Origin of the sequence: Bacillus sp. (in: firmicutes) (assembly GCA_017656295.1) — a bacterium.
Lineage (GTDB): Bacteria > Bacillota > Bacilli > Bacillales > JACDOC01 > JACDOC01.
Genome location: JACDOC010000007.1, coordinates 57,672 through 115,342 on the forward strand (window position 1 = coordinate 57,672; position 57,671 = coordinate 115,342).

62 protein-coding genes and 1 other RNA gene (1 of these 63 only partly in view) are annotated in these 57,671 nt (G+C 38.4%); 14 read left to right on the forward strand and 49 right to left on the reverse strand.

Features of this window, described 5'->3' with window-relative positions:
- Positions 1-139: 139 nt before the first annotated feature.
- The 7 genes from H0Z31_08080 to H0Z31_08110 form a co-directional block, all read right to left on the reverse strand.
- The gene (locus H0Z31_08080; GenBank protein ID MBO8177396.1) at positions 140-628 is read right to left on the reverse strand and encodes a dihydrofolate reductase; all 489 of its coding nucleotides are present in this window, start codon (positions 626-628) and stop codon (positions 140-142) included.
- Positions 625-1,419: a thymidylate synthase gene (locus H0Z31_08085; protein ID MBO8177397.1), complete on the reverse strand. Its 795-nt coding sequence runs from the start codon at positions 1,417-1,419 to the stop codon at positions 625-627. The genes H0Z31_08080 and H0Z31_08085 overlap by 4 nt, the downstream gene beginning before the upstream one ends.
- A 12-nt stretch (positions 1,420-1,431) precedes the next feature.
- The gene (locus H0Z31_08090) at positions 1,432-2,130 is read right to left on the reverse strand and encodes a toxin (GenBank protein ID MBO8177398.1); all 699 of its coding nucleotides are present in this window, start codon (positions 2,128-2,130) and stop codon (positions 1,432-1,434) included.
- 339 nt (positions 2,131-2,469) lie between these two features.
- Positions 2,470-3,249, reverse strand: a complete 780-nt coding sequence (locus H0Z31_08095) for a TerC family protein (protein ID MBO8177399.1) — start codon at positions 3,247-3,249, stop codon at positions 2,470-2,472.
- An 88-nt stretch (positions 3,250-3,337) separates the two neighbouring features.
- Positions 3,338-3,931, reverse strand: coding sequence for a YpjP family protein (locus H0Z31_08100; protein ID MBO8177400.1), 594 nt, complete (start codon positions 3,929-3,931; stop codon positions 3,338-3,340).
- 256 nt (positions 3,932-4,187) lie between these two features.
- The gene (locus H0Z31_08105) at positions 4,188-4,973 is read right to left on the reverse strand and encodes a class I SAM-dependent methyltransferase (GenBank protein ID MBO8177401.1); all 786 of its coding nucleotides are present in this window, start codon (positions 4,971-4,973) and stop codon (positions 4,188-4,190) included.
- A 15-nt stretch (positions 4,974-4,988) separates the two neighbouring features.
- Positions 4,989-5,426, reverse strand: coding sequence for a BrxA/BrxB family bacilliredoxin (locus tag H0Z31_08110; GenBank protein ID MBO8177402.1), 438 nt, complete (start codon positions 5,424-5,426; stop codon positions 4,989-4,991).
- Between the two features lie 54 nt (positions 5,427-5,480).
- Between H0Z31_08110 and H0Z31_08115 the strand changes: the two genes are divergently transcribed.
- Positions 5,481-5,627, forward strand: a complete 147-nt coding sequence (locus H0Z31_08115; GenBank protein ID MBO8177403.1) for a hypothetical protein — start codon at positions 5,481-5,483, stop codon at positions 5,625-5,627.
- A gap of 101 nt (positions 5,628-5,728) precedes the next feature.
- On the opposite strand, the gene H0Z31_08120 is transcribed toward H0Z31_08115, so the two are convergent.
- The 5 genes from H0Z31_08120 to H0Z31_08140 all read right to left on the reverse strand — a co-directional run bounded on the left by H0Z31_08120 (position 5,729) and on the right by H0Z31_08140 (position 11,476).
- Positions 5,729-7,606 (reverse strand): ABC-F family ATP-binding cassette domain-containing protein, encoded by a 1,878-nt coding sequence (locus H0Z31_08120; GenBank protein MBO8177404.1) that lies wholly within the window; start codon positions 7,604-7,606, stop codon positions 5,729-5,731.
- Complete coding sequence (locus H0Z31_08125; GenBank protein MBO8177405.1) at positions 7,593-8,249, reverse strand: HD domain-containing protein; 657 nt, start codon at positions 8,247-8,249, stop codon at positions 7,593-7,595. Before H0Z31_08125 ends, H0Z31_08120 begins: the two co-directional genes overlap by 14 nt.
- Positions 8,250-8,275: 26 nt before the next feature.
- Positions 8,276-8,770: a hypothetical protein gene (locus tag H0Z31_08130; protein MBO8177406.1), complete on the reverse strand. Its 495-nt coding sequence runs from the start codon at positions 8,768-8,770 to the stop codon at positions 8,276-8,278.
- A 67-nt stretch (positions 8,771-8,837) separates the two neighbouring features.
- A complete protein-coding gene (locus tag H0Z31_08135; GenBank protein ID MBO8177407.1) occupies positions 8,838-10,526 on the reverse strand; it encodes a formate--tetrahydrofolate ligase in 1,689 nt (562 codons plus the stop codon).
- 275 nt (positions 10,527-10,801) lie between these two features.
- The gene (locus H0Z31_08140) at positions 10,802-11,476 is read right to left on the reverse strand and encodes a class I SAM-dependent methyltransferase (GenBank protein ID MBO8177408.1); all 675 of its coding nucleotides are present in this window, start codon (positions 11,474-11,476) and stop codon (positions 10,802-10,804) included.
- Between the two features lie 131 nt (positions 11,477-11,607).
- Here H0Z31_08140 and H0Z31_08145 point away from each other — a divergent pair, with 131 nt between their 5' ends.
- Positions 11,608-11,814: a hypothetical protein gene (locus H0Z31_08145; GenBank protein ID MBO8177409.1), complete on the forward strand. Its 207-nt coding sequence runs from the start codon at positions 11,608-11,610 to the stop codon at positions 11,812-11,814.
- A gap of 26 nt (positions 11,815-11,840) precedes the next feature.
- On the opposite strand, the gene mntR is transcribed toward H0Z31_08145, so the two are convergent.
- The 5 genes from mntR to H0Z31_08170 form a co-directional block, all read right to left on the reverse strand.
- Entirely contained in the window at positions 11,841-12,266 is a 426-nt protein-coding gene (gene mntR, locus H0Z31_08150) for a transcriptional regulator MntR (protein ID MBO8177410.1), read from the reverse strand.
- Positions 12,267-12,347: 81 nt separating this feature from the next.
- Positions 12,348-13,229, reverse strand: coding sequence for a metal ABC transporter permease (locus H0Z31_08155; protein MBO8177411.1), 882 nt, complete (start codon positions 13,227-13,229; stop codon positions 12,348-12,350).
- Positions 13,219-14,511 (reverse strand): metal ABC transporter permease, encoded by a 1,293-nt coding sequence (locus tag H0Z31_08160; GenBank protein ID MBO8177412.1) that lies wholly within the window; start codon positions 14,509-14,511, stop codon positions 13,219-13,221. Before H0Z31_08160 ends, H0Z31_08155 begins: the two co-directional genes overlap by 11 nt.
- Positions 14,512-14,524: 13 nt before the next feature.
- Positions 14,525-15,271: a metal ABC transporter ATP-binding protein gene (locus tag H0Z31_08165; protein MBO8177413.1), complete on the reverse strand. Its 747-nt coding sequence runs from the start codon at positions 15,269-15,271 to the stop codon at positions 14,525-14,527.
- Between the two features lie 12 nt (positions 15,272-15,283).
- Positions 15,284-16,198, reverse strand: coding sequence for a zinc ABC transporter substrate-binding protein (locus H0Z31_08170; GenBank protein ID MBO8177414.1), 915 nt, complete (start codon positions 16,196-16,198; stop codon positions 15,284-15,286).
- Between the two features lie 721 nt (positions 16,199-16,919).
- Here H0Z31_08170 and H0Z31_08175 point away from each other — a divergent pair.
- Complete coding sequence (locus H0Z31_08175) at positions 16,920-17,120, forward strand: cold-shock protein (GenBank protein MBO8177415.1); 201 nt, start codon at positions 16,920-16,922, stop codon at positions 17,118-17,120.
- 55 nt (positions 17,121-17,175) lie between these two features.
- On the opposite strand, the gene H0Z31_08180 is transcribed toward H0Z31_08175, so the two are convergent.
- A complete protein-coding gene (locus H0Z31_08180) occupies positions 17,176-17,352 on the reverse strand; it encodes a zinc-finger domain-containing protein (GenBank protein ID MBO8177416.1) in 177 nt (58 codons plus the stop codon).
- 15 nt (positions 17,353-17,367) lie between these two features.
- Positions 17,368-18,027: a reverse transcriptase-like protein gene (locus H0Z31_08185; GenBank protein ID MBO8177417.1), complete on the reverse strand. Its 660-nt coding sequence runs from the start codon at positions 18,025-18,027 to the stop codon at positions 17,368-17,370.
- Positions 18,028-18,154: 127 nt separating this feature from the next.
- On the opposite strand from H0Z31_08185, the gene H0Z31_08190 reads away from it, so the two are divergent.
- The 3 genes from H0Z31_08190 to H0Z31_08200 all read left to right on the forward strand — a co-directional run bounded on the left by H0Z31_08190 (position 18,155) and on the right by H0Z31_08200 (position 19,649).
- Positions 18,155-18,556, forward strand: coding sequence for a reverse transcriptase-like protein (locus tag H0Z31_08190; GenBank protein ID MBO8177418.1), 402 nt, complete (start codon positions 18,155-18,157; stop codon positions 18,554-18,556).
- Positions 18,549-19,451 (forward strand): DMT family transporter, encoded by a 903-nt coding sequence (locus H0Z31_08195; GenBank protein MBO8177419.1) that lies wholly within the window; start codon positions 18,549-18,551, stop codon positions 19,449-19,451. Before H0Z31_08190 ends, H0Z31_08195 begins: the two co-directional genes overlap by 8 nt.
- Positions 19,452-19,514: 63 nt before the next feature.
- Positions 19,515-19,649: a small, acid-soluble spore protein L gene (locus tag H0Z31_08200; GenBank protein MBO8177420.1), complete on the forward strand. Its 135-nt coding sequence runs from the start codon at positions 19,515-19,517 to the stop codon at positions 19,647-19,649.
- Between the two features lie 56 nt (positions 19,650-19,705).
- Here H0Z31_08200 and H0Z31_08205 read toward each other — a convergent pair whose 3' ends face one another.
- The 6 genes from H0Z31_08205 to H0Z31_08230 form a co-directional block, all read right to left on the reverse strand.
- Positions 19,706-20,590 (reverse strand): 5'-3' exonuclease, encoded by an 885-nt coding sequence (locus H0Z31_08205; GenBank protein MBO8177421.1) that lies wholly within the window; start codon positions 20,588-20,590, stop codon positions 19,706-19,708.
- Positions 20,591-20,601: 11 nt separating this feature from the next.
- The gene (locus H0Z31_08210) at positions 20,602-21,447 is read right to left on the reverse strand and encodes a sulfurtransferase (GenBank protein ID MBO8177422.1); all 846 of its coding nucleotides are present in this window, start codon (positions 21,445-21,447) and stop codon (positions 20,602-20,604) included.
- Entirely contained in the window at positions 21,447-21,635 is a 189-nt protein-coding gene (locus tag H0Z31_08215) for a hypothetical protein (GenBank protein MBO8177423.1), read from the reverse strand. The genes H0Z31_08210 and H0Z31_08215 overlap by 1 nt, the downstream gene beginning before the upstream one ends.
- Positions 21,636-21,651: 16 nt before the next feature.
- The gene (locus tag H0Z31_08220) at positions 21,652-25,281 is read right to left on the reverse strand and encodes a dynamin family protein (GenBank protein MBO8177424.1); all 3,630 of its coding nucleotides are present in this window, start codon (positions 25,279-25,281) and stop codon (positions 21,652-21,654) included.
- A gap of 350 nt (positions 25,282-25,631) precedes the next feature.
- Positions 25,632-26,198, reverse strand: coding sequence for a hypothetical protein (locus H0Z31_08225; protein ID MBO8177425.1), 567 nt, complete (start codon positions 26,196-26,198; stop codon positions 25,632-25,634).
- Between the two features lie 2 nt (positions 26,199-26,200).
- Positions 26,201-27,277 (reverse strand): type III polyketide synthase, encoded by a 1,077-nt coding sequence (locus tag H0Z31_08230; GenBank protein MBO8177426.1) that lies wholly within the window; start codon positions 27,275-27,277, stop codon positions 26,201-26,203.
- Positions 27,278-27,448: 171 nt separating this feature from the next.
- On the opposite strand from H0Z31_08230, the gene H0Z31_08235 reads away from it, so the two are divergent.
- Entirely contained in the window at positions 27,449-27,904 is a 456-nt protein-coding gene (locus H0Z31_08235) for a chemotaxis protein CheX (GenBank protein MBO8177427.1), read from the forward strand.
- 227 nt (positions 27,905-28,131) lie between these two features.
- Here the strand turns inward: H0Z31_08235 and H0Z31_08240 are convergent, their stop codons facing one another.
- A complete protein-coding gene (locus H0Z31_08240; protein ID MBO8177428.1) occupies positions 28,132-29,034 on the reverse strand; it encodes an aldo/keto reductase family oxidoreductase in 903 nt (300 codons plus the stop codon).
- Between the two features lie 238 nt (positions 29,035-29,272).
- Here H0Z31_08240 and H0Z31_08245 point away from each other — a divergent pair, with 238 nt between their 5' ends.
- Genes H0Z31_08245 through H0Z31_08255 form a run of 3 tightly spaced genes read left to right on the forward strand, consistent with a single transcriptional unit; the run spans position 29,273 to position 31,570 of the window.
- Positions 29,273-29,422 carry a cytochrome c oxidase subunit 2A gene (locus tag H0Z31_08245; GenBank protein ID MBO8177429.1) on the forward strand — a complete coding sequence of 50 codons (150 nt, stop codon included), beginning with the start codon at positions 29,273-29,275 and terminating at the stop codon, positions 29,420-29,422.
- Positions 29,423-29,440: 18 nt separating this feature from the next.
- Entirely contained in the window at positions 29,441-29,917 is a 477-nt protein-coding gene (locus tag H0Z31_08250) for a cytochrome B5 (GenBank protein MBO8177430.1), read from the forward strand.
- Positions 29,918-31,570, forward strand: coding sequence for a b(o/a)3-type cytochrome-c oxidase subunit 1 (locus H0Z31_08255; protein ID MBO8177431.1), 1,653 nt, complete (start codon positions 29,918-29,920; stop codon positions 31,568-31,570).
- Positions 31,571-31,615: 45 nt separating this feature from the next.
- Here H0Z31_08255 and H0Z31_08260 read toward each other — a convergent pair whose 3' ends face one another.
- The 10 genes from H0Z31_08260 to H0Z31_08305 form a co-directional block, all read right to left on the reverse strand.
- Positions 31,616-33,151 carry a carboxypeptidase M32 gene (locus H0Z31_08260; GenBank protein ID MBO8177432.1) on the reverse strand — a complete coding sequence of 512 codons (1,536 nt, stop codon included), beginning with the start codon at positions 33,149-33,151 and terminating at the stop codon, positions 31,616-31,618.
- Between the two features lie 75 nt (positions 33,152-33,226).
- Complete coding sequence (locus tag H0Z31_08265; GenBank protein MBO8177433.1) at positions 33,227-35,161, reverse strand: ATP-dependent DNA helicase; 1,935 nt, start codon at positions 35,159-35,161, stop codon at positions 33,227-33,229.
- Between the two features lie 119 nt (positions 35,162-35,280).
- Positions 35,281-36,423: a class I SAM-dependent RNA methyltransferase gene (locus H0Z31_08270; GenBank protein ID MBO8177434.1), complete on the reverse strand. Its 1,143-nt coding sequence runs from the start codon at positions 36,421-36,423 to the stop codon at positions 35,281-35,283.
- 192 nt (positions 36,424-36,615) lie between these two features.
- The gene (locus H0Z31_08275) at positions 36,616-36,753 is read right to left on the reverse strand and encodes a hypothetical protein (GenBank protein ID MBO8177435.1); all 138 of its coding nucleotides are present in this window, start codon (positions 36,751-36,753) and stop codon (positions 36,616-36,618) included.
- Positions 36,754-36,934: 181 nt separating this feature from the next.
- An RNA gene (rnpB, locus tag H0Z31_08280) (RNase P RNA component class B) lies at positions 36,935-37,336 on the reverse strand.
- A gap of 65 nt (positions 37,337-37,401) precedes the next feature.
- Entirely contained in the window at positions 37,402-37,701 is a 300-nt protein-coding gene (gene gpsB / locus H0Z31_08285; protein MBO8177436.1) for a cell division regulator GpsB, read from the reverse strand.
- A gap of 84 nt (positions 37,702-37,785) precedes the next feature.
- Complete coding sequence (locus H0Z31_08290) at positions 37,786-38,337, reverse strand: DUF1273 domain-containing protein (protein MBO8177437.1); 552 nt, start codon at positions 38,335-38,337, stop codon at positions 37,786-37,788.
- A gap of 119 nt (positions 38,338-38,456) precedes the next feature.
- The gene (locus H0Z31_08295) at positions 38,457-38,687 is read right to left on the reverse strand and encodes a spore coat protein CotH (GenBank protein ID MBO8177438.1); all 231 of its coding nucleotides are present in this window, start codon (positions 38,685-38,687) and stop codon (positions 38,457-38,459) included.
- Between the two features lie 296 nt (positions 38,688-38,983).
- Positions 38,984-40,255, reverse strand: coding sequence for a ribonuclease H-like domain-containing protein (locus H0Z31_08300; GenBank protein ID MBO8177439.1), 1,272 nt, complete (start codon positions 40,253-40,255; stop codon positions 38,984-38,986).
- An 11-nt stretch (positions 40,256-40,266) separates the two neighbouring features.
- Positions 40,267-42,567 carry a DEAD/DEAH box helicase gene (locus H0Z31_08305; GenBank protein MBO8177440.1) on the reverse strand — a complete coding sequence of 767 codons (2,301 nt, stop codon included), beginning with the start codon at positions 42,565-42,567 and terminating at the stop codon, positions 40,267-40,269.
- 284 nt (positions 42,568-42,851) lie between these two features.
- Between H0Z31_08305 and H0Z31_08310 the strand changes: the two genes are divergently transcribed.
- Together H0Z31_08310 and H0Z31_08315 are read left to right on the forward strand one after the other, a co-directional pair.
- Positions 42,852-43,325 (forward strand): Hsp20/alpha crystallin family protein, encoded by a 474-nt coding sequence (locus H0Z31_08310; GenBank protein ID MBO8177441.1) that lies wholly within the window; start codon positions 42,852-42,854, stop codon positions 43,323-43,325.
- Between the two features lie 100 nt (positions 43,326-43,425).
- Complete coding sequence (locus tag H0Z31_08315; GenBank protein ID MBO8177442.1) at positions 43,426-43,563, forward strand: hypothetical protein; 138 nt, start codon at positions 43,426-43,428, stop codon at positions 43,561-43,563.
- 108 nt (positions 43,564-43,671) lie between these two features.
- Here the strand turns inward: H0Z31_08315 and H0Z31_08320 are convergent, their stop codons facing one another.
- The 4 genes from H0Z31_08320 to H0Z31_08335 all read right to left on the reverse strand — a co-directional run bounded on the left by H0Z31_08320 (position 43,672) and on the right by H0Z31_08335 (position 46,314).
- Positions 43,672-44,016, reverse strand: coding sequence for a YppG family protein (locus tag H0Z31_08320; GenBank protein ID MBO8177443.1), 345 nt, complete (start codon positions 44,014-44,016; stop codon positions 43,672-43,674).
- Between the two features lie 288 nt (positions 44,017-44,304).
- Entirely contained in the window at positions 44,305-44,673 is a 369-nt protein-coding gene (locus tag H0Z31_08325) for a YppE family protein (protein MBO8177444.1), read from the reverse strand.
- A 66-nt stretch (positions 44,674-44,739) separates the two neighbouring features.
- A complete protein-coding gene (locus H0Z31_08330; protein MBO8177445.1) occupies positions 44,740-44,973 on the reverse strand; it encodes a hypothetical protein in 234 nt (77 codons plus the stop codon).
- Positions 44,974-45,276: 303 nt separating this feature from the next.
- On the reverse strand, positions 45,277-46,314 hold the full coding sequence (locus tag H0Z31_08335) for a DUF2515 domain-containing protein (protein ID MBO8177446.1): 1,038 nt from the start codon (positions 46,312-46,314) through the stop codon (positions 45,277-45,279).
- Positions 46,315-46,429: 115 nt separating this feature from the next.
- Between H0Z31_08335 and recU the strand changes: the two genes are divergently transcribed.
- On the forward strand, positions 46,430-47,041 hold the full coding sequence (gene recU, locus H0Z31_08340; GenBank protein MBO8177447.1) for a Holliday junction resolvase RecU: 612 nt from the start codon (positions 46,430-46,432) through the stop codon (positions 47,039-47,041).
- 36 nt (positions 47,042-47,077) lie between these two features.
- The gene (locus H0Z31_08345; protein ID MBO8177448.1) at positions 47,078-49,627 is read left to right on the forward strand and encodes a PBP1A family penicillin-binding protein; all 2,550 of its coding nucleotides are present in this window, start codon (positions 47,078-47,080) and stop codon (positions 49,625-49,627) included.
- Positions 49,628-49,636: 9 nt separating this feature from the next.
- Here H0Z31_08345 and H0Z31_08350 read toward each other — a convergent pair whose 3' ends face one another.
- The 9 genes from H0Z31_08350 to dinG all read right to left on the reverse strand — a co-directional run.
- Positions 49,637-50,164, reverse strand: coding sequence for a hypothetical protein (locus tag H0Z31_08350; GenBank protein ID MBO8177449.1), 528 nt, complete (start codon positions 50,162-50,164; stop codon positions 49,637-49,639).
- A gap of 2 nt (positions 50,165-50,166) precedes the next feature.
- On the reverse strand, positions 50,167-50,823 hold the full coding sequence (gene nth, locus H0Z31_08355; GenBank protein ID MBO8177450.1) for an endonuclease III: 657 nt from the start codon (positions 50,821-50,823) through the stop codon (positions 50,167-50,169).
- A 22-nt stretch (positions 50,824-50,845) separates the two neighbouring features.
- The gene (locus H0Z31_08360; GenBank protein MBO8177451.1) at positions 50,846-51,541 is read right to left on the reverse strand and encodes a DnaD domain-containing protein; all 696 of its coding nucleotides are present in this window, start codon (positions 51,539-51,541) and stop codon (positions 50,846-50,848) included.
- 99 nt (positions 51,542-51,640) lie between these two features.
- A complete protein-coding gene (gene asnS, locus H0Z31_08365; GenBank protein ID MBO8177452.1) occupies positions 51,641-52,933 on the reverse strand; it encodes an asparagine--tRNA ligase in 1,293 nt (430 codons plus the stop codon).
- A 110-nt stretch (positions 52,934-53,043) separates the two neighbouring features.
- Positions 53,044-54,231, reverse strand: coding sequence for a pyridoxal phosphate-dependent aminotransferase (locus tag H0Z31_08370; GenBank protein MBO8177453.1), 1,188 nt, complete (start codon positions 54,229-54,231; stop codon positions 53,044-53,046).
- Positions 54,232-54,256: 25 nt separating this feature from the next.
- A complete protein-coding gene (locus H0Z31_08375; GenBank protein ID MBO8177454.1) occupies positions 54,257-54,727 on the reverse strand; it encodes a DUF5590 domain-containing protein in 471 nt (156 codons plus the stop codon).
- A 17-nt stretch (positions 54,728-54,744) separates the two neighbouring features.
- On the reverse strand, positions 54,745-54,915 hold the full coding sequence (locus H0Z31_08380) for a YpmA family protein (protein MBO8177455.1): 171 nt from the start codon (positions 54,913-54,915) through the stop codon (positions 54,745-54,747).
- 205 nt (positions 54,916-55,120) lie between these two features.
- The gene (locus H0Z31_08385) at positions 55,121-55,927 is read right to left on the reverse strand and encodes a hypothetical protein (GenBank protein MBO8177456.1); all 807 of its coding nucleotides are present in this window, start codon (positions 55,925-55,927) and stop codon (positions 55,121-55,123) included.
- A gap of 49 nt (positions 55,928-55,976) precedes the next feature.
- Positions 55,977-57,671: the 3' portion of an ATP-dependent DNA helicase DinG gene (gene dinG / locus H0Z31_08390; GenBank protein ID MBO8177457.1), read on the reverse strand. Its footprint extends 1,074 nt past the window's final position; the window shows 1,695 of its 2,769 coding nt (coding positions 1,075-2,769); the start codon falls outside the window, past its right edge — the gene reads right to left on this strand; it ends in the stop codon at positions 55,977-55,979.

Consider the following 57,671-nt stretch of genomic DNA (forward strand, 5'->3'; position numbering starts at 1 on the left):
ACCAACAGTATCATTTAACAGACATTCATGCCAATTGCCCTTAGCACATCGATGAATGAAATAACAGTAAAAGTTATCCACAGTTATTTTAGGGTAGAGCCATTTTTTTAAAAAACTTGCCGCAAACAAGCGACAAGTTTTACTTAAACCGTTCGTATATTTCAAATTCATAATCATACGGATTTTCTTCATTTTTGGGCCCTTTTTCTCTTTTAACTAATCGAAAGTCTGACCAATCAATGTCTGGAAAATACGTGTCTCCTTCAAACGAATAATGAATTCGTGTCACGTATAAGCGATCGGCAAAAGGAAGAAGCAATTGAAAAATTTGTGCGCCCCCTGTAATAAACACTTCGTCATTTTTCTCGTCGATATAATCTAATAATTGCTCTAACGAATGGAGTATCGTACATCCTTCGGCTTTGTATCTATCATCACGAGTTAAAATGATATTTTCTCGGCCAGGTAACGGTTTGCCTATCGACTCGAAGGTACTGCGTCCCATCACAATTGGATGCCCCATGGTGACTCGTTTAAAATACTTTAAATCTTCGGGAAGATGCCATGGAAGCTGATTATTTTTTCCTATTAACCGGTTTTCGTCCATCGCCCAAATAAACGAAATCATACGCTCACTTCCCCTTTAATATGAGGATGTGGATCATAATCGACTAATTGGAAGTCATCATATGTAAATGAAAAAATATCTTTGACGTTTGGATTAATTTTCATTTTTGGTAACGGTCGTGGTTCTCGTGTTAATTGTAATTTCACTTGATCTAAATGATTAGAGTAAATATGCACGTCCCCAAACGTATGAATAAATTCTCCCGGTTCGAGGTCGCAAACTTGAGCGATCATCATCGTTAACAATGAATAGGAGGCGATATTAAACGGTACACCTAAAAACACGTCCGCCGACCGTTGATACAATTGACACGACAACTTTCCATCAGCTACGTAAAATTGGAATAACGCGTGGCATGGCGGCAGGGCCATTTCATCTATTTCTCCAACATTCCAAGCACTTACGATTAATCTGCGAGAGTCTGGATTCTTTTTAATTTGTTCAACCACATTTGCGATTTGGTCAATCGTTCTTCCGTCCCGCGTGCGCCATGAGCGCCATTGAAAACCATATATTGGCCCTAAGTTACCGTTTTCATCTGCCCATTCATTCCATATACGGACACCGTTTTCCTGCAAATATTTAACGTTCGTATCTCCTTTTAAAAACCAAAGCAGCTCGTGAATAATCGATTTTAAGTGTAATTTTTTTGTTGTTAATAACGGAAAGCCTTCCTGTAAATTAAAGCGCATTTGATAACCGAATGTACTGATTGTTCCTGTACCTGTTCGGTCATTCTTTTGAACACCATGTTCTAATACGTGCTTCATTAAGTCTAAATATTGTCTCATCCGCTTCACCCTTTACAAATTTTCAAGCTTCTTAAAAAAAGAAAACGTCTTTGGCGCTTTCTCCTTTAAAACGGCTTTCGTTTCTTCATTATAATAAAACATGGCAAACGTTTCTGCAAAGTATTCTTCCGGAAAGTTAATAAAATACGGCTGTTTTGGAAAAATCCGTCGTACTTCTTCTTTCCAAATGGATAAAAATTCGCCTTGAATGGATATATCATTGTACACATAACGTTGAATGGAATGGGCTAATTCATGTAGTTCTAAATTTACGGAACCATGCCCCATCCCTTGATCACTATGTCCGATTTTTACTAAGACAATTTTACTACCTCCGATTCCTGGTACATCGTCCCAAGTTAGTGCTGTATGCTCGTACCCACGTGGTTGTACATTCACTAAATGGGAAGCGCTTTTTTGTTCAGTCAACGTTCCAACAAACAATTTTAATTTAATCTGTTCATGATTAATTCGTTCCAGTAATTGAGGCGGCAAACGGTCTAATCGGTTAACAATGGACTCCACCGCTTTTTCATTATATGTTTCATTCGGTAAAATCACTAATTGGGAAATCAATTCTGAAGATTGGAGAGGTAGTTGCTCATATAAGGAAGTTTGGGAATAGGCGATTCCATCGACGGCCGTTGGAGGCTCATACGTACCGAAAAGGAGAAATAATAACAAGAACCAAACTTTTCCTTTTTTTAACATTGCCTTTCTACTTCCTTTCTACGTTGCTAGTTTCCTAGATTCATTATATCAAGATTTAATCATCGAATCTTCTTAAAATACTGGAAACTCTTCGCGCTGTATTCATGGAATAAGTCAGTAGAGAAGGCGAATTAGGTCATAAGAAAAGAAATTTGTCTAAAAAAAGAGAGGTATATCGACAAAATTTGTCGAAATTTAGAGGAAAACTGTTCGCTTAACCTTCTAAATTGTCCGAAAATTCTAGGAAACTGTCTGTATAAGTGGAAAAAGTGCCCTTTATTATGTACCCTTGAACAGAATAACAGTCCTTCATTAACCATTTAGTAAAAAAATCCGACCTTATAAAGAAAGGTCGGATCGTTTTTGTTCTTTTCGCTTCGTTGTCCAATAATGGCGGATAAATGTAACGACAAACATTCCCACAACAATAATAAAAAACGTCGTATGGTCGATATGAATATGGAAAACAGAAAGGAGCATTTTAATAGAAATAAAGAAAATGAGGATATAGGCTGTTGTTTCTAGTTCTGGAATGCGATCGATCAATTTTAAAAACAATCCGGCTACGCCCCGCATCATAAGGACACCTAAGATTCCACCTAACAGGAGAACCCAAACTTTATCGCTAATTCCAAAGGCTGCTAAAACACTATCGACTGAAAAGGCAATGTCCATTAACTCAACCGCTACGACCGTACCCCAAAACGTACCGAACAGCCGAACAAGAATCCCTTTTTGATTTATTCCTTCAAATTCTTCTTCCTGTTTCTCTGTTCGCTTGTCTTTAAAATATTTAATCGATAACCATGCTAAATAACCCGCACCAAGAATTTTGACCCACCAAATTTTAATTAAAAATAAACCTAGACCGATAGCAATAAAACGAAACGTATAAGCACCTAATAATCCGTAAAACAACGCCTTTCTCCGCTGTTGTTCCGGTAAATGCTTAACCATCACCGCTAAAACAAGCGCATTATCAGCAGACAGCAGTCCTTCTAATATAACTAATGTCCCAATTAATCCCCAGCTCACAGGGTCAGACAAAACTTGAATCCACATATCCCAATCAAAAAACTGGGCATACGTTTCAATCATCCCTTGCCAAATTGTTGACATTCAAAAAATCCTCCTCATTAAATGACATTGCTTGTCCGTTATCAGTTTTTAATTGTTTCATAGTTTTCCTTCTAAATCAAGTAACAATTTATGCTGACATCCAATGAGGAGGCGTATTTCGGTCCCAATAAATTTTCCCCAGAGAAAAATGCTCGGTAAATCCATCTTTATATGTATGGTAATGAAAATGAAAATAATAACCATCTAATGGAGGGTGCTCTCTTCGAACGTGAATTCGAAGACGGTCTTCGCTCGTTTTATCATCGTACAAATGAAATATTTTTTCGCTTTCTCCCCGACCAGGTGTGTTTGATATTCGTAAAGAGAATAACTCTTCATCACTTAGTGCGTTTGTAAATGATAAAATCACTTCTTCCATGTTAGGCCAAATCATTTGATGAAATTCCTCTTCAATTTTTCTTTTGATACGTGGACCAAATTTGGTGTATACTTGGGCTTCTGCTTCTTGAAGAAGTACGGATACATATTGTTTTCGGTCATGACTTTCGGATTCTGTAAGTTGAATGGATTCTGACCGCTCGTGCTGTATTTCGCTTTTTTGTCTTTTACTGTCTTTGTCGTGATCGTTTTGATCGGTCCAAAGCGAATGGGACGGGGAGATAAATCCTAACGTAAGAATAGAAATGACGACAACTAAACTACGTTTTAGCCACGTTTTCATCACTAATAGTTCTCCTTTTATATTTCTTCTTCTTTTTTCTACGAATTTCTCCCCCAAAAAGTTTCTAAATAATTCAAAAAGGGTATAAACATACTATAAAAGAATGTTAGAAAAAGGAGGTTTTTTATGGATACGGGTGTTTTTGCCACTGTGGGATTTATTCTTATGCTTATTTATTTTGTTTATTTAACGGTGACCGATTAATAAAATTTTAAAAAAAGATACTGAACCCGCATTTCATACAGGTTGAGCGGATTCAGTATCTTTCGTTTTTTGTAAGGACACCGTAATGAAACGATGCCGATGGCCGACGATACACGTGAAATCCAAACCGTTTAAACCGGCTCGAACGGTGGTAATCTTTTAAAACGACTCTATTTTTAGCGACACGTAACGCTTCTTCGATCATGTTTTCAGTTATATCGTCATAAATTGCCAATCGTTTTAACCCAGATAATCCAGATGACTCATCAATTGTTTGTTCGAACATCGGGTCAAAATAAACAACATCAAAGGAGTTATCCCTTTGTTTTTTTAAAAAGGATTCGTATCGTTCGTTAATAACGTACACTCTCCTCATCGCTTCATCCATTTCTTGGTGGTCAAATGTCCAACGTTTTAACCCATTTTGCACGATATAAGCAATATACTTGTTCCCCTCTAATGCGGTGACATTGCCAGTTCGTCCAACAATTAAGCTCGCCACGATGCTATCTGATCCCATCCCCATCGTACAGTCGAGAAAGGTCATTCCTTTGGTTAACTGAGAAGCTTCAATTAATGGGTCTTTTTCGCCTCGTAACAATCGAATCATCCGGAACGTCGCAGAGCTCGGATGAAAAAAGAACGGGGCTTTACCAAGCAATGGATGAAGCTCAATCCGTTCTTTACCAACGACGATACAGCTGTCGTTTAAACGTCCCATTAGTTGTTTCACCGTTTTTTTCTTTCGGGGAACGTATAGACACCCGAGATCATTAGCGACTTTTTTTGCTTGTTCAATCATCTCTTCATTGGTCCGTCCTGCTGTTGTTACAAACATATCATCACCTAAAAATTACGAGCAGTGTTTGTTAAAGGCTTCGGTTAAATTTTTAATAATATCTTCAATAAATTGATTTTCAATCTCCTCACGAGGAATGAAATGAACTACTTCTTTCCCTTTTAAAAGAGCCATGGACGGGGAAGATGGTTCATACCCAACAAAATATTCTCTCATTTTCGCTGTTGCTTCCCGGTCTTGACCAGCAAACACAGTAACTAAATGATCTGGTGTTTTGTCATTCGCCATCACTGCCTGGGTAGCTGCTGGGCGAGCTAGTCCTGCTGCACAACCACAAACGGAATTGACTACTACGAGTGTCGTTCCTGATACATTTTCCATAAATTGTTCCACTTCTTCTGCTGTTGTCAATTCACGGAAGCCTGCTTGCACAAGTTCTTGTCGCATCGGCTTAACTAGTTGACGCATATATTCTTCATAAGCCATTGACATATGGCATAACCTCCTTTTATTTTTACAATAAGCCTTCCTATAAGGCTATGTTATATGTCATTGTTGATTTTTAGCAAGTTATTTATACGGCGGCGACTCCAGCGGGAACAGCGTGCCAGGCAAGACCCTTACTTGAGCGTAGCGAGGGAAGCGGCTTTCACCTTGCCCGCGGAAAGCATCCGCAACAAGCGTAATGTATAAATATCAACAGTATCGTTTAACAGAGCCTATTATAAAGAATGATTTCCTTTTTGTCTTGCTTCCGTCATTTGTTTCCACACAGTTCCTTTGGCCCCTTCTATTTATTCTACTAATTGGGACAAATAATCAAAACGCTCATATAATTGCTCTAACTTTTGATTAAGTGCTTCTAATTCATTCATTAAGTATTGAGCTTTTTCAAAATCCGTGCCTGTTTCATGTAATTGTTGCTCTAAAACTTGAATTTCTTCTTCAACAGAAATAATGTTTCCTTCAATTTCTTCCCACTCTTTTTTCTCCATATAAGTCATTTTTTTCTTTTCTTTTTTTGGACGCAGGGAAGACTTCGGTGGTGATTGTTCTTCCATTTTTGACACTTTTTGAGCATGTTGAACGGCTAAATAGTCGCTATAAGTACCAATGTAACTATCGATTGAACCATTTCCGTTAAAAATAAGAAGCTGGTCTGCAATTTTATCTAGAAAATAGCGATCGTGGGAAACGGTAATGACCACACCCGGAAAGTCCTCCAAATAATCTTCAAGAACCGTTAACGTTTCCGTATCTAAATCGTTTGTTGGCTCATCTAACAATAAGACATTTGGTTGGGACATTAACAATCGAAGTAAATACAGTCGTCTTCTTTCCCCACCGGAAAGCTTGCGAATCGGGGTTCCATGAGTGTGCATCGGAAACAAGAACCGTTCTAACATTTGTGCCGCAGAAATCGTTGTTCCATCACTAAGCTGGACGACTTCGGCTTCTTCGCGAATGTATTCAATCATGCGCAACTGCTCATTCATATCTTCATGCTGTTGTTGATAGTAGGCCATACGAACGGTCGGACCGATCATTAATTCACCTTCATCTAACACCTCTTTTTGGGTAAGAATTCGAAGAAAGGTTGATTTCCCACTGCCGTTTTTTCCAACAATCCCGATACGATCCCCTGGATTTATTAAAAGAGAAAAACCGTCCAAAATGATTTTTTCATCGTATCGTTTCTTAGCATTTTTTATTTCAATCACTTTTTTACCGAGACGCGAACCAGACAATTGAAAATCGAGTTTTTCTTCCGTTCGACGAAGGGAATTTATTTCGTCTTTTAGTTGATCAAACCGATGGAGTCGTGCCTTTTGCTTCGTCGTCCGTGCTTTTGCCCCTCGACGAACCCATTCGAGCTCTTTTCGATATAAGTTTTGTTTTTTCGTAAGCATTTGTGATTCTTGTTCTTCTTTCATCGCCTTCGCTTCTAAATATGCACGATAATTTCCTGAATATGTATATATTTGTCCATGGTCTAATTCTATGATTCGGTTACATGTCCGATCTAAAAAATAACGATCGTGCGTCACTAACAGCACCGCTTTCGGATATTTCGCTAAAAATTCCTCTAACCACCTGATGGAATCGGCATCTAAATGGTTGGTCGGTTCGTCTAAAATTAATAAATCTGGTGTTTCAATTAGTACTTGAGCTAATGCCACTCGTTTTTTCTGTCCACCCGAAAGTTCTCCAACTTTTTGATCTAAACGCTCAATTCCTAATTTGAATAATATAATTTTTGCTTGTGCGCTGACATCCCATGCGTTCAACGCATCCATTTTCTTTTGATATTCAGACAATTCTTTTTGTAACCGTTCATTTAATGGATCTTGTTCAAAACGTTTCAGAAATTGTTCATATTCTTTTGCTAGTTGAACGATCGGCGAAGAACTTTGAAAGATTTGATCCATCACCGTTAAGTGATTAGCTAATTCAGGGGTTTGAGACAAATAGCCGATGGTAAAATCTTTAGGAGCGACAATCGTTCCAGCATCAGGGTCATCAAGTCCAGCTATCAATTTTAATAAACTTGATTTTCCGGTTCCATTTATACCAATTAAACCTACTCGATCATTCTGTTGAATGGTAAAGGATATATCTTTAAATAGTTGTTTTTCACCGTAAGATTTTGATAGATGTTCAATATTCAGCATCAAACTCACCTTTCCACTCTCGAAAAAACTGTTGTAAAAATTGTTCCATATAGGCATGACGTTCGGTAGCAATTGTTTTTGCCGTATCTGTAAAAAGCTTTTCTTTTAATAGAAGCAGCTTTTCGTAAAAATGATGAATCGTCGAAGTACGCTCATTCCGGTACTGCTCAACGGTCATATCCAAGCGAATCGGTAAAGAAGGATTATAGATTAGTTGACCTATTTTTCCACCATATGCAAAAGTTCGAGCGATACCGATTGCCCCAATTGCATCTAATCGGTCGGCGTCGCGAACAATTTGCCCTTCAATCGACGATAAATGTGCTTCGTTGCCACCTTTATATCCAATTTTTTCGATGATGTCTACAATTTTGTTTTGTTGTGAAGAGGGAATACAATTTAAAACAAACCATTCCATTAATTCTTGCTTTTCCCGTTCGACGTCAGAAACTAATTTGTCGTCTAACACATCGTGAAAGAGCGACGCAAGCTCAATGATGAATGAATCTCCTTTTTGTTCTTTGTTAGAAATATATAGGGCTAATTTTCGAACACGATCAATATGGTACCAATCATGACCGGTCGAATCGTTTCCTAATTTCTTTTGGACATACTGTTCCGCCTTTTGAATCACTTCCATCATACCGTATTCTCCTCTCCATCCTCTTCTCAAGATTCTTGGGCCAATTTTTGCAACGTTTCCTTCATCATCTCTACTTGAACTAAAAGTTCATTCATCATTTCTTCTTGTACAGGTTTCGGAAAGTGGATGATGATTTCTGTTGTTTTCGGGTGGGAGGTAGAAATAATTTGACGAATTTCATATATTCCATCTTCTCCCCACACTGATTGGATGACGCTTAGTTTGGAAGATAAAAAGGAAGATGGTCCTTCAAATAATACGGTTACTGTGGCTCCGCTTTCCAAACCTAAACGGGGGATTAATTCCGATGCCAGTTGGGCTAAAGTTGCTTTTAATGAAATAGATGCTCGTACTTTTTCACACAACGGAAGGTGAAACGTAATTTCGTATTCTCGAGATAGGCTCGCTAAGTCGATAACGTCCTTCCGGTTTTCAATTAAAAGCGTACCGCTTAAATCAGCATCATAAACGGCACCTTCGAGAACCGTTTTCATATTGTCAAAAGCAGTTGGGTCAAACATTCGATCACCTCATATCTTACATAGAAAAGACAGGGGAGCTTTGGTGAGTCTCCCCTTTATTACGTTATTAGAATAATCCAATAGCTTGGCCTTTTTCAGTGACGTCCATTTGAAACGCGGCTGGATATTTAGGTAATCCAGGCATGGTCATCACATCCCCTGTTAGTGCGACAATAAAACCAGCACCTAAGCGAGGAACAAGTTCACGGACATGGATTGTAAAATCAGATGGACGTCCGAGCAGAGTTGGATCATCCGATAAGGAATATTGCGTTTTCGCCATACAGATTGGGAAATGGGTCCATCCGTGGCGCTCTAGTTCGGATAATTGTTTTTTCGCTTTGGCCGAAAATTCAACCTCTTTTGCTCCGTAAACAGTAGTCGCAATGACTTCAATTTTTTCTTCGATGGATTGTGAAACATCATAAAGTGGGGCAAATGCTTGAGAATCTTTTTCTATTTGTTCCAACACTTTTGTCGCTAACGAGCGACCCCCTTCCCCACCTTTCTCCCATACTTCTGTTAATGCAAATGGATAGTCGTGTTCCGTGCACCATTGCTCTATCGTGTGTAGTTCCTCTTGTGTATCAGTTATAAATCGGTTAATCGCCACAACCAATGGGACTCCAAATTGTTGAATCGTCTCTATATGCTTTTGTAAATTGGCTAATCCCTTTTGTAAAGCAGCTACATTTTCTTCTTTTAAATGTTCTTTTTTGACGCCACCGTGCATTTTTAAGGCTCGAACCGTTGCAACAATGACGACAGCGCTTGGTGACACACCTAACGCTCTTGATTTAATATGCATAAACTTTTCCGCTCCTAAATCAGAACCAAAACCAGCTTCTGTAACGACATAATCAGCTAATTTCATCGCTGTACTTGTCGCCATCACACTATTACACCCATGGGCGATGTTAGCAAAAGGACCACCATGCACAAGTGCTGGGGTATGTTCAATTGTTTGAACAAGATTTGGTTTTAGCGCGTCTTTTAATAATAGGGTTAATGCTCCTTCTACACCTAAATCTTTAACCGTGACGGGTTCTTTATCCAGATTGTACGCCACAACTATACGAGACAGCCTCTTTTTTAAGTCCGACAAGCTCGTAGCGAGACATAAGACGGCCATCATTTCTGATGCCACCGTAATATCAAATCCATCCTCACGAGGAACGCCATGACCAGCTCCTCCTAATCCAACAACTACTTTGCGTAAGGCACGGTCGTTTAAATCTAAGACGCGTTTCCAAACAATTCTTCGCTGGTCAATACGAAGTTCATTTCCTTGATGAATATGATTATCAATAAATGCTGATAGCGCATTGTTAGCGGTTGTTATCGCATGAATATCGCCTGTAAAATGGAGGTTAATATCTTCCATGGGCAATACTTGCGCATACCCTCCACCAGTTGCTCCCCCTTTAATCCCCATCGTCGGTCCAAGTGATGGTTCGCGCATCGCAATCATCGCTTTTTTTCCTAGCTGATTAAGAGCATCTCCTAATCCGACTGTCACCGTCGATTTTCCTTCCCCAGCCGGTGTTGGATTAATGGCTGTCACAAGAATTACTTTTCCATCCTCTTTTGTTTTTAACCGTTCAATAGCTTTGAACGAAATTTTTGCTTTATATTTTCCATAAAGTTCGATGTCATCGTCGGATAAACCAATCGTTTCTGCAATTTCAGTAATTGGACGTAACTTCGCTTCTTGAGCTATTTCGATATCAGATTTTACCTTTATTTCTGTGAACATGATGTTTCCTCCAATCGATCCTGCAGTCTCTCTCATTTTAGCATGTCCGAAAATGAAATAACTCTATAGAGTGAAAAAAAGGGAAAAGTATTTGTATTCGTTTGTGGCTCGCGTTTAGAATGGAGGAAAACGGTCTGGTAATTAAATAAGATTATTTAAATCCAAAAATGTGTCTAGAATCGAAAGAACATGATTCGTCTAATGTGGAAGTTTGTAAAGAATTCGACTTGATTCATTCCATATAAACGAAAAAAGCAGGTATTTAACCAGCTTTTTTACATCTTTTGCAAAACAAATAGCCACATAAAGGTTAGCGCTTGTTTCAGTTCTAACGGTAAATGACTAACGAGGGCTTCCGTGACCCCGCGTTTGTACACACCCGCTTCTCCAACCTTTTTCCAACCTTGTAAAGTCGCTAATCGTTCGAATTCCCACGGCATCATTGTATTACATATCACTTTTTCGCTTAACAAACGTCCAAAACTATTCGTTCGTGGATGAGCGGTCGGTCCTAAAATGCCAACAACTAGATAACCTTCTGTTTTTAAAAGACGTCTCCATTCTTGTAGCACTTCGTTCGGTGATTCCGTCCATTCAATTGAATTAATGGCTAACAAGGCGTCAAATGAATCATCCTTAAAAGGGGTTTTACCAATATCCCCTTGGACAAATCGAAGCCCATCTCGTTCCCTCTTTTTCGCCAAATCCACCATTTCGTGGGACAAGTCTATGCCAATCACATCATAGCCATTTATCGAAAGCAAGTAAGAGCCATACCCGTCACCGCATCCTAAATCACAAACGGTTAGTCCTTTTGGTACAAACTTTGTAAACAACGGAATAATCGACTTTCGGCTTCCGCTTTCCCACATGTCTTTACTACGTTTATGCCAATCCTTTGCCTTTTCATCCCATGCTTGCTCTGCTTTCTGTTTCCAAGATGTATCCATATCCATCTCCTTTAAAACATTTATTGCAAACATCGTATTATTTACTTCTTCGTATCTCTTTTAAATCCTTCCTTATGGACAAAACCATATTGGATATACTAATACTAACTAATAAAAGAAAGGAAAGAACAATGGAATATATTGAAAAAGTACAATTAAATCATTTTGGTGACATTATTAGCTTTCAAACGAATACAGGAAGAATTATTTCGTATCGAAAAGCACTGCAGGAAGCAGAAAACGGCTTAATTCAAGGAGCATATGTAAAAAATAAACGGCTATACAACGAAGAAAGCGGAGAGGAGTTTCATCAGTTTCCACTCTTGGATGGGGAATAAGAAAAAGCTGCCTATAATGGGCAGCTTTACGAATTTTGTTCGTTTTTTTCTTGAATGATTCGTAATTCTTGAACACGTTCCGGATTTTCTTCAAAAAATTGGACGAGATCACCGATGCGATCGATGGAGTCCCAACTGAGGTGATGCTCTATCCCTTCCACATCTTCATATATATTCTCCTCTTTGACGCCAATCAGTCGCAAAAACTGCTCTAATAATTCGTGACGGTCTACTAAACGTTTTCCAACTTTTCTTCCTTTGGCCGTTAACACGAGCCCACGATATTTTTCATAAACAAGGTAGTCATCTTTATCAAGCTTTTGGACCATTTTCGTTACAGAGGAGGGATGGACAGAAAGAGCTTCTGCTATATCCGAAACACGTGCATAACCTTTTTGCTCAATTAAAAGGTAAATTTGTTCAATATAATCTTCCATACTCGGTGTTGGCATCCCTTACCCTCCTATACGAAATAACATGAATCATTAAAAGTTTACTATAATACAAAGGAATTAACAAGGTAGGATACCAAATTATTGCTGAATTCGGATGGACCGTTGGGACCACCATTTAGAAATAAGCCCATATTTAGGCGAAAATAAGAATACAAGTAAGAAGACAACACCCGCCATCGTAGCCATGGCACCGGAGATCGATACGTCCAAATAGCGAGCTGTGTAATAGCCAAGCACGGCATCAATACATCCAATACATGCACTTAAGACAAGCATATTGGAAAATTTATCGGTTAATAAATATGCGGTAGCTCCAGGTGCGATTAACATCGCTACGACTAGAATCGCCCCTACACTATCAAAAGCTGAGACGGTCGTAACTGAAACCATTCCCATTAACAAATAATGAATAAAAATAGTTGGTAATCCAATTGCGGCAGCCAAACCTGGGTCAAATGAAGTAATTTTAAATTCCTTGTAAAAGAGAACGATTAGTAATACATTCAAAATGAAAATAGATGTAAGCATAACAACCGATTTCGGGGTGCTACCTATTATTGGAAGTTCAACAGTATTCCAAGGAACAAACGCAATTTCACCCATCAACGCATGCTCGACGTCTAAATGAACGTTTCCAGCATAAAGAGAAATTAATATAACCCCTAAAGCGAACATTGACGTAAACACAACACCAATCGCCGCATCTTCTTGGATACCACTGCTGTTAAACAACTGCACGATAAACGCTGTTAATAATCCAGCGACCGCAGCTCCGATAAGCATGTAAAATCCATTTAAGCTATGGCTAATTAAAAACGCCATAACAATTCCGAGCAATACTGTATGACTAATGGCATCCGCAAGCATCGCCATTTTTCTTAATATTAAAAAGCTCCCGATGACGCCGCAAGAAATACCGACTAAACATCCTGTTAAAATAATCCAAGCTTCATAGCTCATAGGACCCTTCTCCTTTTGAATAATACGCATACTTCGTTACATAGGGGAAACCTTCTTTTTGACGAAATTTCTTCTCCATTTGCCGAACCGCTTGTTCATTTACCGTGTCAATTGTTGCTTGGTCTAACAATTGCGATTCTTTTACCGATAAAGTTTGAGGATACATTTCCGCAAACACACGAAGACGTTCAATCGTTTGCCATTGTTCACCTTTCGCTTTTCCTTCATCGGTAAGCTGGTATGCTTCGTTTTTCGTTTCAATCCAGCCATGGCGTTCCAATTTCTTTAAAACGAAATAAAGTTCCCAGGAAGCTGTCCGTACGTGTTCCGATAATTTAGTAAAAGGTAGCGGCTTATTTTGTTCAAGCAAGATCATTAATACTTTGGCTGCTGCAAGTTGCCAGTCGTTTATCTTACGTCTCCACCACTTGGCCAAAAGTCCGCGCTTTGGAGCAAATAAGATTGACACAAGAAAGATGGTCGTACTCGTTAACACGATAAATGGGCCAGTCGCTAAACTTCGCCCAAGGGTGCTTATGAGTGTTCCAATAACACCAGAGATAGCACCTACCGTTCCTGAAATAATGACCATCCAACCTAACGAATCGGTCCAATACCGAGCCGAAATGGCTGGAATAATAAGCATTGCCGACATCAAAATGACCCCGACGGCTTGAATCCCGATAACCACTGTAATGACAAGTAACGTTGAAAATAAAAAGTTTAAAAACCCGACAGGCAACCCTATTCCTTGGGCAAATTGCGGATCAAAGGTCGATACTTTAAATTCTTTAAAAAGGAAAAACGTAACTATAATTAACACAACAGCAGTGCCAGCCATCAATTGGACGTCTTTGGCAATCATGGATGCTGCTTGCCCAAAAATAAAGTCGTCTAAGCCACTTTTATTTCCTGAAGATGATTGAATCACTTTTGTTAACAAAACAATACCTAAGCCAAAAAAGACAGATAAAACAAGCCCTATCGCTGTGTCCTCTTTTAAACGAGAATGTCCCGAAATGAATTGAATCGAATAGGAAGCGAGCAAACCAGTAAGGGCGGCACCTACCAACAAGCCGAGCATATGTTTTTCGCCCATGAATAAAAAGGCAAGGCATATTCCAGGAAGGGCAGCATGGGCCACCGCATCACCGATTAAGCTTTGTTTTCGTAACAGTGCAAAGCTACCTAAAACACCACTAGCCACCCCAAGTAACAAAGTTCCAAGAAGAACCCATTGCGTATTGGCATCTGTTAAGATTGAAGTCCATATTTTTTCCATTGTTTCTCCCTCACTACGGTTGAATAACCATGGAATTTTGTTCTAAAAAGGAGAGTCGGCCACCGTATGTTTGTTGTAAATTTTCTATTGTGAAAACGTCTTCTGTTGGACCTTGGGCAATAACTTTTTTGTTTAACAATAACACCCAATCAAAATACTCTTTCACCGTTTGTAAATCGTGATGAACTACTAAAACCGTCTTTCCTTTCGCCTTTAAATCATTTAAGATTTGGATAATCGCTTTTTCTGTTGCAGCATCAACCCCAACAAACGGTTCATCCATGAAGTACACTTCCGCATTTTGGGCTAGGGCACGTGCTAAAAAGACCCGTTGTTGTTGTCCACCTGATAATTGGCTTATTTGTCGGTCGGCATAGCCATCCATACCAACCCGTCGCAAGCATTCCATTGCAATTTCGATGTCTTCTTTGGAAGGACGGCGAAACCATCCAATATGGCCATACCGTCCCATTAAAACAACATCTAAAGCGTTCGTTGGGAAATCCCAATCAACAGAACCACGTTGGGGAACATACCCAACTTTTTTCTTTTTAGGTGAATATTTTTCACCGAAAATTGTAATCTCTCCCGAAGCGCGTGGAATAAGACCTAATACCGCTTTTATTAACGTAGATTTACCTGCCCCGTTTGGACCGATAATCCCAATTAGTTTTCCGCTTGGAACGGAAAAAGTCACATCGATCAAAACCGGTTTTTTATGATAAGCGACTGTTAATTGTTTTACTTCTACTGGATTCATATCGAACCCTCCCTATTTTAACGCCTCTACAATCGTATCGACGTTATGCTTATACATACCTAAGTACGTACCTTCTTCTGTTCCTTCTTCACCCATAGCATCAGAGTACAATTCTCCTCCAATGGATACATCATGGCCTTTCTTCTTTGCTCCTTCAATCACTGCTTGAATGGAGCGTTCGGAAATAGAAGATTCAATAAAGACGGCTTTAATATTACGTTCGACTAAAACATCCACTAAATGTTGAATGTCCCCTAATCCGTATTCGGAGTCCGTACTTAGTCCTTGAAGTCCCTTTACTTCCATATTATAGGCAGCCCCAAAGTAGTTGAATGCATCGTGAGCGGTTACTAACACACGTTGAGAATCCGGAATTAATGCCATTTGTTCTTCAGCGTATTTCTTTAATTGATCTAACTTTGCAAAATATGCTTCGGTATTTTTTTCGTATTCTTCTTTATGCTCTGGATCTAATTCAATTAATCCTTTTTTCACTTCTGTTAACGCTAGTTTCCAAAGGTCAATATTAAACCAAATGTGTGGATCAATTATGTTTGGATCTTGAGGATCTTTCCGTAACTTTTCTTCAGGAATGGCTTCAGCAATCGCATACGCAGGTTTTTCTTTGCTCATATTTTCAAAAATCTCTAGCATTTTCCCTTCTAAATGTAAACCATTGTAAAAAATGATGTCTGCATTTTGTAATTTTTGAATATCGCTATGCGAAGCTTTATATAAGTGTGGATCGTCACCAGGTCCCATTAAGCTGTCAACTTCTACGTATTCTCCACCAATATTTTTTACCCCATCAGCTATTTGGGCAATGGTCGTCGTGACATGGATTTTTTCATTTTCGTTTCCAGTCTCAGTGGATTCATTGGAACATGCGGCTACACTTAATAACAACATTGATACCATAAAAAACATCCATACTCTCGCAACTTTCATTAAAAAACCCCTCCTAATTGTGTACAATCAACTATTTTGCCCTCGGGCAAATTTTAACGAAAAAAATATAGATAGTTCATGTGTATGCTAGGCGTTTATTAATGTGCCTAATTTTTTTCGTAACCCTATAATTTTTTCCCTAGTACAAATTTTATGTTATGGCTCAAACCACGTCAACAATTTTGTCATGATTGAACTAATTTTTTTGGCTGTGTTATATGTCTGTTGATTTAGTAAGGATTCACATGAAGCGAAAGGCGGCGACTACAGCGGGAACAAGAAGCCAGGCAAGACTCATACTTGAGCGTAGCGAGGGAAGCGGCTTGCGGCTTGCCCACAGAAAGCGCCCGCCACAAGTGTAATGTATAAATATCAACAGTTTCGTTTAACAAAGCCAATTTTTTTAGAAAGTTAAAACGTTGGGTTCCACAATCATCTTCAACTCTCCCTGACAATATTGCACAGAATCAACACAATTGGTAACCAAATGAAAGTAAAAATTTCTGAAAATCAAATAGGCCCACAAAGATTGTAAAAATTTTTTCAATTTCTTGACTCGACGATTTCAATAGTGTATAGTATAGTCATCATTTAACAGAATATGTTCCGCCATTTTATGGTAGCCTGAATATATTCCGTTTAATGATAATATATTTTTAAAAAAGCCAGTGTGCTTGAAAGGTTTAGGAGGATTAGAAACATGCAAAACGGTAAAGTAAAATGGTTTAACAATGAGAAAGGCTACGGATTTATTGAAGTTGAAGGCGGAGACGATGTTTTCGTTCACTTCACTGCAATCCAAGGAGAAGGGTTTAAAACGTTAGAAGAAGGTCAAAAGGTTTCTTTTGAAATTGTGGAAGGTGCACGTGGTCCACAAGCAGCGAACGTTGTCAAATTATAATTCAAACTTAATGACTATATAAACAAAGGGCTAACACAATTGTTAGCCCTTTTCGTTATGTCAGTTTTCGACCGATTTTCTTTATTTTTTCACCAACCGTACATTGCTGAATACAAAATTTATGTGCAAAGGTTTTCCCAAATTCTTTTCGAAAATGTGCTTTTAACCAACACCCATCACAATACATGGTTAGTAGTTCATCTACTTGTGCTATGACTTCTTTTCGCTTCAATTGTTTTCCAACCCCTTACGTGTCAATCCTTGAATGACTGTAGATGTTTTTTCCTTCAACTGCTTGTTTAGCTAATTGGTCGGCTTCTCTATTTTTGTTTCGATGAATCGGTTCGAATTGAAACTGTACAGATAACTCTTTTCTCTTTTTTTCGATACGCTCAATCCAGCGATGTAACTCATCTTCATAACACGGCCATTCACCACTTAGTTGATTAAGAACCACCAATGAATCACCACGAATTCGACATCGTTGATATTTTACACCTAAGTCTTCCAAAAGTTGCATCCCAAACTTCAACGCCGCAAACTCTGCTTCATTGTTATTCGTCAATTGTTCAACTACTTGGTTCGCACGAACGCGCCATTGTTCCGGACCCTTCTTATAATAAATGACAACCCCAAGACCGGCAAGAAGTGAGTCACGTTGAAACGTACCATCAAAATAAACGGTGATGTCCGTTGGTTCTGCTTCCCATTTCTTTTGTAATTTTATCAATTCCTTTTTTGACCAAGTTACCCCTAATTCATCGATAAATTCAAAGTTTTTTCCTCTATTTTTATGCTGAAGATCTTCAGCGATGGCTAACAAGTCTTCCGGTAAACCCCATCCTGTTTCCATTGGTACTTCTAAATTGGAAGAGAGCGTATACGTAAATAGCAGTTTTACTTTCATCTGAATCATCCTTCTAGATTAGAATAAATCGTTTCAGTGGGCGGTCATTTTTTGTATAGTATATTTATTATGATAAATATATCAGTTTTTTCACGTACTGAAGCAACTTTTAAGGAGGTTGAACAGTTTGGTCGAAGTATACATAGACGGAGCTAGTGCTGGTGACCCTGGGCCTAGCGGAGCAGGGATTTTTATTAAACATGAAGGTCAAGTTTCCCGCTATTCATTTTATCTTGGAATCATGGACAATCACGAAGCGGAATTTCTTGCCTTAGTAAAAGGACTAGAAATATGTGTAGAAAAAGGGTACTCTATCGTTTCGTTTCGGTCAGATTCCCAAGCCGTTGTAGCCGCCGTCGAAAAAAAGTATGTTAAAAATAAACGTTATGCTGCTCAGTTAGACCGAATCCTAGCTCTAATCGACAAGTTGGACTTATTTTTTATTAAATGGATTTCCAATCAAGAAAATAAGGTAGCTGATGAGTTAGCACGCCAAGGAATCCGATTAAAGGGGGAGCATAATGAATAAACAGTTGGCCGATTTTATTTTATTGTCCATCGCATTTATTTGGGGTGCTACCTTTGTGATCGTTCAAAAAGGAATTACTCAACTAGATCCATTACTATTTAATACCGTTCGCTTTTTTGTAGCTGGATTATCTTTATTATGTTTGATCCCATTTATGAATCGGTCGATTCAGTGGACGCGAAAAACAATCCTACATGGGGCGGTTCTTGGAGTTTTCTTAAGCCTCGGTTATGGACTTCAAACGATTGGCTTGTTATATACTTCCCCATCTAGAGCTGGATTTATTACCGGATTAAGTGTTGTTATGGTTCCTTTGTTTTCTTTTATTTTGATAAAAAAAGCACCCCAACCTTTGGCCATCTTTGGCTCCCTATTAGCGGCCGTTGGTTTGTATTTTTTATCATTTGGTGATGCTAAGCCATTTAATATTGGTGATGTTTATGTTCTTTTCTGTGCCTTCGGATTTACACTTCATATTATATATACAGATTGTTTTGCCCGGCAAAGTCCAGCTTTTGAGCTAGCTGTCAGCCAACTTTTTACAGTATCCTTGCTTAGTTTAGTGGGAGCGCTCCTCTTAGAAGATGTTTCGCAAATTTTGGACCGCTCGATTATGTTTCATCGAGATGTCTTAATTGCATTATTTGTTACGTCATTATTTGCAACCTCTTTTCCATTTTTCGCTCAGACTTATGTTCAAAAATATACAACACCTGCTCGCGTTGCCTTAATCTATACGATGGAACCAGTATTTGCTGCCATCGTCGCTTATTTTTGGATCGATGAGCGACTTAGTATGATTGCTACAATAGGGTGTCTTTTCATTTTTATCGGTATGGTTTCTTCTGAACTACCTTCTTCAATTGTTCGGAACATGCTAAAGGGAACAAAATAACTTCCCTGTCGGTGTGCATAAAACTGAACATGATTGGAACACTAACATGTGGAGGTGACGGAAATGTCCAAAAACCGGGCGAACAATCGTGGACAGCGTACTGAAGGAGTCAATCCTCAAGGATATGCCGAAAGCGGACCAACACCACAGCCGAAAAGTACGCTAGAAAATGCGGCGAAAAAATCGAATCAAGCGTAATGAAAAAAAAGAGCATAAAGAACCCGTTTACGCCTAGTCGTAAACGGGTTCTTACCTCAGGCTAGAAGCTGCATCCTTGATTCATTGGTTAAATAGCGAATCACGTAGCGAAGCTCAAACTGGTGTAACGTTTCGATATCCACTTCAAGATTAAAATTCCATTTCATTTGTGCGAAATTAATTGCTAAAGGAACGTCACAATAAATCTCCGCTAAAGTACGCGATAACCGAAGCATTTCTTTATGTTCGGTGATTTTCTTTTGTTGTGCTGGCGTCAGTTCGTGCACTTGCTCAAGTAGTTTTTCAACCGTTCCATAGGTTTTTATTAATTTTAAAGCTGTTTTTTCTCCAATTCCTTTCACCCCGGGATATCCATCACTAGCATCACCCATCAATGCTTTCACTTCAACCCATTGGGATGGATGAATCCCTTTTTCCTCAACAAATTGTGATTCTGTATATTTTTTATAATTTCCAATTCCTTTTTGCAATAAATAAACATTTACATCATTTGCTAAAAGCTGTAATAAGTCTTGGTCCCCAGTGACAATACTTATCCGATGCGATAATTGTTTCGTCATCGTCCCAATACAATCATCGGCTTCATACCCCGAAACACCAATATTGATAAATCTCAGAGCGGTCGCTACTTCCTTCACCATATCAAATTGTGGGACCAGTTCATCGGGTGGGGCTTCCCGATTGGCTTTATAATCAGAAAACAATTCGTCTCGAAATGTTTTACTTCCCATATCCCAGCAGATGGCGATGTGAGAAGGTTGGATTTCAGCAATCGCCGCAAACAAATGTTTAAGAAATCCTTGCACACCGTTTGTCGCTATACCATTTGAATTTCTCATCCAATGACCCGTAACGGCTGTTGCGTAATACGACCGAAATAATAAGGCCATCCCATCAACTAATAATACGTTTGTAGACAAAGCGTTCACCTCTAACGATTCTTTTTTGTTTCGACTTCATTCGTATCGTAAGAAATCCAATCACTAAAGCTACCAACATATAACTTTACGTTTTGATAGCCTGCTTCAAGTAAAGATAAAACATTTACTGTCGCCGTAACCCCAGAACCACAATATACAATTAATGGGTCATTTTTTTTCCATATCGAAAAGCGCTTTTGTTGTTCTTCCACAGGTTTTAATCGATCGTTTTTTACACCAGTTTGCCAGTCAATATTTACTGCCTTTGGAATATGGCCGGCCTTTTTGTCAATCGGCTCAACTTCACCTAAATACCTTTCCTTTGCCCGTGAATCGATTAAAGTGGTTGGATGCCCTTTTGTGTTCACCACATCTTTTACTTCTTCAAAAGTAGCTAAAAGTTGTGGTTGCACATGTACGTCAAACGACCCTCTTATCGGCTGTGGGACATCTTTTGTAATTGGTAAGTTCGCTTTTCTCCATGCATTATAACCACCATTTAATACATACACTTGAGGGTGCCCTAAATATATGAGCATCCACCAACAACGGGCGGCAAAAGCGGACATACCATCATCGTAAACAATGACAGGGACGGTAGAATCCACCCCTTTTTGTTCAAACATTTCTTTTAACGTCGACTCATCAGGTAACGGATGGCGGCCCCCATGTACACCAACTGGTGCAGATAGTTCTTTTTCTAAATCTACATATATTGCTCCAGGTATATGATCATCCGAATATTTTTTTAATCCTTCTGTTGGATCTTTTAATGAAAAACGACAGTCAAGAATAGTGATTGAATTCTTTTTCGAAAGTTGTTCGAACAACCATTCTTTCTCTTTGATATATTTCACTACCACTCCATCCCTTTCTTTTTCATTAATTGAACGACTTGTTCTTTTGGGTGCCAACAATTGAATTGATACGTTGGTTTTGTTTCATACCCAAGCCTGTGACAACGGTAAATGGTCCGTCCTTTTTCTTTTTCAACACGAAAATGAATACATGTAGCACAGACGTGAAATCGATTTGTTTTGACCAACCCATCCCCTCCCGTTTTAATCGGATAGTTCTTTCCATAACTTCTGAAGTGCAGAAACATCGATGGTCATCTCAAGAGCTTTTAGCACCACATTCATTTGGTCGTGCACTTCAACTTCTAATTGGTTAATCATTTGCTCAAATTTTTCGTTAAATAATGGTTTGTACCAATCCAGCAGTCGTTTTTTCTGCAAATGTAAATATTCTTTCGTTAGCGGTTCAAGTACCTTTGTCAATTCCTCTACCATCTTTTGTTTTTCGTTCTTTTCAAAAAATGATTTCGGATTTTTATACAAAGATAACGCCTCGTTGAAAGATTTTTCAGACACGTTTTCAAAGGCAGATTCAAATGTCGGTGTGTCCCATGAAAATAGTTCGATTTCAGAAAAAAATAAATCATCATTGAACTCTTTTAATTGATTAACAAGGCCCTGGCGTTTATTGGCAATCGTTTTCTCCATAAATTTTTCCGCTCGTAAACTTGTTGCTCGCATTTCTTGAGCTAAGTCATAACCAATTGCCCCGATAAATTGATTCAATGCCTGACGAAGAGCACCTTTTACGTCTTTTACTTGACTATGAAGAATGGATGGGTGAAACGCTTCTTTAAAGAAATCATTAATTCGGAAAAAAACACGTTGTTTAATATAAAAAACTAGTTCCTCTATTTCTTGTTCCACGCTTTTCCATGCCATATTTAGATCCGTTGTTCGCAATAGGTTTGTCATGGTGTGTCGATTATTTTCCACTTGTTCACGAGTTTGTTTTTTTGTTTCTTCATCCGCTAAATGAGAGGCGATGAATTTTTTCAATAGGTTAATAGCTTTCTCATATTCCGCTTGTGCGGCTTTCATGGTAATTTCCATGAGCTCATTTGAAATAAAGTGCTGGAATGATGATTCAAATGTACGAATTCCCGAATCAAATTCAATTGGTTCCCCTTGCTTTTCTTTTAAAGCGAATAAACTCGATACGCCAAATATACGTGGAAAGCGAATACCGTACGATTGTAACTGTTCGCGAATATACCGAATGACGGCTTGTTGTTCGTCTTCGGATTGGGCTAAATCAATTGCATTCACAATAAAAAACATTTTGTCTAATTCAAAAGAGTCTTTTACTCGCCCTAGTTGAATTAAAAATTCACGGTCGGCTTTCGAAAACGCATGATTGTAATAAGTAACATAGAAGATTGCGTCCGCATTTTTAATATATTCAAACGCGACACCAGTATGGCGAGCATTGATGGAATCAGCGCCTGGTGTATCTACTAGCGTAATTCCTTTTTCGGCATATGGACTATGGCAGTAAAAGTCAATGGATTCAACAAAACAAGAGCGTTCTTCTCTTGAGACATATTGCTCAAATTCTTCACGGTTTACTTTTTTCGAATTTCCTAAATAAGGATAATGTTCTTTAAATCCTTTCACAAAAGCTTGTAAAAATGATTGGTGAACTTGGGCACCGTCTTGACCATCGGTTTGATGTTGTAAGGCTTCCCATTTTACTACTGCATCTTGTAAATCGTTCACGCGAATGTCGAACGCGGCAAATGCTCGTTGAACATCTTCAAGCATCGCCTCTTTTGTTTTAAAGGTGATGACTGCTGTCCCATGAGGATGATCGTTCGTTGGCGGAACAATCCGGTTAATGGCTGCTGTTGTAGGATTAGGCGATACCGGTAGTACACGTTCTCCGAGCAGTGCATTCGCAAACGAAGACTTTCCAGCACTAAACGCTCCGAACAAGGCAATGGTATACGTTCTTGATTCCATTCGTGTAGCTTTATCTTGTAGTTGTTGTACTGTTCGATCAAATCCCGGTACAGATTGTAATCGATGGGCAGCTTCACGTAGCTTTTGTACCATGTCATTCGAATGGTATACTTTAGAGGCAACGTTTTGTTCTTTTTCTGAAATAGGCTCGTCTTCCTTATTTTGTTCTTGGTGTTGATCTAACTGTTTATCTAAGCCGTCAATTTTTTGAAAGAACTCGTTTTCCCATGTTTGGATCCATTCTATCAGCTGTTCCGGTTGCTCTACATCTTCAAAAAGCAACTTTAATAGACGATTTTTTGAAAGGGCTAACTCTTCATCTAACGCTTCTATTCGTTCATACGCTTGAACCCGTTTTTTCGCTTCGTTCCAAGATTGCTTTAAACGTTTCCGTTTATCTAATCGTACTTCTTCCACTCGTTGTATTAAATGTTCAAGAAATGTTCGACAAGTTTGGTAGGCTAATTTTTTTAACGTATTGGCGACATCTTCCGTATAAACTAACACATAGTCGCCGGATAATTTGGCTCCTCGCTTTAAGGCTTGTTCTAATAATTGTGGGGTAAAAGATACGCTCACTTGTTGAGCTTGCTGTTCAAGAGCAACATCATGCAAATCCATCTTTTGAACCCAAGAAGAAGCCAATTGTTTCAGATGCCAATTCATATGGCGCTCTACGTTGTCTACCAGCTGCTGGTAAAAGGCGTCTTGCCTGCGTGCCCGTTCCTCTTCTGTTTTTTTTCGTTTGAAAAGAAAGCCAATGGAAAAATGATCCTGCATCGATTCAATGTACTGACGAGCTAATTCCCGCGTTTCAAATGGCATTAAATAAGCGTTTTGAATCAATCGTTCCAGTTCATCTAAACAGTTTTTCTCCATCTGCTCTATGAACACGTTTTCATAGGACAACAAATGAAACCAGCGTTGTTCTTCTTCATATGCCTTTTCTTTAGAACAGTGTCCAATTATTTGAACACAATGATTCCGTTCTTCTGACTGTTGCTCTTTTAACCAATCTAAATGTTCATGAACGAGTTGTTTAAGCGCTTGCTGCGTAGAATAAAGTACCTGCTCTTCCCTTTTTTCCATCATTGAATGAATGAGCGTTTTTACATGTTCTAATTCATTGTATGTGTGATTGATGTCTTTTAACGACGTAAAATAGATACCTCGTGGTTTTACACCCCAAGTAGCAAATGCCTGCTCCACAGATTGACGAAAGTAATGGAAAGAAAGTTCTTCTTCACGATGTTTGTCAATTTGATTGATGATTAGATATAGCGGAACTCCGTGGTCCATTAACTGTTTAGTAAACATAAAATTTAATTCTGATTGAACGTGATTATAATCCATCACGTAAAATACAACATCAGCAAGGTGAAGAGCCGATTCGGTAGAAAGGCGGTGGGCATCGTCTGTCGAATCTACTCCTGGAGTATCCATGACGGTCACTCCTTCTGGGAGAACTGACAATGGAAAAGCAATTTCCACTGTTTCGACGTCCGCTCCATTGCAACAATACTTTTTAATTGCATTGATATCAAATGGAGCATCCATCTGAATTGATGGTCGATTGTACTGAAAAATTCGAGCATATCCTTTGGTATCGTTTTTTATTTTTACGATATTGGCACTTGTAGGTATAGGACTTGAAGGAAGAAGTTCTTCCCCAACGACATAGTTAACAAATGTGGATTTTCCTGCAGAAAAATGTCCACAAAAAGCTACTATCATCTCATTGTCAAACACCTTTTTAGCGAGTAACTTCGCTTTTTCTGCTCTTCGATGGTCATCTTTCTGTACAAAATAATTTTGAAGGTGAATGGCTTTATAAAGTAATTGGTCGTTCTTTTGTAAGGTTTGTTGTGTCATGACTGTTACTCCTTACCCGTAATAATAACTTTTCTTTATTGTAATCGATTTTTTCCAATTTCTCTATACATGGGGAAGCAATGAGTAGAAAGGTGTTTGAAGGCAAAAATAAAACGCTCGCGTAGCGAACGTACCGTTTGTATCGATATAATGGAGAGGAATATTATTTCGTAGAAGGTTTCATGACGTGGTTCATCACATATTTCATTATCCCACCATAAACAGCAATCGTTGTCCCAACAAATAACCAAACCATCGTTCATCCCCCATTCTAATGAGAATAATTTTCATCACCATTAAAAATCTTATCACGAACGAGAATCATTTTCAATCCTTTCTTAGTATACGTTTTATTCCAGCGGATCATTCTTTCCTTTTCGAAAAAACGAACCATATATTGAAAACGCCTTTTGATAAGCAGGGACAAGTGCTAGGGCTTTATTTTCTTCACGAATTCGAATCGAAAGAATCCATGCATTTAAAATCGAAAATACGACTAAAGTGACATAAGCTTGCAATAACAATGGAATAAATATAAATTCCAACGTAACAATAACGTAATTTGGATGCTTCATCCATTGATAAAGTCCTTTTTGACATACTTCTTCTTTTGGAAGAATGAATATTTTTGTATTCCAATACGGTCCTAACGACCGAATGACGTGATAGCGAGCCCATTGCAATAATCCGATAATAAACACAATTACATAGGAAAAGACATTCCACTCAGGTTGTACAATCGTTCCTTCTATAAATAATGATAGTAAAAAAAGAATATGAAGGCAGACGATGAAGGGATAATGACTTTGTCCATATTCGATGGCCCCACGTTTTTTTATCCATTTTTCATTCCTTTTAGCAATCATTAATTCGATGATCCTTTGAAAAACAAGAAGAAAAACAACTACATCTGTCATCATCATTCCCACCTCAATAACAACATTTCAGCACTAAACCCCGGTCCTAACGCAAACGCTAAGCCGTACTTCCCCGCTTCAATCGGTTGTTCTAAATGTTTTTGTAAAACGGTTAATATGGTTACCGATGACATATTACCTCTTTTCGTTAACACCTTTCGGGCCTCGTCTAATCGTTTAGCATCGATTTGAAACGTTCGTTCGTATGCATCTAGCACTTTCTTTCCTCCAGGATGGGCAATAAAATACTCTATATCTTTTATCGACAAATGATATTTATGTAAAAATTGTTCTACATGTGGTTTTAACCATTCTTCAATGATGCTTGGAATGTCCCTCGAGAAAATGACAAAAAGCCCTTCATTTCGAATATCCCACCCCATTACATTTAGCGCATGTTTTTTCAGAGCCGATTGACACCCGATAATCGAAGGAAAAGTTCGTGAACGATGTTTCACCACTTCATCGCCACATACTAATGCACAAGCAACACCGTCAGCAAACAAGGCCGTTCCGATTAAATTACTTTTTGAAAAATCGTTCCGCTGAAATGTTAAACTACACATTTCGATTGTTAACACGAGTACTTTTCCAAACTGATTTTGTCGGCAGTATTCAAATGCGCGTGCTAATCCAGCCGCTCCTCCTGCGCATCCTAAACCCCATATTGGTAATCGTTTAGTATCGGTCCGAAAAGGTAGGTCGTTCATAATTCGCGCTTCAATCGTTGGAGTTGCAAGTCCAGTTGAGCTAATAGTGATAATCATATCGATATCTTCGTATGAAATCGGTTCACGTAAAAAGGAGCCTTGCAAACAGTTCCTAATTGCTTCCTTTCCTAACTGTACTGAACAATCGATATACACATCATTTTTTTCAGCAAATGAATGCTCCCTGGTATACCATTCCAACTCTTTCATAAACGATCGTGTTTGAATTTCACTGTTCTCAAAAACTTGTAATAATCGATTGATATCGGAATAGGCTTGTCCAAACATTTGCTTGACGAACTGTTTGGCTTTCGATTGATAAACGGTATAAGGTGGTATCGCTTCACCTACTGAAAGTACTTTGGGCAAGGAAACTCCCCCTTTCATGCTGCTGTTATTTTTTCCAGATAGAGGCTTTTTATGACAATACAGTCAAATTTAAAAAAATAATGTTTTTTTTACATTAGTTAACGAATTTTTACTATCGAACTTGGTTCTGTATGATATGATAAATTTAGACAAAATAATGGAGGATTTGACATGATCGTTACTGAGCAAGTAACTCATTTACTAAATGGTACCATTGAAACTATGAAATCTATTTTTCCATTGACGATTCAACTCGGAAAACCGATGTTAGTAGAAGAACCGCTATACCAACAAGAAATGGGGGTTTTGATCGGGATTACAGGTGATATTCCTGGGCGCATCATGATTCAAAGCCAACAAGACGTCTTTTCTCAGCTTGGACAAGCAATGTTTGGCCTGCCAGTTGAAGGTGAAATGCTTGAATCATTCGCAGGTGAAGTTGGCAATATGATTGCTGGGAATTTGTCAACGGTTATTTCACAAATAGGGATGACGATGGATATTACTCCTCCAACTGTCATTGTTGGTGATTCAAAAGTATACGGCTTTAAACGTGCCTTTCAACTACCGGTAACGATGGATACAGTTGGTACCTTTACCGTTGTGTTAATTATGGATGAGCAATAAAAAAACAGGGGATGCTTTCCCCTGCTATTAATACTTTCTTAAACTGTTGCTGGTAATATTTTTAAATAATCTTTTTATCGTCTACGACGTTCCCAGATTTCGAACAAGTTCCGACCGTTAAATATAAAATACAGCATTTCCGACAATAAAAGCGCTCCATTTGTTATTTCACTCGCTTTTTTTTATTAGCATATGAAGAAACAAAGAAAGCGTGAATAAACGATGATTTACGGAACTTCATGCCCTAAAGATGCTTGATAAATAGTAAACCATTGTTGTCGAGTCATGGTTAGCGATAATGCATTCACAGCACGCTGAATTCGTTCTTTTTTCCCTGAGCCGACGATTGGCATTATTTTAGCTGGATGTACAAGCAACCAGGTATACAACACTTCATCAATCGATTGTGCTCCTATTTCTTTTCCAACCGAATTAAGCGCTTCCCGCAGTCGGACCGCTCGTTCCTTTTCACTCGTAAAAATTTTTCCACCTGCCAGTGGTGACCACGCCATTGGTGGCATCCTTTTTTCTAAACATAAATCCACTGTTCCATCTTGAAAATTCTCTAATTGATAGGCGGAAAGTTCGATCTGGTTTGTAACTAAAGGGAAATTTAAGTAAGACTGTAACATGTTCAGTTGCGAACGTTTAAAGTTTGATACTCCAAAGTAACGGACTTTTCCTTCTTCTTTTAATTTCGTAAACGCTTCGGCCACTTCTTCTGGATTCATAAATGGGTCAGGACGATGAATCAGTAGCACATCGATATAATCCGTATCGAAATTTTTTAACGACTGTTCCACCGACGCAACAATATGTTCTTTACTTGTGTCATAATGTTTGATTTTATGTTCTGGGCGATTCGACGAAATTAATTTGATACCGCATTTTGTGACAATTTCCATTTGCTCTCTAAGTGAAGGCTTCACTTTTAATACTTTCCCAAATCGCTCTTCACACGTATAGTGACCATAAATATCGGCATGGTCAAACGTCGTAATTCCTTGTTCAAGGCAATATTCTACCAGCTCGATTGTATCCTCAGTAGAGTAATTCCATTTATCTAACCGCCATAACCCATGAATTAAGCGTGAAAAGGATAAATCGCTTGCTAATTGAATACGTTCCATCCCGTATCTCCTTCCTTTACCTCAGAAAATTATGTATATACAAGTGTTATTTTCCTATAATCCCTTCCATTTGTAAAACGCGATTACTTCCCATGGAACATAGTTGAGAATTTGTTCATTTCTTCACATTTTCTTCACAAATCGTCAAATGAAGTGTGATATTTATCACAGATAGCCAATTGTTGAAAATTTACAATGAAAATAGCAATGACCCATTATTTAGAAAGGGGTGATTGGGATGGCCCAACTAAATGTACAGCCGAAGAAAAAAGTAACAACGGAACAACCGGAAGAATTAAATGGAACACTCGTATCCGTGTTGTTAATGGGAGCCTTTTTTATCATTAGTTGGATCATTGTCTTTTCGATCTTTTTAGATCGTTTTTAACTGGAGGAGGTTTTTACAATGCACATGCATCGATACGAAAAATGGTGGTTAACCCTTGGAACCGGATCTCTTATTATTTTCTTAATTATTCTAGGGATAAGCGCATTTCATCAAGGTCATCAACCCCCAAGCGCGAAAGCTTTTGTTGATCCTGAGAAAGTCGATCAAACAAAGCCGTTTGACGAACCAGGATTAAAAAAAGTGGAAGGTAAAGATTGGGATTATGAACTCGTTTACGTTGCTTCCGCTTTTTTCTATGCCCCGATAGAGGTCGAAATTCCACTTGGCGCAAAAGTGAAAATTATTGCGACAACAAAAGATGTGATTCACGGTTTTGAAGTAGCAGGAACAAATATCAATATGATGCTTGAACCAGGATACATTAGTGAATATGTAACCACGTTTGACAAAGCAGGAGAATATTTAGTTTTATGTAATGAATATTGTGGTGTTGGACACCATACGATGAAATCTACAATCAAGGTGGTGGAGTAGGTGAAGAATAAATTTTTAACCAAAGTCCATCCACATGATGCCAAGTTAGCCTTAGCTCACCTACATGTTGCCTTCGTCGCCTTGGCACTCGGTGGATTAGCTGGATTACTACAAGTACTCGTCCGTTCAGGAAAATTTGTTCTTCCTGCTGGGATTGGATATTATCAAGTGTTAACGGTTCATGGAGTTTTGCTTGGTCTTGTTCTTACTACTTTCTTTATTATGGGTTTTCAATTAGCAGCCGTAAGTCGAACTTCGGGCCCGCTTTCAACCAAATCTCGACTCGTTGGTTGGCTTGGTTTTTGGCTCATGACCATTGGTACAGTGATCGCCGGTACCATGATTTTGTTAAATGAAGCGACTGTATTATATACGTTTTACGCTCCCCTTCAAGCGCACTTTTTATTTTACTTTGGATTAACGCTTGTCATTGTCGGAAGCTGGCTCGGAGGTGGTGCACAAATCGCCACATATGTTCGTTGGAAAAAAGAACATCCTGGCGAAACAAGCCCGTTATTAAGCTTTATGGTCGTTGTAAACAATTTATTATGGATTGTTGCCACATTAGGTGTAGCAGGTACAGTATTGTTCCAATTGATTCCTTGGTCTTTAGGGTGGGTAGAACGTGTCGATGTTCTTATTAGTCGTACATTATTCTGGTATTTTGGTCACCCGCTCGTTTATTTCTGGTTATTGCCGGCCTACATGGCATGGTACGTGATCGTTCCAAAAATCATTGGCGGAAAAATTTTCTCAGATTCACTAGCACGACTTTCATTCATTTTATTTTTACTCTTTTCAATTCCTGTTGGCTTCCATCACCAACTCGTTGAACCGGGAATTGATTCGTTTTGGAAGTATTTACAAGTCGTTCTTACATTTATGGTAACTGTTCCATCGTTAATGACCGCATTTTCACTTTTTGCTACATTCGAAATGTATGGACGTGCAAAAGGTGCAACAGGACTTTTCGGATGGTTCAAAAAACTCCCATGGCATGATGCTCGCTTTACCGTTCCATTTATCGGTATGGTCGCCTTTATTCCTGGTGGAGCTGGCGGAATTATTAATGCCTCTAACCAAATGAACCAAGTCGTGCATAATACGATTTGGGTAACAGGTCACTTCCACTTAACGGTGGCATCGGCCGTTGTGTTAACGTTCTTTGGTATCTCGTATTGGTTAGTGCCGCATTTAACAGGACGCAAATTGTCAAAAGCAATGAATAAGTTAGCTATTTTCCAAGGAATTGTCTGGGCTGTAGGAATGTCGATTATGTCCGGTTCGATGCATTTAGCCGGACTATTGGGAGCGCCACGTCGTTCTGCATTCTCAACCTATGGTGATGCACAGCAAGCACTAGACTGGATCCCTTATCAAATTGCACAAGCGGTGGGTGGATCTATTCTATTCTTAGGAATTGTTCTTGCCCTCATTATTTACGTAAACTTAGCGTTTTTTGCTCCAAAAGGTGAAGAAGAGTTCCCTGTTGGAGAGGTGGCGGATGCGGCTGAACGCCCTCCTCTTGTCCTAGAAAATTGGAAGCTTTGGTTAACCGTTTTGGCTGCACTTATCTTGATTGCTTATTCGGTACCATTTATGGATATGCTCCAAGACGGACCTCCTGGCTCGAAAGGATATAAATTCTGGTAACGAAATGAGCAGGAAGCATTTAATAGCTTCCTGCTTATTTATTGATCATTTTTCTTGTACTTGTTGTAAGCCATACACTTTTGAATATTTGTCTGATAAATAATCAATCAAATATTTCGCATTTAACCCTTCACCAGTTACATCTTTTAAAATTTCTAATGGCTTTTTCATTTTTCCGTATTGATGGATATGTTCTGTTAACCAGTTTAAAATTGGTTTTGAATTTCCTTCTGCTAAAAGTTGATCAAATTGAGGTAAATCTTTCAACATCGCGTGTTTAAATTGCGCTGCATACATATATCCTAGTGCGTAAGATGGGAAGTACCCAAAACTACCACCTGACCAATGTACATCTTGAAGAACGCCTTCGGCATCATTTTGCGGACGAATACCTAAATATTGTTCATATTTCGCATTCCAAATCTCTGGTAAATCTTTCGCTTCCAATCCTTCGTTAAATAGTCCTTTTTCGATTTCATAACGGATAATGATGTGTAATGGATACGTTAACTCATCCGCTTCAATACGAATAAGCGATGGCTTCGATTCGTTAATGGCTCGATAAAACTCATCAAGTGACACACCATCAAACTGGTTACCTGCAAACTCTTTTAATAAATCATAGTTATGTTTCCAGAAATAATAGTTTCTTCCGACAAAATTTTCATAAAAGAGCGATTGACTTTCGTGAATTCCCATCGAAGTACCTGTGCAAATAGGTAATCCGACTAATTCTTTCGAAATATTTTGTTCATACAAAGCATGTCCACATTCATGAATGGTTCCGAAAAGAGCTGTACGGAAATCATTTTCATCGTATTTTGTTGTGACGCGTACATCTCCTGGATTTAAACCAATCATAAACGGGTGAACCGTTTCGTCTAGACGACCAGATTCAAAATCATACCCTAACTGTTCAAGCAGCTTTAAACTTAACGCTCGTTGGCGATCTTTCTGGAACTTGTGGTACAAAAAGTCGGTGCGTGGTTGATTGTTTGATTCCGAAATTGCCTTTACTAATGGAATGATTGCATCCCGTAATTCACCGAAAACTTGATCGAGCGTCCGAACGGTCATTCCTGGTTCATAATGATCAAGCAATGTATCATAGTTCGTTTCTTTTGGTCCCCAATACTGAATAAAACGTTTATTAAATTCGACTAATCGTTCTAGATATGGTCTGAATAACTCAAAGTTAGCGGTCGATTTTGCTTCTTCCCATACAGATTCTGCTTTTGATTGAAGAACGACATACTCTTGAAACTCCTCAGCAGGAATTTTTTTATTCCGTTCATATTCTTCTTTACAATGTTCTAACACTTTCACCGTTGTTCCAAGAAGCTCTTGTTCCTGTCCAGTTAATTTTGCTAAGTAGGCTGCCATTTCTTCTGAAATTGACATTTTAAATACTTCTGATGATAAAGTACCGATTACTTCCGAGCGCTGCTCTATTCCTTTTTTAGGCGCTCCTGTCCGCATGTCCCAATACATGACACTGATTGCTTCGGAGTATGCCATCATTTTTTTGACATAGGATAAAAACTCTTTTTCTAAGTCTTTTATTATTTGAGACACAAGCATCCCTCCCACTTGAAATCTTCTCCATTTTATCATATTTTTCAGAATAAAATAACAAAAAATGCTTAGGAAATACTCCTAAGCATGATGGTGAATAATCGGATCCACAGGAAAAATACGCTTTAACTTTTCAAAATAATCATTATACTCTTCTTTTGATATGAAAAGGTGGATATCTCCCTTATCTTGGCTAGTTCGTATAAGACGACCCATTCCTTGCCGTAATCGTAGCAACATGTACGGTAGATCGACTTCTTCAAACGGATTCGTACTATGTTTTCGTTTTGCCTCAAATACAGGATCGTTTGGCGGGAATGGCAGGGACATAATCATGACGTTCGATAAGGATTCACCAGGTACATCAAGTCCTTCCCATAAGTGATACGAACATAAAACGGTGTTCACATTCGATTGGAATTCTTCAACTAATTTACTTATTTCCTGATCTCCTTCATACAGCACCGGGTACGTAAGGGTATTGGACTGTTCATTCCACTTTCGAAAACGATTCATTTCTTCTTTGGAACGGAATAGGATTAACGTTCTCCCTTGCCATTTTTCAATCTGATTAGCCGTGTAGTCATATTGAAGGTTATTAAGATCTTCAACGATCACGTGAAGATTCATTTGCTCCTCATAATCAAACGGAGAAGATACAGAAAAGGTCAAAGCATCATCTATTCCTAAGCTGTTCATGATATAGGAAAAATCTTTATTTTGTGATAAGGTCGCAGATGAAAAAATGAAAGGTATACGTTGAGAAAACACTTCCTCACGTAAAATTTCTTGGACGAGCCGTGGCATAATGACTAAAGACGACTCTCCATTCGATTCTTCAAACCAAACGATTCCGTCTTGCTTTTGACAAAATAAGGTTAAGGAATACAATGCTTGTTCTAAATATTCTTCAACTACTTTTAAATCGTATTCGTTTATAACATACATCTCCGCATCAAAGACCAATTCGTCTAGCAATTGTTCGATGCCTGTTTTTAGCCGTAACCCTTGTTGTACTAGTTCTTCTGATAAAATGATTTGTTGCCGCTCCGTACCTTCGATTGGCTTTGCCTGTTTCTTTAATCGTGAAAAAAACTCATCGTTTAACTGGAGGATATGCTCAATGATCATCAACGTTTCTTCACGCACATCGTTGGCCATTAGTTGTGATAATAATTGTTCAAAAGTCGATGTCGTCACTTTATACGTCAACGCTTTTTGACAAGCGAATTCGAGCAAATGGCCTTCATCAAAGACAACACAGCTAGCCTCAGGAAGTAAAGGTAACTGGCCTTCTCTTTTTCTAGCGTCTTTTGTCCAAATATGTTCCATATAAAAATCGTGGGAGCAGACAATTAAATCAGCCGCTTTTCTGTAATACTCCCGATGCAAACTTTGACCACAACGATGACGTAAATCACAAGAGAAACAATCTTGCAGCGAATCCCAATTTATTTGTTTCCATTGCTCGTCGGTTAAGTGGGGATAATCGGTCCGGTCCCCATATTGATAAAACGATAGCATGGATCCTCGATCATATACAAATTCAGGTAATTGATCATATACTTGTAGAATCGCTTCATCTTCCGTCCGCTCAATGGTTTGCTCTAACTTTTTTACGCATAAATATTGATTCCTTGATTTTGCTAATCGAACATCCACTTGCATGTTTAACGCTCGCTCGATTTTTCGAATGTCCCCTTCTTTTTTAACAAGTTGTTCAATTAACGTTTCATCCGCACAAGCAATAATAGCAGGCTTTCCTGTATAACGGGCGTAGCAAATGGCATACAACAAGTAAACAATCGTTTTTCCTGTTCCAACACCTGCTTCGGCTAAGATTACTTTCTTTTCTTTAAACGCCTTTTCAAGTTGAAACGCCATATATATTTGTTCATCACGGATTTCAAAACCTTGCTCTGGTAAATATTCATAAAAAACATCGCCTATCCACTCGGACAGTTTTTCATAAAAAGACTCATTTTTCGATATTGGAAATGGTAATGATTGTGCCATTGTACCCTCCATATGCATTTGATTTATAGTCTTGGATAAAAGCAAAAAAACAACGTATGGACTACGGTCCTTACGTCATTTTTCTTAGCAATCATTAGGGAATGGGAAACATCCAGCCCCTACTTGTTTAATTGGGGCGGTTTTTCTCCCCAATATTGATAGTAATCAGTTTTAATAAATCCATTAAACAACTTTCGTTTTTTCGTTGCTTTTTTGCCATAAAAAAGTTCAAAATTTTCGTGTGCAGTCAAAAAATATTTAGACCAAGTCGGATACCGTTCAAACGTTTTTCCCATGTCCCGGTACATCAATTCCACTTCTTTTCGCTCTCCTAAACGCTCGCCATAAGGGGGGTTTCCTACAACTACGCCGTAGTCTTCTTTCGTATGGAAGTCTTTTACTTGCATTTGCTTAAACGTGATTATATCCCCTAATCCAGCTTCTAAAGCATTGTCCTTCGCAATGTTGACCATCCGATGATCAATATCTGTGCCCATAATCGTTAATGGTTGGTCATAATTCGCTAAATCTTCCGCTTCTATGCGAGCCTCTTCCCAAATTTTTGGATTCATCCACTCCCATGTTTCGGAAATAAAATCCCGGTTAAAACCTGGTGCAATATTTTGACCGATGAGCGCAGCCTCGATTGGAATCGTGCCTGAACCACAAAACGGATCGACAAAAGGTCGCTCAGGAGTCCAATTCGTTAATAACACAAGGGCAGCCGCTAACGTTTCTTTTAACGGGGCCTCTCCTTGTCCCACCCGATATCCACGTTTATGTAACCCAGAACCGCTCGTATCAATCGTTAATGTGGCGATATCTTTATGTAAAGCCACTTCAATTTTATATAAAGCACCCGTTTCTTCCAACCAAGCTTGTCGTTTGTAATGTTTCTTTAGACGTTCTACAATGGCTTTTTTGACGATTGCTTGACAGTCCGAAACGCTAAACAATTGAGATTTGACAGATTTTCCTTGAACTGGAAAGTTGGCGTCTACTGGTAAGTAGTCTTCCCAATTTAATGCTTTCGTTCCTTCAAATAATTCCTCAAACGTACGAGCAGGAAATTCTCCGACGATAATTTTTACACGATCTGCTGTACGAAGCCAAAGGTTACTGCGAGCTATCGCTTGTTGGTCCCCTTTAAAAATCACTTTTCCGTTTTCTACTTGGCATTCATAACCTAATAAACGAACTTCTTTAGCAACAATGGATTCTATTCCCATTGCTGCAGTCGCTACTAATGTATATTCCTTCATAATTCCACCCTTTATTTTCTATCATTGCATTTATGCTAAAAAAATCGACATTAGTTCCAAAAAACGTAAAGTCTTTTAAAATAGGCTCTACCCTAAAATAACTGTGGATAACTTTTACTGTTATTTCATTCATCGGTGTGCCAATGGCAATTGGCATGAATGTCTGTAATGCATACTGTTGATATGTATACATTACGCTTGTGGCGGACGCTTTCCGCGGGCAAGGTGCAAGCCGCTTCCCTCGCTACGCTCAAGTAAGGGTCTTGCGGCTTCTTGTTCCTGCTGGAGTCGCCGCCGTGTAAATAACTTGCTAAAAATCAACAATGACATATAACATAGCCTATAAATAAAAACCATGCATTTGAATATTTGATTCCTTAATATTCGAACCAATAATAAAACGTCTTCATACACAGTATGAACTTCTATCGCTTTTTTATAAATATGTATGATAAAAGCTCTCCTTTAATAAAGGAGAGCTAATTCTTAAACAATGTGTCGATTAATAACGTTCTATAAGCCATGTTCTGTACCTTCGTACTGCAAACGACTATACATCTCGTACTCCGGCGGTAATCATCTATCTACAGATAAGGATCACCTTACCTGTCCTTCTCCTCGTTCATTTCCTCAGAGAAGGTGCCCCTACCATCATTTGGGTTTCTCGCTCGTGGGGTTTACCGCGTTCCACCCTTGCGATTTCTCACAAGGCTACGTCACTGTGGCACTTTCAAGGTACTTATACCATATCCAAATGGACTTAGGTATGTTCCCTGCCGTCAGTCCAGTCGAAACCAGACTGCCCTAGCTTATGGATTCGCTAGGCACGATCACTACGGGCATCTCAGCACCGTGCGAGCATGGACTTTCCTCTACAAGGCGCATACGCTCCTTGCAGCGATTACCCGAACGTTATTAATCGTGTGTCCAAGAGTTCATTATATATGGAAATATGTAATTATGCAACGAAAAATTATATCAATCAAACAATTTATTTCCAAATACATGTTTTTCTAAATTGGATAAACGCTTCAAGATATCAAAATTAGTCGTTCCTACTCCATTAGAAGGTTGTCGTTTCATTGCTTCATCTAGTTGTTTCTTTAAACGTAAATTTTCCTGTTGCAATTCTTCAATGATTTGGTGAAACGTTTCATAATCCTTAATAATAATATCTAAATATTTGTCTACTTCGTCTTGATTATAGCCTCGAAAACTTGTTTTAAAATCTTTCTCTAAGATATCTTTAGCTGATAACTTTATTTTATCAGAAAGCACGGAAGACACCACCTTCAATTCACACAACATCATTTATATTCTTTCAAATATCAGTACGTTTGTCAATTTTTTATCCGATCAGTCTTATTCAATCCGTATTTCCTCTTCAACGATGGATTGTAAGTCATACATCGTTACAAATCGTAAATCGTAAGGATGGGTTTGTTGATACTTTTTAGCTAAATCGTAAAAGTATTTCGGACTACCTTCTCTTTCTTCATCATACACAATGATTGCTCCATCGCTTTTTTTTAGAAAAAATACATTTCGGTTAAAAAATTGCTTTGGGCTTTGATACTCTTCTTTCGATAAAGATTCTACATAATCGGCTTGAGAAAGGATCATTTCATAATATTCTCGATTTTGTTCATTCCAAAATCTTTCTTGATTTAAAAAAGGAGTTATCACTGCTAACTTTAAATGCGGATAGTCCAGTTGAAGATCGAAAACGACCTCAGCCGCCCATAATTCCACTCCTATTGTACCACTAATCATAACCCACTCTAATCCATCATCGAGAAATGCCTGTAATTCTCTTTGAATTGCTTTTTTTATGTACGGAATTGCTTGATGGGACTGATTGTATATGCCTAATTCAAATGATTTATAACCCGTTACAACAACGACTTTAGACACGTAAACTCACCTTCAAAAATAAAAATACAAGTTTCTCAAGATTCCATTGTAACATGTGATGCTTTCTTTACATACATTTATAAAGAAAAACAAGGGAAAATCCCTTGTTTTTCTTAGACTTAGCGAAATGGTGGCCATTGCGGCCCACAATTAAAATGTTGATGCGATGCTTCATTAACAACCGATTGTGTCTGCGGAAAATAATGCTGATGTTGGTACATATGATGGTTGACAGTTGTCGTATGAGTCGGATGAATGTGAGGTACAACGTAATTACAACAGTTGTGGTTAACACAACATTTCGTTGGATGAACAATAGCTGGTAACACATGGCTAGGGTTACAATACATCCTATCAAGTCTCCTTTCATCAAAATCTGGTTTACACTATAACCTATGAATAGAAAGGAGAACATGTACTAATGAAACTACCTATTTTATAAGAAGGTATACAAACTTTCTTTCAAGTTCGATAAAATGATGGCTGTTAAACAGACAAAAACAAAAAATAAAATGAGCAACGTACGTGATACCGACATGAATACTCCCTCATTCTTCATTTTTTCACTCCAATACCGTATTGTACAACTTCCGTGAGGGAACGACAACTAACAAATATTAATTCCTTACTAATTTTCTGAATGGTATCAAAGAGAATTATTTTTTTGTTTATTTTTCATTTTCTGGACCAAACGTTGTTTCCTTTTTACAATATCGCTAAACAACTTTTCTTCCTTTTTTGTCCACGCTTCTTTCACCGGTAGTAAGTTTTCCGCTTTTTGCACGTACTCCAAAGCTAAGTTGAACGCTCGCTTCCGATGTTCATAAATCTTGGCGATTTCGATACAGGCGTCCAGCTGTAATGAACGTGATCCGTACTGAACTACTTGTTTCCACAACGTTAGAGCTTCGGAAAATTGGTTTCTTTTTTTATAAAGAGTTGCTAATTGATGTTTCGCTTGTATGGAAATCACTGTTTCCTCTGATGTAGCAGCTTGTTGATACAAATGTTTGGCATGGTCTTTCTCCCCGATATAGTCAAACCAGCGAGCCACTTCATATTGTTCCTCGTTCGATTGCCTTGGATCTTTTTGAAGGATTTGAAACGATAAATGGGTATATAACGTAATGAGTGATAGCACATCAAGTTCATTGTGCTGAAGAACTTTAATCATTCCTTCTGGATGTTTTCTCTCTACAAAATCAAAGTAGATCATCGGTGCTAAATGTCCAGGAACGTCATCGATTCGTTCAAAGCCTAATATTTCTTTTTCCACTTCTTTCAGTTTGACAGACGATAACCGATGTTTCCATAAGCGCCGGGCCGCATGGTATAAATCAAAATGCCCAAATGGTGGCAGCTTTGGTACATGCTCTCTTATTAATGTATGTCTTGTTTTCACTTGCGGCCAATCAAAGGCTTTTCCGTTATACGTCACTAACGAATTGTAGTCAATTTGGTTTAAGAAACTTTCGTACAATGGAATTTCATGACCAGGTGCCGGTAAGATATGTTGCTTTACGACTACCTCGTCCTGTTCAAAAAAAGCATATCCTAATAAAAATATCGTATTACCGACACCACCACCTAAACCGGTTGTTTCCGTATCAAAAAAGAATAAGTCAAATGGCTGTAATCCTTTAGCTGATAACGGATGGATTCCTTCATACGTTTGCCATAAACGCATTGCTTCAAGAAAATCGGAAAATTGATACTTCCCATGTGTCATTGATATCGGATATCGTACTTCACGAATCAAACAATACGACCCGTTTGTAAAATACGGATGTACTTTTGCCTTTTGCCACTCTTTTAAAAAAGGGATGTCGATCATCGGAGATGGTTCTTGTTCCGTTTTAGTCGTGTCCTCTCGAATCAAATATTGTTTCATTCGATTCAATTTCGCCTTTAACATCATTCATTCTCCTTTTACATCCATGAATCAACTTCTGGCTGTACCTTACCATGCAGCAATAAAGAAAGGAGGCCTATCGCATCGCTTTTGGCGGTATTGGAAGTGACGTCCATTCCGATACATGACGGGCATCCTTGTTCGCAAGGACAAGTTTGAATAAATCGGATCGTTTCTTTTAAAATAGACTCCATTTGACTATACACATTCTCGCTCAAACCAATACCACCTGGATATCGGTCGTAAACAAAGATTGTCGGTCGTTCATTATGCACTGCTTTAACTTGAGGAACAACATAAATATCTTGTGGGTCACACATCACAAAAAGCGGAATAATGGACTTTAACGCATGTGACACACCAATTAACCCGTATTCCAAACGATCATTGTTCCATTCTGCTAGCGACGTACGAAATGAAAGCCACGTACCATTCGTGTGCAGTTCTTCTTCTGGTAAATGAATAGGGCCTGAACCAATATTTTCATGTGTATCAAACTTAATTTTTTTAAAAATCGTCGCCATTGCTCTTACCGCCACATCCCCATAACCTATATCGGCAAAGCACATCGGTTCTTCCTTATCTACTTCTAACACATTTAATTGGACGGCTAAATTCGCATCGGTAAAATAGTCCACATCCACTTGACGGACAAACGCTTTCTTTTCTTCCCAATCTAATTTTTCTACTTGATATTGCACCCCTTGATGTAAATAGATCGCTTCTTCATGGAGCAATGTCATGGCACTAAATCGGTCCATTTCCCCAATTACTTTTGTATTTCCGGGCATGGTTTGATCGATAATAACAACGTTTTCTTGGGACGCCGAACGAAGACTTATATTGTGAGCCGGAAAAGCAGCGTTCATCCAATGCCATTTTCCTTCGTGAAAATGCAGTACTTTTTCTTCTGTTAAAAACTCTAGCATCTCCGTGACTTCAACGCTTCCGAACGTTTCTCCTTCTTTAAAAGGAAGCTCATACGCTGCACACTTGATATGGTCAATCAATATGATTAAATTGTTTGGATTAATGCGCGCCGTTTCAGGAGTTTGTTGAAAGAAATATTCCGGGTGCTGAACAATATATTGGTCAAGAGGAGATGAAGTGGCAACCATGATAACTAATGACTCTCCTTGTCTCCGTCCCGCTCGTCCAGCTTGCTGCCAAGCACTTGCAATCGTCCCGGGGTATCCAGTCATAATACAAACTTGCAATTGACCAATATCAACCCCTAATTCAAGCGCATTTGTACTAACCACGCCAATTATATCCCCATTTCTTAATCCATGTTCTATTTTTCTCCTTTGAGTTGGTAAATAGCCGCCACGATACCCTTGAATCGCTTTTTCCCCAATCTCTTTTTTAATAAGCTCTTGTAAATATGTCAAAATAATTTCAACCCGTACACGACTCCTAGCAAAAACGATTGTTTGAATTTTTTCTTTCAAAAATTCAGTGGCTAATTTTCGAACTTCTAATACTGCACTTTTTCGGATATTTAACGGTTTATTGATGATCGGCGGGTTATAAAACACAAAATGCTTTCTTCCTTGGGGAGCACCGTTATTATCAATTAAAACCATTTCCGTTTCGGTCAGTTCTTCCGCTAGTTGTTTTGGATTGGCAATCGTGGCCGACGTACAAATAAATATTGGATTACTTCCATAGAATTGACAAATTCGTTTCAACCGACGGATGACATTAGCAACATGAGAACCGAATACCCCACGATAAATATGTAACTCATCGATAACAACATATTGGAGGTTTTCAAATAAGGAAACCCACTTCGTATGGTGGGGTAAAATAGCTGAATGAAGCATGTCTGGATTGGTGATGACAATGTGTCCTGACTTCCGTACCCTTTGCCTAATATTAGCGGCCGTATCACCATCATACGTATAACAGTTGAGAGATAATTGAGCCGCTTCGATCAATTCATTTAGTTCACTTTTTTGGTCTTGAGCTAACGCTTTGGTTGGAAACATATATAGGGCTCGACCATTTGGATTTTTAGCTAACGATTGAATAACTGGAAGATTATAACAAAGTGTTTTTCCGGAAGCAGTTGGAGTCACCGCGACAAAACTTTTTCCTTGTAAGGCAGTTTCATAGGCTGTTCGCTGATGCGTATACAGCGCTTGAATACCTCTGTCTAGCAGCGCTTCTTTTAGTGAAGGATGGAGCGATTCTGGAAAAGGAACCGTTTTTGCCGTTTTTTCCTCTATTGTATGCCAATAAACGATTTGATTCTTAAATTCCGGACTTGTCTTCAACTTTTGAATAACATCGTTCAGCTGTTTTCTTTTCCACATCTTGTTCACCTCGTTTTTTTATTTTAGCGAATAAACGTTCGTAAAGAAAGGAAAACATTTTGAATGAACCAATTTTCTAGGTACCATTTGCACTAGCGCTTCATAGGATATAGTGAAACTTCCATCCGTGGTCACACGGATGGTTAGTTGAATGAATCGGACCGTTACGGGCTGTTGATTTCCCACCTTAGCTTCTTTGTTTAACTCACAATCTTTAGGTGGGGATTTTACAGCCCGTTAAGGTTAAAATATCGGACTGACATTTTGAAAAAGGAGCGGTGTAAATGGGAAAATTACCTGAAGATTCCAAACATCCCTTTGCTGGTCATCCGCTTGGTGATTTGATGAAGTCAATGAACGATTTTTTTCACGAACGACCCATTAAAGGCTTGTTGCAAAGCATGGACGAATTTTTTCAATCCCCTTTTCCATTTGGCGGATTTCCAATCGAATTAGATGAAACAGAAAACGAACATATTGTAGTAGCTTCGTTACCTGGCGTGAACAAAGAACAGATTCAAATCGATGTCTTTCAAAATTATTTAACAATTACCGTTCAAAATATGGAACTTGTTCAGCAAGAAAACGACAAAAAGGAAGTCATTCATCGACGGCGCACAATGAGAAAATCTACACGTACCATTCCGCTTACTTCTTATATCGATCCAAAAACGATTCGGGCATCCTATCAAAACGGTCAATTAAAGATATATATTCCAAAAGAAAAAGGTACTTCTATTCGAATTGCTGATGAGTGATGTAAAGGAATATTTCTATACTTTCCCGTAAAAAAAATTAGGGCTGATAAGAACTTACTCTCGTTCTTATCAGCCCGCTTTTATGTTTTGGCTATGTTATATGTCATTGTTGATTTTTAGCAAGTTATTCATACGGCGGCGACTTCAGCGGGAACAAGAAGCCGCAAGACCCTTACATGAGCGTAGCGAGGGAAGCGGCTTGCACCTTGCCCGCGGAAAGCGTCCGCCACAAGCGTAATGTATACATATCAACAGTATCGTTTAACAGACATTTATGCCAATTGCCATTGGACATCGATGAATAAAATAACAGCAAAAGTTATCCACAGTTATTTTAGGGTAGATCCTATGTTTTAAAGATACTACCAAATCCTTTTACAAGAGAAGAAAATTGAGAGACGGCGTTCATCATTTGTCCGGTTGTATTCATCACTTTGTTTAAATCAAATGTTCCATCTTGTGATTTAAATGATTTTAATACGGATTGAAAGCCACTAGGAGGTGGTTTAACGAATCCGCCAATCGGGTATGGATTAGCATATTGCGGTCCATCCATTGGTTCATAACTGTACGTCCATTCGTCATCAGGTTGCAATGGATTTTGAAAAATTTGTTCATGTAACGGTTGGGATGGAACGTGTGGTTGCGTACCAAGAGCGGTCATGCCATAATTAGGTATGTTTGGCATCATCGGTGGTCGATTGTATCCCCAATGTTGTCCAGACGGAAATAGAATTGGGGGACTATATGGTACTGGTGGGACAGTATAATAATGACTATTCGCCCTTCTGTATGGGGATGTAAAACTAAGTATCGACGGATAGGGCCAATTCCGTTGACGCTTACGGAAAAAGGTTCTTCTATTTTTGATTGCCATGGTACTTCACCCTCTTTCTTCGTTTCCATTCTTCTGTGCTATTATCATATGATGGTGAACATAAATGGTGAAGTGTTGAAAAAGGGAAGAAAAAATTACGAACTATTTACTTTGCCTTTCTAAAGCCTCTTTTACACGGTGTAATATGTATAGACATGATTGCAACGTACTTTTCAAACGCTTCCAGCTACTTGTTGGATAAAAAACTTCTACCGCTAACTTTTCCATATGTTCTTTCGTCGTGATCAGTTGTTGCGGAAATATATGCTTCGGTCGGTACTGTTGTACCCATGGCAAGGCTAAGTCATTCCATTGTGCCAAAAGTTGATGAACATTATCGGCAAACGGTTTTACTTCATGGAAAAAGTCTCTTTGTTCATCCGTTCTTTTTACTTCTGTAAAAATGGCTTCCATTTTTGCACAGGCATTAATAAGCTGTTCGGTCAGATAATGTAGTTGGTTACTTTCCATGACTGTTTCTCCTCCTTCCGAAACAAAAAAAAGCAGCTAATTAGCTACTCTGAATTTCTTACCATTCTAACTAGTCTTTAATGAAAATTCAAGCGATTGCTTCCACGGAATGGCCCCCAACATATCGACACAATGTTCGAGTTCCTCTACATGTTCTTTAATACTCTCTTCTTTTTGCTGTAAAACCCATAAAGAATGCTGTTTTTCGAGGAAAACTTTTTCAATCACCTGTTCTTCTAATTTCGTTAATTTTTGTTCCATATCTTCTAAACACTGTAAGATCTCTTTCCTAAACAGCATGGGGAATGCCTCCTTTTTTCCATCATTCCAACAACATTGTTCCTGTTGTTTATCTTAACTATTCCATGTATGAATTAAATTCCCTTCCGTGTTGACAAAACTAGAACGAATTCGTCAAACATAGAAAAAATTTTCTTTTTTTTATCCTTTTTTTCGACAAGGATGAAACCCCACCTTGATGACAACATTATCAATAGGAGGTGATAAGATGTCTCGAAAAAATGAGAATAAACGAAAAACCGCCAAACCAACAAAAGCTGGGGAAGGAAACCCAAAACTTGAAGGTCCAAACCGACCGGCGACTTAATTCCCATTTGGCCCATTTGAAGGGCCAATTTTTTTTATGTCAGAAGATATTTTCAACAAATGCAACCCCCATAATAGTTGCTTTCGCTTACCGTCAAACCATTTTGTAATATCATACGTTTCACTTACTTTTGGATTGTTAAACCATGCCTGTCGAATATTTTTTTCGTTGGACCAATCCTTTATTTCGTGAATATGGTGTTTTTCTGGTGGATATACCTCACGAAGTTTTGGAGTGAAAAAAGCAGACGAAAAACGCCCAAATTGTTCATAATCATGTCGTGATCCTGTATGTTTCGTTTCGATAGCAAAATGCATAAACTTTTCAATTAGTAATGGATGAAATAAAATGTGGTAAAGACACTTACCTAATTTAATCCGTTGATTCACATTAGAAAAATGGGACACATTAGCACCATACAACCTACCCGTTAATGTCGGAAATAAAACGGAACTAAAATGAAGACGATCTTGTAAAAGAAAAAATAAGCGATGAAATACGCCACGTTGATAATACGGGTGCTTAATTACTGGTTGTTCAATGACGTGTTGTTCATTGATAATTAATGCATACACAAGTCGTTTTCGATCTTTTGTTTTCCAATACCGTTCCCATTCTTTTTTCATAAATGCGGAAACGCGAAGCGCCGGGAGTAAATGAAATAGTGGTTGTCCAAGAATCGAAGACAAATGATAGATTAACAATTGAGGATATGCATCTTGAAAAATGAGCCAATTCGCTTTTTCATACGTTAAAAAAATTTCTCTTCGAACGTGTTTTTGTAAAGCTTTTTGAAAAGGTTCCGACTGTAAATCACACATATTCCATCCTGCATTTCGTGACACCATTGACGCTAAAAACGACCACTCGATATCTGGGTGTAAAAAATAAAAGTTTTGATAACTGACGGTACGGGAAATGTTATCTTGATTTAATCGAGTTGTTTCGTTCTTGATTAGTTGGATGAAGATTGAAGGATGACTAAAAGGGGAGATTTCTTGTAATAATCCGAGAAAAAGAGGATTTTTGTCCATAAATCTCGCTCCAATCAGCTGAATTACCTTTATCTTGTCAAGAATGGCAAGTTTTTATTCTACACCTCCCATTGAATTTTGATATGATAGAATTTAGCTTGTGAGGTGTGATGCTATGGAATTTCATTATCCGAATGGGCGGAAATACGGTCGGCCATCCTCATCATCTCATTTTAAAAATGAAGCGATGAAAAAACATTCTTACAGTAATCGAGGAATGACCCTCGAAGAAGATTTAAACGTAACGAATGAATATTATCGTGAACAAGGAATTGCGATCATTCATAAAAAGCCGACGCCCGTACAAATTGTACAAGTTCATTATCCAAAGCGTAGTGCAGCTGTTATAACCGAAGCGTACTTTAAACAGCCATCAACAACGGACTATAACGGTGTATATAAAGGAAAATATATTGATTTTGAAGCAAAAGAAACCCAGAGTGAAACCTCTTTTCCGTTGCGAAATTTTCACGAGCATCAAATTTCGCATATTGAACAAGTGCTCAAGCATGGGGGAATTAGTTTTGTCATCATTCGATTTAAATCATCCGATGAATTATATTTATTGGAGGGATGTCATCTTTTATCGTTTTGGGCAAGAATGGTAGATGGAGGCCGAAAATCGATTTCCAAAAAGGAACTAAATGAGAAAGGACATCTCATTCCATTGAAGCTAGCTCCACGGATTGATTACTTACGAATTGTGGACGAGCTCTATTTTTCATAACCTTTTTAATGGGACACTTGAAAGGAAGTGAACAACATGTCACAACAATATAAATCGAGAGAAGAGCGTAAAAAACTACAAGGAATAAAACGTAAAAACCAAAAGAGAGGAAAAAAACTAGTGTTTCGTCTCATTTTTATGCTATTCCTTTTAGGGGTAATTGGAGCAATTGGTGGAGGAATCACCGCTGCTTATTATATTAGTCAAGCCCCCCCTTTAGATGAAACTTTACTAAAAGATCCAATTGCATCTGAGATTTATGACAAAGATGGGAATTTTATTACTCGAATTGGGACAGAAAAACGAAAATATGTGGAATATGACGATATTCCAAAGTTAGTGGAGGATGCGATTTTAGCAACCGAAGATAACCGTTTTTACAAGCATCATGGAATCGACCTTATACGTTTAGGAGGAGCGGTGATTGCTAATATTACCGAAGGGTTTGGTTCCGAAGGAGCAAGTACGTTAACACAACAAGTAGTTAAAAATTCGTTTTTATCTGATGAAAAAACGATTAAACGTAAAATACAAGAGGCATGGTTAGCTTACCAGTTAGAGCAAAACTATTCAAAAGAAGAAATTTTTGAAATGTATGTTAACAAAATATACATGTCAGAAGGCATTCACGGAATTGCAACCGCTGCAAATTATTATTATGGAAAAGAATTAAATGATCTCAAGCTGCATGAAGCAGCTTTATTGGCAGGAATGCCTCAAGCGCCGAACCGCTATAATCCATACAACAATCCAGAAGCGGCAGAAAAACGGCGAAATACTGTGTTGTATTTAATGTATAAGCACGGTCGTATTACGAAAGAAGAAATGGAAGCGGCGAAGCAAATTCCGGTAACAGAAGGACTCCTGAGTGAAGAGTCCCATGTAGCAAGTAATAAATACGAGGCATTTATCGACTTAGTAATTGAAGAAGTCGAAGCGTTAGGTAATTATAACGTATTTTCCGATGGTCTAAAAATTTATACAACGTTAGAACCAGAAGCACAAGAATTCGTGGAAAAAATGTTGACGAACGACGGGATGATTCCATTCCCTGACGACAAAATGCAAGCAGGTATCGCGTTGATTGATACAAAAACGGGTGAAATTCGCGCTGTAGGAGGCTCTCGAGAAAAAGACGTCAAACGGGGATTTAATTATGCTGTCGATGCGAAACGCCAGCCTGGTTCAACAATCAAGCCGATTTTAGACTATGGTCCGGCCATTGAATATTTACAATGGAGCACGTACCACCAAATCGTCGATGAACCGTATACGTATAAAGACGGAACGCCAATTCGCAACTATGATGGGTCATATCAAGGACAAATGACCATTCGAAAAGCCCTATACCTTTCTCGTAATATACCAGCATTAAAAGCGATGCAAGCGGTCGGTCTTGAAAAATCACGGGAATTTGGTGAAAAACTCGGCTTACATTTCGAAAACTTTTATGAATCTTATTCCATTGGTGGAATGGGAGAAGGAGTTTCACCGCTCGAAATGGCAGGTGCATACGCTGCGTTTGGGAATAACGGTTTTTATACAAAACCATATGCTGTGAAAAAAATCGTTTTACGCGACGGAGAAACAGAAATTAATACAACGCCGGAAACGACAGTCGCCATGAAAGATTATACGGCATACATGATTACCGATATGTTAAAAGACGTGTTAACGGTAGGAACTGGTCAAAAGGCGCGTGTTTCTGGTGTTCCGATAGCCGGGAAAACAGGTACAACAAACTATTCTGCTGAAGAAAGACAAAAATACAACATTACAAACAGTAAAGCGGCACCGGATATTTGGTTTGTTGGGTATTCAACGAATTATACAGCTGCTGTATGGACCGGGTATGAAAAAAGAAGTGACCCGATCCTACCAAAAGATCAAAAATTAGCCCAATACATTTTCAAAACATTAATGACGGAAGTTTCGAAAGGAAAAGATAATCCTGACTTTAAAAAGCCATCATCTGTCGTTGAAGTCCCTGTTGAAGTCGGCTCCAACCCGCCAATGCTTGCGAGCGAATATACACCGAAAGAAGAAATTGTGTACGAATTATTCGTTCGTGGAACGGAACCAACAGAAGTATCCAAAAAATATGACAAACTAGAAGCGCCGTTCAATATTCAAGCTAAATACCATGAAGAAGAACACGAAATTATCTTAACGTGGGATTATGAAATAAATGAAGAGGAAGAGATTCCTGTTGAATTTGAAGTTAGTGTATCCCTTGATGAAGGACCAAAACAAGTGTTAACGACGACGAAAGAAATGGGATTAAACATTACGAACCCAATTAATGGTGGCGTATATACATTCTATATCACGGCTATTCGTGGCGAACAACGAAGTGAAGAAAGATCCGTCACGATTCAAATTCCAGATAAAACGAAAGAACTTTTTGATGATGACGAAGACGAAGACGAAGATGATGATGAGAAGCCATCGAAAGATAAAAATCAACAGGACGACTCACCATCCTCTCCGCCAGACGGAGAAAATCCTCCATCGGATGGAACGAACGATATTATTGACTCACTAATCCCTAATCCGGATCGACAAAACGGTTCACCAAGTAACTAAAAAAGCTTGTCAGTTTTCTGACAAGCTTTTCTTTTTATTTAAAGCTAATGCCTTCGCCAATCGTTTTTGTTGGTCTTGAAATAACTCTTGTAATTGAATAAACGAATGATATAAAAAAGGTCGATTAACAATGAAGGTTAGCCGTTCCACCACGTTGACTGGCGTCAAAGAACAGTCTTTCAGCGCAAGTTCCCATTGGTTCAAACAAACTGGACGGCCATTCGACCAAAATATCATCATAAAAAATAAGGCAATCGATTCTATCATCAATCGTTCAGTCCCTTTTTGCCGCTCATGATACATTTGACTTAGCACCTGAAGCCGTTCATTCCAAAGGTGAACGAGCTTAGGAACAAACTTCTCGCGTTCATTCCACGGATACGTGTCAAAGTTACCTGTCTTCTCCATCAATTCATAGTAGAATAATGGATCAAGCGGACGAAAAGATTGTTCACTTTCTTCGATAGGGACAAAGATTAAATTTTTTGGAAAAAATAACGGGTGAGCCAACGTAGGCGGAAGCATAACTTTTAACACGATTATGCCTCCTTCACTTTTTTTAGCCTTTTCTTTCCTTCACGACATAAATCGTTTAACGGACAAACGGGACATTGTGGGTTTTGGGCTTTACAATGATAACGACCAAAGAAAATCATTCGGTGATGAGTAATAGCCCACTCTTCTTTCGGGACTTTTTTCATTAACGTTTTTTCCACTTCTAAAACAGAATCTTTCCAACGACAAATACCTAGACGTTTACTTACACGTTCCACATGCGTATCAACGGCAATCGCTGGAATACCAAAGGCGACAGAAACAACAACATTTGCTGTTTTTCGTCCCACTCCAGGTAAAGTCATTAATGTATCACGATCTTTTGGTACTTCTCCCCTATAGGAGTCAATTAATGTTTGACATAGCTTTTGAATATTTTTTGCTTTATTACGATATAGACCGATTGACCGAATGTCATTTTGTAGTTCTTCTACCGGTACTTTGATGTAGTCTTCTGGTGTTTTATATTTTTGGAACAATTTTTTCGTTACTTTATTTACTAATGCATCTGTACATTGAGCAGACAAAACAACGGCAATTAATAATTCAAATGGATTAGAATGGTTAAGTTCGCAATGGGCATCTGGAAACATTTCTCCCATGACATCTAAACAATGACGAATTTGTTGTTTGTTTAACATCCATTGATTTCCTTTCTACTGATTATTGTTCTAGCCAATTGTACAAAGGAAGTTTTTTCGTTCGTTTTTCATCTAGTGGCACTCCTTTTTTTCTCTCGCGAAACTTTTGTCCATAAATTCTGGCTTGCTCGATCGTATGAATTCCATTTTTCTTCCATTCAAATAATATCCGATCAATATAACGAAAATTGAGCTTTCCTGACATCACGGCTTCCCGTAAAGCCGCTTTAATAATACTTGGGTCATGGTGATCTTGATCCATCCAAATGGCTAATGTCTCACATTCAATCGGTGACAACGGACGACCAAACTCTTGCTCGAAAACGGTATATAAATCCGTTTCTTTCTGGGTAAGTTCTATTTTATTTTGTTTCGTGTTTTGGCGCAAATGACATTCAATCAATTGGTACCAAAGTGGCTTCAAGGAATAAGCTTCGTATCGAATTTGGTCAGATGTATAATAATCCTCAATTGAAAGAAACCCTTTTTGAACAAGATGACGAAGAAGAACCGTGCACTCTTCTTCACTTATAGTCATTTGGGATGCCAACTGTTCAGGTGTTGGGAATGGATTCCCTTTTTGAATAGAAGCGTGAACGTGCATAATTAACACTAATTCTTTTTCGTTCAACCCAAGGGTTGTATAGTACGACAACAACAAATGAGGGAATTGTACCATCCCATCGTTCATCATCGAAATCAGTAACTCTTTCTCCATGTTTAGACACCTCTCATCCAGTATACCATGAAGATGTAATTCGTGTGGTTGCTTAAACAAAAAGAATAACCACGCACATGTTGTACGTGGTTACTATTCTTACGGATACAGACGGTTAAGAAGACGTGGAAACGGAATCGTCTCACGAACGTGTTCAACACCACTAATCCACGCCACCGTTCGCTCTAATCCAAGACCGAATCCAGAATGCGGTACAGAACCGTATTGACGTAGTTCTAAATACCATTGATAAGCATCTAGTGGTAAGTTATGTTCCTCGAGACGTTGTTTGAGTAAATTATAATCGTGAATACGTTCGGAACCACCGATAATTTCTCCGTATCCTTCAGGAGCAATTAAATCGGCGCATAACACAACTTCAGGACGATTTGGATCTGGCTGCATGTAGAACGGTTTTAACTCTGTTGGGTAATGGGTAATAAAGACCGGTTTATCGAAACTTTCAGCAATTGCCGTTTCGTGAGGTGCACCGAAATCGTCTCCCCACTTAATATCATCGAATCCTTTTTCATGAAGAAGCTGAATCGCCTCATCGTACGTAATACGTGGGAACGGAGCTTTCACTTGCTCCAACTTGGATGTATCACGACCTAAGCGCTGAAGTTCTAATTGACAATTTTTGAGTACCGATTGAACAATATGGGATACATATTCTTCTTGAACTTTTAAATTGTCTTCAAATTCATAAAACGCCATTTCCGGTTCAATCATCCAAAACTCAATTAAATGACGACGGGTTTTTGATTTTTCTGCACGGAAGGTTGGACCAAACGAGAACACTTTTCCTAACGCCATCGCCGCAGCTTCCATATATAACTGACCTGATTGAGACAGATAAGCATCTTCATCAAAATATTTTGTATGGAATAGCTCTGTTGTTCCTTCAGGAGCACTTCCTGTTAAGATAGGTGGGTCGACTTTTACGAAACCTCGCTCGTTAAAGAATTCGTACGTAGCTCGAATAATTTCATTTCGAATTTTCATTATGGCATGTTGACGACGGGAACGTAGCCATAAATGGCGATGGTCCATTAAAAACTCGGTCCCATGTTCCTTCGGTGTAATTGGGAAATCTACCGATTCATGAATGATGTCAATGTCACGAACGTGTAGCTCATAACCAAATGGTGAACGACTATCTTCTTGTACTACACCCATTACATAAAGAGAAGTTTCTTGGGTGATGGATTTAGCTTTCGCAAAAACCTCTTCATCGACTTCGCTTTTAACAACGACCCCTTGAATAAAGCCAGAGCCATCACGCAATTGTAAAAAGGCAATTTTACCGCTTGAACGTTTATTTGCCAGCCAAGCTCCAATCGTGACTTCTTGTCCGACATATTTATGCACTTCTGCAATTGTTGTTTTCACATTCATTCCCTCCAAAAAGATTCAACCAGCTATCGTATGTATCGTTAATATTATACCGATATGAATAAAATCAAGCAATACGTATATCCTTCAAATAAAAATGGCTAAGATTACTTAGCCATTTTTTGTTCAACGAATGAATGAATACGTTGAATTGCTTTTTCTAGTAATTGTAAAGATGTCGCATACGATAACCGAATGTTATCCGGTGCCCCAAAACCAGAACCAGGAATCACCGCTACTTTGGCCTCTTCAAGTAACGCTTTGGCAAAGTCATCTACGTTAGCGTATCCTGTCCATTCTGCCGCTTTTTTCACATTTGGAAACAGATAAAACGCTCCTTGCGGCTTGACACAAGAAAAGCCAGGAATTGCCACTAATTGGTCGTAAATGATATTTAACCGCTCTTCAAACGCTTGGCGCATTTCTTCCACTGGTACTTGCGTGCCTTCATACGCAGCAATGCTAGCAAACTGTGCGGTTGTCGTTGGGTTGGATGTTGAATGACTCGCTAAGTCCGTCATCGCTTTTATGATTTGTTGGTTACCTGCTGCATAACCAATGCGCCAACCTGTCATGGAATGTGATTTAGAAACACCGTTAATAATGATGGTTTGATCTTTTAATTCAGAGGACAATTGGGCAATCGAAACGTGTTTGGCTCCACCATAAATGAGCTTTTCATAAATTTCATCAGAAACGATAAGAACTCCTTTTTCGATACAAACTTCACCAATGGCTCTCAACTCTTCTTCGCTATATAACATCCCTGTCGGATTGCTAGGTGAATTAATTATAACCGCTTTTGTTCGTTCGGTAATGGCTTCTTTTAATTGTTCGGGAGTAATCTTGAAATGTTGCTCTTCTTTACCTTCAATGAATACAGGAACTCCTCCAGCTAATTTCACTTGTTCAGGATAGCTGACCCAATAAGGAATTGGAATAATTACTTCATCCCCTTCGTTTAGTAATACTTGGAAAAGAGTATATAATGCATGCTTTGCGCCACTAGTGACGATAATTTCAGAAGAGGTATAATCTAACCCTTGATCTTGTTTAAATTTTCGAATAATCGCTTCTTTTAAGGCTGGTAATCCTCCAGACGGTGTATATTTCGTTTGTCCTGCATGCATGGACTCGGTCGCTGCTTTTAAAATATGTTCTGGTGTATTAAAATCAGGCTCCCCTGCACCAAGCCCAATCACGTCAATTCCTTTTGCTTTCATTTCTTTTGCTTTTGCCGTAATTGCTAATGTAGATGAAGGTGTTAAAGCACTCACACGGTCAGCTAAAGTAATTTTCATTTTACAAACCCCCAATTTTTTAAAGTTTTTCAATAGTTCTCCACCATTCCCCAGTATCAAAACGAATGTAATAATAATTTAATTGATCATGTTCGTTAATATAAGCAATCTCCCATAAGGGAATTGTCCTCTCCATCCCTAAATGGGCATGTAGAATTTTTTTTGGCGATTTATCTGTCTTTAATTTCTGAATCGCTTCTTGTTCTGATATTCCTTGGTCCCATCGAAGGACTGTCGTATGTTTCGTTTCCTTATTTATCCAAACAACATATTTTTTTCCGTTTTCCCTTAACCCAATGACGACATAATAACTAGATGTTCCATGATACCAATAAAAGGTCTCTGGATTGGTAATGTCCGCCAATTGTTTAGCTAAACGAAAAGCTTCTTGTTCAGCGTTTTTAAAAGGAGCGCTTGCTTGAACATATAAGTAACCCGCTCCAACAAGAAGTAATAAGCCGAAAAAAATAATGGTGACCTTTTTTTTCATATTATCACTTCACATTCTTATGTACGATAAATGGTAAAAATAGCTTTATCTTTATTTTCTGGATCTAAGCTTAAACCAAACATTAAATCGTTACGTTTCAAGGTCCGATTTAATAAATCAACAATTTTGTACAGATCTTCATGATAGTCAACTTTTACAGATGATAAAATCTCGATTTTGCTATCCACTTCATCTCCCCCATTTCAAACAAAAATTGTTACAAATACATTGCATTTTGGTGGTAACAATAAAAGTAATGACACCTATTGAATATTATATCAGCAATGTAAGTCAAAAACGTTGTAAAGTCAATAAATAATCTTTCTAGTCCACTCACACGCTGAAAGGCTGCGATTAAATCGCAGCTTTTTTGCATGTAACATTCAGTTTAGTTCATTTTAGCTCTGGCGGCAATGTGATGACTTCATAATTCGTAGGAGAAAATTTAATCGTGACTAAGCCATGATTTTTCGTATAATACACGTCAATCCACGATTCATTCAATAGTTTCATTATGTCTTCATGTGGACGCTGATTTTTCGAATAAAAAATAATGGCCACTTGCGGGTCCATATGATGAACAATTTGTTCTGTTATGGATTGTTCTTCGGCATAGTTAGCGACTTTAATAATATTCACATTTTTTAATGGCAATTGTAAAATGTGGCGCTCCCCATCCTTGGAACATGAAGAAAACCAAACCAATTGATGTTCATAAAAAGAAAACTGGAAATTTAATAGAAGCGGATTCATTTCTATCCACAGTATTTTAGCATGTAATTGCTCCGAAAGAGAATAGGTCTTACCTTCCTGCCAAACGGTATTAAAAACGCTTCCTTTTTGAAAAAGGATTTTTTTCCCACTAATCACTTCTTGAACATGATATTTGTGAATGAGCTCGGTTAACAGTTCAACATCAATGGCATCGTGGGAGGTAAGAAGCATTCGTTGGATATGATTTACTTTAAAGTATGATAATTGCTCCTTTAGTTGCTTCACATTAGTCGATTGACCATTTGTCAATAAAATATACTGTTGGTCAGGCAAATGAATTAAGGCTATTTCCCCGTTGTTTAATGACAAAAACGTGATTGCCATTTCATCGTCTTTTAAATTTAAATCGATCATTTCCGCATAAGCGATAGTAGAATCAAAACATATGCAAATTAAAATTATGTGTAAAAAAAATCGAGCACCCATCATCATTCCTCCATCCATTTGTTAGGGTGCGTCGATTTTTAGAAATTTATCATAACCATTGATGAATAAATGAAATGGTTTCTGCAATTGATAGTTCGTATACTGGAACTTGTGGAATTGATGCTAAAAACGTCTCCCCATATTTCGTCTGTACGATTCGTTGGTCAAACACAATGACTAACCCGCGATCAGTCTCATGTCGCAATAATCGGCCAAAACCTTGTTTAAAACGAATAACTGCCTCTGGTAGGGAATAATAATAAAACGAATTTTTTCCTTCTTGTTGAACGCGTTCACACATCGCTTCATGAAACGGTTCATCAGGTGGAGAAAACGGTAGTCGAACAATACATAAACATGATAAATCTTCTCCCGGAATATCGATTCCTTCCCAAAACGTACTTGTCCCAAACAAAATCGCTTTGTCGAAGCTACGGAATAGTTTAGTTAGACGTTGTGCTGACCCTCCGGATACACCTTGCGCAAGTAAGACGTATTGGTCCAACAATTGGGAGTCTTTCATTAACTCGTACGTTTTCTTTAACATATCATAAGAAGTAAATAATATGAGCATGCGTCCTTTCGTCGCTTGCGCAATTCCAATTAACTGGCTCGCAATCGTTGTACAATACTCTTCCATTGACACATCTCGAACTGAAGGCACATCATTTGGGACGATTAAACGGGCATTTTCCTTATAGGAAAACGGAGATGGAATGATTTTTTTATATGCAATTTCACGTTCCGATACACCTAATTGACTTAAAAAGAAATTAAAGGATTGGTTAATCGTCAATGTGGCTGATGTCATAATGACGCTCAATTTTTCGGCAAAAAACAGGGCATTCATTTTTTCTTCCACATATAATGGCTGCCAATTAAGCTGAATACTATTAGGTAGCGCCCGCTCGTCTCCTTCTGCCCATTGAATAAAACTGCTTCCAGTTCTTGTAAAAAAGTAGGTCATTTGTTCTTTTAGCCGTTGACATTCTTCCAAATAAACGGTACCTTCATTAAACACAAGATAATCACCGTCAGATAAGTTTGTTTTTACGCCTTCCAAAAGGGCCAATCGTTCATTCAAATCCTCTTCCAATTCATTCATCATAAAAATTATTCGTTCGGCAATTAGTTTCGCCGTTTTCCATGTCTCAGATTCCCAGTCATGAAGTTGAATACGTAATTTCCCTTTTCCTACTTTCCTTGAGCGTCTCATCCAGTTCCCAATAATCGTAAATAATTCATCAACTTCTTGCGAAAGGTTCTGAACAAGTTGAACGACTTCAAATGGATGTTTTGTTGGCTGAAACCCGTATTTTTCAACCACATCTTCAAATCGTCTAAGAAGCTGTTGTTGCTCGTATGAACCCAACAAACCTAAATGATATTTAACGAAAGCATAGCTTATTTGTTCACCAAAAAAGTGCGATGCTACCTTCGGTAAATGATGGGCCTCATCAATAATCACATATTTAAATGGAGGCATAGTTCCCTTTAAAGAATTTTGTAGTAAAAACGCATGATTGGTAACGATGATATGGGCATTCTCGGCTTTCTTTAATGCTCTTAAATAAAAATCATGCTCCTTCCATTCGTTTCGTTGCTTCGCTTTTTCCCACCCATAATGCTTAATTCGATTCCAAAATAATTTCCCCCCACTCGATAAGCTTAACTCGTCCACATCTCCGGTTTCCGTCTCCGTTAACCAAACTAATATTTGCATTTTTGCTAATATATGGTCGTA

Excerpts from the sequence above, each read along its gene's own strand:
- H0Z31_08110 (MBO8177402.1), bottom strand. The coding sequence starts at position 5,426 with ATGTCAATGGCTTATGAAGAATATATGCGTCAACTAGTTAAGCCGATG.
- H0Z31_08275 (MBO8177435.1), bottom strand. The coding sequence starts at position 36,753 with ATGTCATTGTTGATTTTTAGCAAGTTATTTACACGGCGGCGACTCCAG.
- H0Z31_08265 (MBO8177433.1), bottom strand. The coding sequence starts at position 35,161 with ATGGCACAATCATTACCATTTCCAATATCGAAAAATGAGTCTTTTTAT.
- H0Z31_08165 (MBO8177413.1), bottom strand. The coding sequence starts at position 15,271 with ATGAATCCAGTAGAAGTAAAACAATTAACAGTCGCTTATCATAAAAAA.
- H0Z31_08250 (MBO8177430.1), top strand. The coding sequence starts at position 29,441 with ATGCACATGCATCGATACGAAAAATGGTGGTTAACCCTTGGAACCGGA.
- H0Z31_08295 (MBO8177438.1), bottom strand. The coding sequence starts at position 38,687 with ATGTATTGTAACCCTAGCCATGTGTTACCAGCTATTGTTCATCCAACG.
- H0Z31_08305 (MBO8177440.1), bottom strand. The coding sequence starts at position 42,567 with ATGTGGAAAAGAAAACAGCTGAACGATGTTATTCAAAAGTTGAAGACA.
- H0Z31_08080 (MBO8177396.1), bottom strand. The coding sequence starts at position 628 with ATGATTTCGTTTATTTGGGCGATGGACGAAAACCGGTTAATAGGAAAA.
- H0Z31_08260 (MBO8177432.1), bottom strand. The coding sequence starts at position 33,151 with ATGCTTGTGTCTCAAATAATAAAAGACTTAGAAAAAGAGTTTTTATCC.
- H0Z31_08320 (MBO8177443.1), bottom strand. The coding sequence starts at position 44,016 with ATGATGCCAAACATACCTAATTATGGCATGACCGCTCTTGGTACGCAA.
- H0Z31_08175 (MBO8177415.1), top strand. The coding sequence starts at position 16,920 with ATGCAAAACGGTAAAGTAAAATGGTTTAACAATGAGAAAGGCTACGGA.
- H0Z31_08145 (MBO8177409.1), top strand. The coding sequence starts at position 11,608 with ATGGAATATATTGAAAAAGTACAATTAAATCATTTTGGTGACATTATT.
- H0Z31_08220 (MBO8177424.1), bottom strand. The coding sequence starts at position 25,281 with ATGACACAACAAACCTTACAAAAGAACGACCAATTACTTTATAAAGCC.
- H0Z31_08235 (MBO8177427.1), top strand. The coding sequence starts at position 27,449 with ATGATCGTTACTGAGCAAGTAACTCATTTACTAAATGGTACCATTGAA.
- mntR (MBO8177410.1), bottom strand. The coding sequence starts at position 12,266 with ATGCCAACACCGAGTATGGAAGATTATATTGAACAAATTTACCTTTTA.
- H0Z31_08375 (MBO8177454.1), bottom strand. The coding sequence starts at position 54,727 with ATGAAAAAAAAGGTCACCATTATTTTTTTCGGCTTATTACTTCTTGTT.
- H0Z31_08200 (MBO8177420.1), top strand. The coding sequence starts at position 19,515 with ATGTCCAAAAACCGGGCGAACAATCGTGGACAGCGTACTGAAGGAGTC.
- H0Z31_08160 (MBO8177412.1), bottom strand. The coding sequence starts at position 14,511 with ATGGAAAAAATATGGACTTCAATCTTAACAGATGCCAATACGCAATGG.
- H0Z31_08315 (MBO8177442.1), top strand. The coding sequence starts at position 43,426 with ATGTCATTGTTGATTTTTAGCAAGTTATTCATACGGCGGCGACTTCAG.
- H0Z31_08335 (MBO8177446.1), bottom strand. The coding sequence starts at position 46,314 with ATGGACAAAAATCCTCTTTTTCTCGGATTATTACAAGAAATCTCCCCT.
- H0Z31_08385 (MBO8177456.1), bottom strand. The coding sequence starts at position 55,927 with ATGGGTGCTCGATTTTTTTTACACATAATTTTAATTTGCATATGTTTT.
- H0Z31_08310 (MBO8177441.1), top strand. The coding sequence starts at position 42,852 with ATGGGAAAATTACCTGAAGATTCCAAACATCCCTTTGCTGGTCATCCG.
- H0Z31_08245 (MBO8177429.1), top strand. The coding sequence starts at position 29,273 with ATGGCCCAACTAAATGTACAGCCGAAGAAAAAAGTAACAACGGAACAA.
- nth (MBO8177450.1), bottom strand. The coding sequence starts at position 50,823 with ATGTTAAACAAACAACAAATTCGTCATTGTTTAGATGTCATGGGAGAA.
- H0Z31_08120 (MBO8177404.1), bottom strand. The coding sequence starts at position 7,606 with ATGCTGAATATTGAACATCTATCAAAATCTTACGGTGAAAAACAACTA.
- H0Z31_08325 (MBO8177444.1), bottom strand. The coding sequence starts at position 44,673 with ATGGAAAGTAACCAACTACATTATCTGACCGAACAGCTTATTAATGCC.
- H0Z31_08345 (MBO8177448.1), top strand. The coding sequence starts at position 47,078 with ATGTCACAACAATATAAATCGAGAGAAGAGCGTAAAAAACTACAAGGA.
- H0Z31_08130 (MBO8177406.1), bottom strand. The coding sequence starts at position 8,770 with ATGTTTGACCCAACTGCTTTTGACAATATGAAAACGGTTCTCGAAGGT.
- H0Z31_08270 (MBO8177434.1), bottom strand. The coding sequence starts at position 36,423 with ATGAAGGAATATACATTAGTAGCGACTGCAGCAATGGGAATAGAATCC.
- H0Z31_08240 (MBO8177428.1), bottom strand. The coding sequence starts at position 29,034 with ATGGAACGTATTCAATTAGCAAGCGATTTATCCTTTTCACGCTTAATT.
- H0Z31_08090 (MBO8177398.1), bottom strand. The coding sequence starts at position 2,130 with ATGTTAAAAAAAGGAAAAGTTTGGTTCTTGTTATTATTTCTCCTTTTC.
- recU (MBO8177447.1), top strand. The coding sequence starts at position 46,430 with ATGGAATTTCATTATCCGAATGGGCGGAAATACGGTCGGCCATCCTCA.
- H0Z31_08330 (MBO8177445.1), bottom strand. The coding sequence starts at position 44,973 with ATGCTGTTTAGGAAAGAGATCTTACAGTGTTTAGAAGATATGGAACAA.
- H0Z31_08225 (MBO8177425.1), bottom strand. The coding sequence starts at position 26,198 with ATGACAGATGTAGTTGTTTTTCTTCTTGTTTTTCAAAGGATCATCGAA.
- H0Z31_08135 (MBO8177407.1), bottom strand. The coding sequence starts at position 10,526 with ATGTTCACAGAAATAAAGGTAAAATCTGATATCGAAATAGCTCAAGAA.
- H0Z31_08170 (MBO8177414.1), bottom strand. The coding sequence starts at position 16,198 with ATGTTTTTTATGGTATCAATGTTGTTATTAAGTGTAGCCGCATGTTCC.
- H0Z31_08095 (MBO8177399.1), bottom strand. The coding sequence starts at position 3,249 with ATGTCAACAATTTGGCAAGGGATGATTGAAACGTATGCCCAGTTTTTT.
- H0Z31_08085 (MBO8177397.1), bottom strand. The coding sequence starts at position 1,419 with ATGAGACAATATTTAGACTTAATGAAGCACGTATTAGAACATGGTGTT.
- H0Z31_08155 (MBO8177411.1), bottom strand. The coding sequence starts at position 13,229 with ATGAGCTATGAAGCTTGGATTATTTTAACAGGATGTTTAGTCGGTATT.
- H0Z31_08115 (MBO8177403.1), top strand. The coding sequence starts at position 5,481 with ATGTCATTGTTGATTTTTAGCAAGTTATTTATACGGCGGCGACTCCAG.
- H0Z31_08300 (MBO8177439.1), bottom strand. The coding sequence starts at position 40,255 with ATGATGTTAAAGGCGAAATTGAATCGAATGAAACAATATTTGATTCGA.
- H0Z31_08125 (MBO8177405.1), bottom strand. The coding sequence starts at position 8,249 with ATGATGGAAGTGATTCAAAAGGCGGAACAGTATGTCCAAAAGAAATTA.
- H0Z31_08105 (MBO8177401.1), bottom strand. The coding sequence starts at position 4,973 with ATGTTTGTAACAACAGCAGGACGGACCAATGAAGAGATGATTGAACAA.
- H0Z31_08100 (MBO8177400.1), bottom strand. The coding sequence starts at position 3,931 with ATGAAAACGTGGCTAAAACGTAGTTTAGTTGTCGTCATTTCTATTCTT.
- H0Z31_08140 (MBO8177408.1), bottom strand. The coding sequence starts at position 11,476 with ATGGATACATCTTGGAAACAGAAAGCAGAGCAAGCATGGGATGAAAAG.
- H0Z31_08195 (MBO8177419.1), top strand. The coding sequence starts at position 18,549 with ATGAATAAACAGTTGGCCGATTTTATTTTATTGTCCATCGCATTTATT.
- H0Z31_08360 (MBO8177451.1), bottom strand. The coding sequence starts at position 51,541 with ATGGAGAAAGAGTTACTGATTTCGATGATGAACGATGGGATGGTACAA.
- H0Z31_08185 (MBO8177417.1), bottom strand. The coding sequence starts at position 18,027 with ATGAAAGTAAAACTGCTATTTACGTATACGCTCTCTTCCAATTTAGAA.